General features: G+C 59.6%; 58 protein-coding genes and 1 tRNA gene. 46 read left to right on the top strand and 13 right to left on the bottom strand.

All coding sequences use genetic code 11. From position 1 onward, the window contains the following. Nucleotides 1-592 precede the first annotated feature (592 nt). From Q1V60_RS02790 to Q1V60_RS02775, 4 genes are all read left to right on the top strand, one after another. On the top strand, nucleotides 593-1309 hold the full coding sequence (locus tag Q1V60_RS02790) for a DUF969 domain-containing protein (RefSeq protein WP_300627241.1): 717 nt from the start codon (nucleotides 593-595) through the stop codon (nucleotides 1307-1309). Then, nucleotides 1306-2256, top strand: coding sequence for a DUF979 domain-containing protein (locus Q1V60_RS02785; protein ID WP_124430035.1), 951 nt, complete (start codon nucleotides 1306-1308; stop codon nucleotides 2254-2256). The genes Q1V60_RS02790 and Q1V60_RS02785 overlap by 4 nt, the downstream gene beginning before the upstream one ends. Before the next feature lie 7 nt (nucleotides 2257-2263). Beyond that, complete coding sequence (pcp, locus tag Q1V60_RS02780) at nucleotides 2264-2893, top strand: pyroglutamyl-peptidase I (RefSeq protein WP_300627237.1); 630 nt, start codon at nucleotides 2264-2266, stop codon at nucleotides 2891-2893. 61 nt (nucleotides 2894-2954) lie between these two features. Further along, on the top strand, nucleotides 2955-3401 hold the full coding sequence (locus tag Q1V60_RS02775; protein ID WP_300627235.1) for an anti-virulence regulator CigR family protein: 447 nt from the start codon (nucleotides 2955-2957) through the stop codon (nucleotides 3399-3401). Between the two features lie 12 nt (nucleotides 3402-3413). Here Q1V60_RS02775 and Q1V60_RS02770 read toward each other — a convergent pair whose 3' ends face one another. From Q1V60_RS02770 to Q1V60_RS02760, 3 genes are read right to left on the bottom strand one after another with little or no spacing between them, the layout of a single operon-like run. Then, a complete protein-coding gene (locus tag Q1V60_RS02770) occupies nucleotides 3414-4814 on the bottom strand; it encodes a heavy metal sensor histidine kinase (protein ID WP_300627234.1) in 1401 nt (466 codons plus the stop codon). Beyond that, nucleotides 4811-5482: a heavy metal response regulator transcription factor gene (locus Q1V60_RS02765; RefSeq protein WP_300627232.1), complete on the bottom strand. Its 672-nt coding sequence runs from the start codon at nucleotides 5480-5482 to the stop codon at nucleotides 4811-4813. Before Q1V60_RS02765 ends, Q1V60_RS02770 begins: the two co-directional genes overlap by 4 nt. Nucleotides 5483-5524: 42 nt before the next feature. Beyond that, the gene (locus tag Q1V60_RS02760; RefSeq protein WP_300627231.1) at nucleotides 5525-5776 is read right to left on the bottom strand and encodes a DUF2790 domain-containing protein; all 252 of its coding nucleotides are present in this window, start codon (nucleotides 5774-5776) and stop codon (nucleotides 5525-5527) included. 202 nt (nucleotides 5777-5978) lie between these two features. Between Q1V60_RS02760 and Q1V60_RS02755 the strand changes: the two genes are divergently transcribed. Beyond that, a complete protein-coding gene (locus tag Q1V60_RS02755) occupies nucleotides 5979-6674 on the top strand; it encodes an HAD-IA family hydrolase (RefSeq protein ID WP_300627230.1) in 696 nt (231 codons plus the stop codon). Here Q1V60_RS02755 and Q1V60_RS02750 read toward each other — a convergent pair. Beyond that, nucleotides 6656-6919 carry a hypothetical protein gene (locus Q1V60_RS02750; protein ID WP_300627228.1) on the bottom strand — a complete coding sequence of 88 codons (264 nt, stop codon included), beginning with the start codon at nucleotides 6917-6919 and terminating at the stop codon, nucleotides 6656-6658. The genes Q1V60_RS02755 and Q1V60_RS02750 overlap by 19 nt on opposite strands. A 205-nt stretch (nucleotides 6920-7124) precedes the next feature. Next, nucleotides 7125-7319, bottom strand: coding sequence for a carbon storage regulator CsrA (csrA, locus tag Q1V60_RS02745; protein ID WP_300627227.1), 195 nt, complete (start codon nucleotides 7317-7319; stop codon nucleotides 7125-7127). A gap of 259 nt (nucleotides 7320-7578) precedes the next feature. Here csrA and Q1V60_RS02740 point away from each other — a divergent pair, with 259 nt between their 5' ends. Next, nucleotides 7579-7944, top strand: coding sequence for an SPOR domain-containing protein (locus tag Q1V60_RS02740; RefSeq protein ID WP_300627244.1), 366 nt, complete (start codon nucleotides 7579-7581; stop codon nucleotides 7942-7944). A gap of 31 nt (nucleotides 7945-7975) precedes the next feature. Here Q1V60_RS02740 and Q1V60_RS02735 read toward each other — a convergent pair whose 3' ends face one another. The 3 genes from Q1V60_RS02735 to Q1V60_RS02725 form a co-directional block, all read right to left on the bottom strand. Beyond that, nucleotides 7976-8665 carry an endonuclease I family protein gene (locus tag Q1V60_RS02735; protein ID WP_300627225.1) on the bottom strand — a complete coding sequence of 230 codons (690 nt, stop codon included), beginning with the start codon at nucleotides 8663-8665 and terminating at the stop codon, nucleotides 7976-7978. A 4-nt stretch (nucleotides 8666-8669) separates the two neighbouring features. Beyond that, a complete protein-coding gene (locus tag Q1V60_RS02730; protein ID WP_173667473.1) occupies nucleotides 8670-8921 on the bottom strand; it encodes a DUF1654 domain-containing protein in 252 nt (83 codons plus the stop codon). A 186-nt stretch (nucleotides 8922-9107) separates the two neighbouring features. Further along, complete coding sequence (locus Q1V60_RS02725; protein WP_300627222.1) at nucleotides 9108-10196, bottom strand: asparaginase; 1089 nt, start codon at nucleotides 10194-10196, stop codon at nucleotides 9108-9110. A 451-nt stretch (nucleotides 10197-10647) separates the two neighbouring features. Here Q1V60_RS02725 and Q1V60_RS02720 point away from each other — a divergent pair, with 451 nt between their 5' ends. From Q1V60_RS02720 to Q1V60_RS02690, 7 genes are read left to right on the top strand one after another with little or no spacing between them, the layout of a single operon-like run. Further along, on the top strand, nucleotides 10648-11607 hold the full coding sequence (locus Q1V60_RS02720; RefSeq protein ID WP_300627220.1) for a sugar ABC transporter substrate-binding protein: 960 nt from the start codon (nucleotides 10648-10650) through the stop codon (nucleotides 11605-11607). Nucleotides 11608-11664: 57 nt separating this feature from the next. Next, on the top strand, nucleotides 11665-13218 hold the full coding sequence (locus Q1V60_RS02715) for a sugar ABC transporter ATP-binding protein (RefSeq protein WP_300627218.1): 1554 nt from the start codon (nucleotides 11665-11667) through the stop codon (nucleotides 13216-13218). Beyond that, a complete protein-coding gene (locus tag Q1V60_RS02710; RefSeq protein WP_300627216.1) occupies nucleotides 13215-14192 on the top strand; it encodes an ABC transporter permease in 978 nt (325 codons plus the stop codon). Before Q1V60_RS02715 ends, Q1V60_RS02710 begins: the two co-directional genes overlap by 4 nt. A gap of 3 nt (nucleotides 14193-14195) precedes the next feature. Beyond that, nucleotides 14196-15218, top strand: coding sequence for a LacI family DNA-binding transcriptional regulator (locus Q1V60_RS02705; RefSeq protein WP_300627214.1), 1023 nt, complete (start codon nucleotides 14196-14198; stop codon nucleotides 15216-15218). A 23-nt stretch (nucleotides 15219-15241) separates the two neighbouring features. After that, nucleotides 15242-16159: a ribokinase gene (rbsK, locus tag Q1V60_RS02700; protein WP_300627212.1), complete on the top strand. Its 918-nt coding sequence runs from the start codon at nucleotides 15242-15244 to the stop codon at nucleotides 16157-16159. Continuing rightward, the gene (rbsD, locus tag Q1V60_RS02695) at nucleotides 16156-16560 is read left to right on the top strand and encodes a D-ribose pyranase (RefSeq protein WP_300627210.1); all 405 of its coding nucleotides are present in this window, start codon (nucleotides 16156-16158) and stop codon (nucleotides 16558-16560) included. The genes rbsK and rbsD overlap by 4 nt, the downstream gene beginning before the upstream one ends. A 26-nt stretch (nucleotides 16561-16586) precedes the next feature. Then, the gene (locus Q1V60_RS02690) at nucleotides 16587-17615 is read left to right on the top strand and encodes a nucleoside hydrolase (RefSeq protein WP_300627209.1); all 1029 of its coding nucleotides are present in this window, start codon (nucleotides 16587-16589) and stop codon (nucleotides 17613-17615) included. A gap of 33 nt (nucleotides 17616-17648) precedes the next feature. On the opposite strand, the gene Q1V60_RS02685 is transcribed toward Q1V60_RS02690, so the two are convergent. Continuing rightward, nucleotides 17649-17855: a hypothetical protein gene (locus tag Q1V60_RS02685; protein ID WP_300627208.1), complete on the bottom strand. Its 207-nt coding sequence runs from the start codon at nucleotides 17853-17855 to the stop codon at nucleotides 17649-17651. Nucleotides 17856-18009: 154 nt separating this feature from the next. On the opposite strand from Q1V60_RS02685, the gene Q1V60_RS02680 reads away from it, so the two are divergent. Beyond that, the gene (locus tag Q1V60_RS02680; RefSeq protein WP_300627206.1) at nucleotides 18010-18315 is read left to right on the top strand and encodes a hypothetical protein; all 306 of its coding nucleotides are present in this window, start codon (nucleotides 18010-18012) and stop codon (nucleotides 18313-18315) included. A gap of 144 nt (nucleotides 18316-18459) precedes the next feature. Then, entirely contained in the window at nucleotides 18460-18780 is a 321-nt protein-coding gene (locus Q1V60_RS02675) for an I78 family peptidase inhibitor (RefSeq protein WP_300627205.1), read from the top strand. Nucleotides 18781-18852: 72 nt separating this feature from the next. Here Q1V60_RS02675 and Q1V60_RS02670 read toward each other — a convergent pair whose 3' ends face one another. Both Q1V60_RS02670 and Q1V60_RS02665 read right to left on the bottom strand, forming a co-directional pair. Further along, complete coding sequence (locus Q1V60_RS02670; RefSeq protein ID WP_300627204.1) at nucleotides 18853-19065, bottom strand: cold-shock protein; 213 nt, start codon at nucleotides 19063-19065, stop codon at nucleotides 18853-18855. Between the two features lie 289 nt (nucleotides 19066-19354). Beyond that, nucleotides 19355-19669, bottom strand: a complete 315-nt coding sequence (locus tag Q1V60_RS02665; RefSeq protein WP_300627203.1) for a hypothetical protein — start codon at nucleotides 19667-19669, stop codon at nucleotides 19355-19357. A gap of 366 nt (nucleotides 19670-20035) precedes the next feature. Here Q1V60_RS02665 and thrS point away from each other — a divergent pair, with 366 nt between their 5' ends. The 26 genes from thrS to Q1V60_RS02535 all read left to right on the top strand — a co-directional run bounded on the left by thrS (nucleotide 20036) and on the right by Q1V60_RS02535 (nucleotide 47821). Next, nucleotides 20036-21958, top strand: coding sequence for a threonine--tRNA ligase (gene thrS / locus Q1V60_RS02660; RefSeq protein ID WP_300627202.1), 1923 nt, complete (start codon nucleotides 20036-20038; stop codon nucleotides 21956-21958). Next, entirely contained in the window at nucleotides 21958-22509 is a 552-nt protein-coding gene (infC, locus tag Q1V60_RS02655; RefSeq protein ID WP_169960276.1) for a translation initiation factor IF-3, read from the top strand. Before thrS ends, infC begins: the two co-directional genes overlap by 1 nt. Nucleotides 22510-22568: 59 nt before the next feature. Beyond that, nucleotides 22569-22763, top strand: coding sequence for a 50S ribosomal protein L35 (gene rpmI, locus Q1V60_RS02650; RefSeq protein WP_002553160.1), 195 nt, complete (start codon nucleotides 22569-22571; stop codon nucleotides 22761-22763). Between the two features lie 29 nt (nucleotides 22764-22792). Next, on the top strand, nucleotides 22793-23149 hold the full coding sequence (gene rplT / locus Q1V60_RS02645; protein WP_003192488.1) for a 50S ribosomal protein L20: 357 nt from the start codon (nucleotides 22793-22795) through the stop codon (nucleotides 23147-23149). 109 nt (nucleotides 23150-23258) lie between these two features. Beyond that, nucleotides 23259-24275: a phenylalanine--tRNA ligase subunit alpha gene (gene pheS, locus Q1V60_RS02640; RefSeq protein ID WP_003192486.1), complete on the top strand. Its 1017-nt coding sequence runs from the start codon at nucleotides 23259-23261 to the stop codon at nucleotides 24273-24275. 26 nt (nucleotides 24276-24301) lie between these two features. Further along, the gene (pheT, locus tag Q1V60_RS02635) at nucleotides 24302-26680 is read left to right on the top strand and encodes a phenylalanine--tRNA ligase subunit beta (RefSeq protein ID WP_300627200.1); all 2379 of its coding nucleotides are present in this window, start codon (nucleotides 24302-24304) and stop codon (nucleotides 26678-26680) included. Nucleotides 26681-26683: 3 nt separating this feature from the next. Further along, nucleotides 26684-26986 (top strand): integration host factor subunit alpha, encoded by a 303-nt coding sequence (gene ihfA / locus Q1V60_RS02630; protein WP_002553164.1) that lies wholly within the window; start codon nucleotides 26684-26686, stop codon nucleotides 26984-26986. Next, nucleotides 26967-27323: a MerR family transcriptional regulator gene (locus tag Q1V60_RS02625; RefSeq protein ID WP_003174972.1), complete on the top strand. Its 357-nt coding sequence runs from the start codon at nucleotides 26967-26969 to the stop codon at nucleotides 27321-27323. The genes ihfA and Q1V60_RS02625 overlap by 20 nt, the downstream gene beginning before the upstream one ends. 91 nt (nucleotides 27324-27414) lie before the next feature. Continuing rightward, nucleotides 27415-27491, top strand: a tRNA-Pro gene (locus Q1V60_RS02620). 1126 nt (nucleotides 27492-28617) lie between these two features. Further along, nucleotides 28618-30315, top strand: a complete 1698-nt coding sequence (locus tag Q1V60_RS02615; protein ID WP_300627199.1) for an ATPase, T2SS/T4P/T4SS family — start codon at nucleotides 28618-28620, stop codon at nucleotides 30313-30315. Next, on the top strand, nucleotides 30312-31508 hold the full coding sequence (gspF, locus tag Q1V60_RS02610) for a type II secretion system inner membrane protein GspF (RefSeq protein WP_300627197.1): 1197 nt from the start codon (nucleotides 30312-30314) through the stop codon (nucleotides 31506-31508). The genes Q1V60_RS02615 and gspF overlap by 4 nt, the downstream gene beginning before the upstream one ends. Nucleotides 31509-31528: 20 nt before the next feature. Continuing rightward, complete coding sequence (gene gspG / locus Q1V60_RS02605; protein ID WP_300627196.1) at nucleotides 31529-31939, top strand: type II secretion system major pseudopilin GspG; 411 nt, start codon at nucleotides 31529-31531, stop codon at nucleotides 31937-31939. 7 nt (nucleotides 31940-31946) lie between these two features. Further along, a complete protein-coding gene (locus Q1V60_RS02600) occupies nucleotides 31947-32372 on the top strand; it encodes a GspH/FimT family pseudopilin (protein WP_300627195.1) in 426 nt (141 codons plus the stop codon). Further along, nucleotides 32369-32701 carry a type II secretion system protein gene (locus tag Q1V60_RS02595; RefSeq protein ID WP_300627193.1) on the top strand — a complete coding sequence of 111 codons (333 nt, stop codon included), beginning with the start codon at nucleotides 32369-32371 and terminating at the stop codon, nucleotides 32699-32701. Before Q1V60_RS02600 ends, Q1V60_RS02595 begins: the two co-directional genes overlap by 4 nt. Then, the gene (locus Q1V60_RS02590) at nucleotides 32698-33306 is read left to right on the top strand and encodes a prepilin-type N-terminal cleavage/methylation domain-containing protein (protein ID WP_300627191.1); all 609 of its coding nucleotides are present in this window, start codon (nucleotides 32698-32700) and stop codon (nucleotides 33304-33306) included. The genes Q1V60_RS02595 and Q1V60_RS02590 overlap by 4 nt, the downstream gene beginning before the upstream one ends. Beyond that, entirely contained in the window at nucleotides 33303-34004 is a 702-nt protein-coding gene (locus tag Q1V60_RS02585; RefSeq protein ID WP_300627190.1) for a general secretion pathway protein GspK, read from the top strand. The genes Q1V60_RS02590 and Q1V60_RS02585 overlap by 4 nt, the downstream gene beginning before the upstream one ends. Continuing rightward, nucleotides 34001-34993 (top strand): PilN domain-containing protein, encoded by a 993-nt coding sequence (locus Q1V60_RS02580; protein ID WP_300627189.1) that lies wholly within the window; start codon nucleotides 34001-34003, stop codon nucleotides 34991-34993. Before Q1V60_RS02585 ends, Q1V60_RS02580 begins: the two co-directional genes overlap by 4 nt. After that, complete coding sequence (gene gspM / locus Q1V60_RS02575) at nucleotides 34968-35567, top strand: type II secretion system protein GspM (protein WP_300627188.1); 600 nt, start codon at nucleotides 34968-34970, stop codon at nucleotides 35565-35567. The genes Q1V60_RS02580 and gspM overlap by 26 nt, the downstream gene beginning before the upstream one ends. Next, complete coding sequence (locus Q1V60_RS02570; RefSeq protein ID WP_300627186.1) at nucleotides 35564-36064, top strand: general secretion pathway protein GspN; 501 nt, start codon at nucleotides 35564-35566, stop codon at nucleotides 36062-36064. The genes gspM and Q1V60_RS02570 overlap by 4 nt, the downstream gene beginning before the upstream one ends. A 5-nt stretch (nucleotides 36065-36069) precedes the next feature. Beyond that, nucleotides 36070-38199 carry a type II secretion system secretin GspD gene (gene gspD / locus Q1V60_RS02565; RefSeq protein ID WP_300627185.1) on the top strand — a complete coding sequence of 710 codons (2130 nt, stop codon included), beginning with the start codon at nucleotides 36070-36072 and terminating at the stop codon, nucleotides 38197-38199. Between the two features lie 129 nt (nucleotides 38200-38328). Next, nucleotides 38329-38673, top strand: coding sequence for an FKBP-type peptidyl-prolyl cis-trans isomerase (locus Q1V60_RS02560; protein WP_300627184.1), 345 nt, complete (start codon nucleotides 38329-38331; stop codon nucleotides 38671-38673). A gap of 517 nt (nucleotides 38674-39190) precedes the next feature. Then, complete coding sequence (gene mgtA / locus Q1V60_RS02555; protein ID WP_300627182.1) at nucleotides 39191-41896, top strand: magnesium-translocating P-type ATPase; 2706 nt, start codon at nucleotides 39191-39193, stop codon at nucleotides 41894-41896. 102 nt (nucleotides 41897-41998) lie between these two features. After that, nucleotides 41999-42715, top strand: coding sequence for an MgtC/SapB family protein (locus Q1V60_RS02550; RefSeq protein WP_300627181.1), 717 nt, complete (start codon nucleotides 41999-42001; stop codon nucleotides 42713-42715). Nucleotides 42716-43022: 307 nt separating this feature from the next. Further along, entirely contained in the window at nucleotides 43023-43649 is a 627-nt protein-coding gene (locus Q1V60_RS02545) for a response regulator transcription factor (RefSeq protein WP_300627179.1), read from the top strand. Nucleotide 43650: 1 nt separating this feature from the next. Beyond that, complete coding sequence (locus Q1V60_RS02540; protein WP_300627177.1) at nucleotides 43651-47274, top strand: transporter substrate-binding domain-containing protein; 3624 nt, start codon at nucleotides 43651-43653, stop codon at nucleotides 47272-47274. A gap of 124 nt (nucleotides 47275-47398) precedes the next feature. Beyond that, nucleotides 47399-47821: a chemotaxis protein CheY gene (locus Q1V60_RS02535; protein WP_300627175.1), complete on the top strand. Its 423-nt coding sequence runs from the start codon at nucleotides 47399-47401 to the stop codon at nucleotides 47819-47821. Between the two features lie 42 nt (nucleotides 47822-47863). Here Q1V60_RS02535 and Q1V60_RS02530 read toward each other — a convergent pair whose 3' ends face one another. Next, the gene (locus tag Q1V60_RS02530; protein ID WP_300627173.1) at nucleotides 47864-48943 is read right to left on the bottom strand and encodes a 3-deoxy-7-phosphoheptulonate synthase; all 1080 of its coding nucleotides are present in this window, start codon (nucleotides 48941-48943) and stop codon (nucleotides 47864-47866) included. A 618-nt stretch (nucleotides 48944-49561) separates the two neighbouring features. On the opposite strand from Q1V60_RS02530, the gene Q1V60_RS02525 reads away from it, so the two are divergent. Further along, complete coding sequence (locus tag Q1V60_RS02525) at nucleotides 49562-50311, top strand: carbon-nitrogen hydrolase family protein (RefSeq protein WP_300627171.1); 750 nt, start codon at nucleotides 49562-49564, stop codon at nucleotides 50309-50311. Next, complete coding sequence (locus Q1V60_RS02520; RefSeq protein WP_300627169.1) at nucleotides 50312-50743, top strand: GNAT family N-acetyltransferase; 432 nt, start codon at nucleotides 50312-50314, stop codon at nucleotides 50741-50743. It begins immediately after the preceding gene. Between the two features lie 34 nt (nucleotides 50744-50777). On the opposite strand, the gene Q1V60_RS02515 is transcribed toward Q1V60_RS02520, so the two are convergent. Beyond that, a complete protein-coding gene (locus Q1V60_RS02515; RefSeq protein WP_300627168.1) occupies nucleotides 50778-51017 on the bottom strand; it encodes a DNA-binding protein in 240 nt (79 codons plus the stop codon). Nucleotides 51018-51099: 82 nt separating this feature from the next. Here Q1V60_RS02515 and Q1V60_RS02510 point away from each other — a divergent pair, with 82 nt between their 5' ends. The 3 genes from Q1V60_RS02510 to Q1V60_RS02500 form a co-directional block, all read left to right on the top strand. Further along, the gene (locus tag Q1V60_RS02510; protein ID WP_300627166.1) at nucleotides 51100-51465 is read left to right on the top strand and encodes a helix-turn-helix transcriptional regulator; all 366 of its coding nucleotides are present in this window, start codon (nucleotides 51100-51102) and stop codon (nucleotides 51463-51465) included. Between the two features lie 151 nt (nucleotides 51466-51616). Beyond that, on the top strand, nucleotides 51617-52258 hold the full coding sequence (gene uvrY / locus Q1V60_RS02505; RefSeq protein WP_017530522.1) for a UvrY/SirA/GacA family response regulator transcription factor: 642 nt from the start codon (nucleotides 51617-51619) through the stop codon (nucleotides 52256-52258). A gap of 1 nt (nucleotide 52259) precedes the next feature. Beyond that, nucleotides 52260-52737, top strand: a 478-nt coding sequence (locus tag Q1V60_RS02500) for a GIY-YIG nuclease family protein (protein WP_300627159.1), incomplete at its 3' end; no start/stop codon positions are given.

The following is a 52737-nucleotide window of genomic DNA, read 5'->3' as shown; positions in this document are numbered from 1 at the left end:
GCGTCGATCTAAAGCGGCGAGCGCCCGCACCTGTCGTTGAAACACAAAACGCCCGATGCTGTGCATCGGGCGTCGGGGTGAAAAAACCTATTTCGGACTGAATATTAAAATTCGGGCAATAGGGTACCCAGTGACACAGTGCGGCGCACCCGGGGAATTGGCGTCTCGGTCAACAGAAAAGCGTCGCCACCGACAGCAGGCAAATAATCTGCACCATCATCTGGCAGCGTATCTCGCCGATGGCTGTCGCCATACTGTTGATTTGACTGGCATACATAGCTGGAGCCCTCATGGTCTGCAATAGCACCGTGGATGATCCGCAGTACCATCATTGCTGAGTATAGGGCTAATCCCGAATCCCTCCAGTTACCCAATTTTGCGGTGTAAATATCCACAAAATTTATTGGTCTGCAGCAACAATTTTTCTTGTTGGACACTTCCCACCTCAAGGCAGCAAAGTTGCCGGCACCGCTCGACCTTCCGGGTCAACAATAAAAAACCGAGCCGACTGCACGCCACTTTCATGCTGTGAGCCCTTTGCTCACATCCTGCTGTAATGGCGCCGCAGCGCGCACTAAAGGACCTCTCCGCCATGCAAACTGTAGTGAACCTATGGCCGTTGATCGGCGTACTTGTCATCGTGGTCGGCTTTGTATTGCGCTTCAATCCGCTGCTGGTGGTCACCGCCGCCGCTATCGCTACCGGGCTTGCCGCCCAGTTCCCTTTGGAAAAAATCCTCGCCACCATGGGTGATGGCTTCCTTCAAACCCGTGCGCTGCAGTTGATCCTGTTATTACCGTTGGCGGTGATTGGCCTGTTGGAACGTCACGGCCTGCGCCTGCACGCGCAGAACTGGATCGCCCGCTTCGAGCGTGCGACGGTCGGGCGTTTGCTGATCATCTATCTGTTCGTACGTGAATCCACCGCGGCCATGGGGCTGACCAGCCTGGGTGGGCATCCGCAGATGGTACGGCCATTGCTGGCGCCGATGGCCGAAGGCGCGGCGGAAAAACGCTACGGCAAGCTGCCGGACAAGCTGCGCCACAAGGTCTTGGCCATGTGTGCCGCCACCGACAATGTGGGGCTGTTTTTCGGTGAGGACATCTTTGTCGCGTTTGGTGCGATCGCCTTGATGCATACCTTTCTGCTGGGCTCGGGGATTGATGTGGAGCCGCTGCATATTGCGGTTTGGGGCATCCCGACGGCGATCTGTGCCTTTATCATTCATGCCATCCGCTTGCATCGGTTTGACCGAAGGTTGACCCGTGAGATGACGGCCGTCGCCCCCTCGGTGGAGGCCGCGCAATGATTATTTCCATTCAATACCTTTACTGGTTGGCCGGTGTGCTGTTGCTGATCACCGCCGGCATGATCGTTTTGGATCGCACGCACCCCAAACGCTGGTCCAGCGCGCTGTTCTGGCTGCTGTTCGCGATTCCTTTCCTGGTGGGGGAGCGCCTGCCCTCGGTGGTTATCGGTGTCGGCGTTGTGGTGATGGCATTGATTGCGGGCTTGGGCGGCGTTGGCCGTGGCCAGCACGCCGAATTGCACGTCAAGGCTTCCCGCGCCAGCGCCGGTCGCCTGGGTCACAAGCTGTTTATCCCTGCGCTGGCCATTCCGCTGACCACAGTGATTGGCTCGGTATTGCTCAAACACACCGAAATCGGCGGTGTGCCGCTACTCGACCCGAAGAACACCACTTTCGTTTCTCTCGGCATCGGCTGCCTGATCGCCCTTGGCCTCGCCTGCTGGCTGACCCGCGACACGCCCGTGCAAGCTTTGCGCGAATCGCGTCGCCTGACCGAAGCCCTGGGCTGGGCCATGGTGCTGCCACAGATGCTGGCGATGCTCGGGCTGTTGTTCAATGAAGCCGGGGTTGGCACGGCTGTCGCCCACGTCACCACCACTTACATCAACCTGGATTTCAAGTTGGTGGCGGTAATGGTTTATGTGTTGGGCATGGCCTTGTTTACCGTGATTATGGGCAACGGCTTCGCGGCGTTCCCGGTGATGACTGGCGGCGTCGGCGTGCCGGTGCTGGTGGGTATCTACGGCGGCAACCCGGCGGTGATGGCGGCGATCGGCATGTTCTCCGGCTACTGCGGTACGCTGATGACGCCGATGGCGGCCAACTTCAATATCGTGCCGGCGGCATTGCTTGAACTGCCGGACAAGAACGCGGTGATCAAGGCCCAATTGCCGACCGCGTTGATGATGCTGGTGGTCAATATTGTGCTGCTTTATCTGTTGATGTGAGGCCAGGATGAAGACCCTATTGCTGACCGGCTTTGAGCCTTTCGATCACGACGTCGTGAACCCATCCTGGGAAGCGGTGCGCCTGCTGGACGGGGTGAAGCTGAATGATGATGTGCGGATCGTTGCGCGCCGACTGCCGTGCGCCTTTGCCACTGGCGCCGAGACCTTGATTCAGTTGATTGAGGAATTACATCCGGTAATGGTCATCGCCACGGGCTTGGGCCCTGGGCGCAGCGACATTTCCATCGAGCGGGTCGCGATCAACGTCAATGATGCGCGCATCCCGGACAACCTCGGCGCCCAACCGATTGACACTGCGGTGGTGGAGGGTGGCCCGGCCGCTTATTTCTCCACATTGCCGATCAAGAGCATGGTCAGGGCGGTGCGTGACGCGGGTATTGCTGCCTCGGTTTCGCAGACGGCTGGGACGTTCGTGTGTAACCAAGTGTTTTATCGATTGCAGCATGCGCTGGCGGGTACTGAGGTGCGCAGTGGTTTTATCCATGTGCCGGGCTTGCCTGAGTCCGGTCAGCCGTCAATGGCGCTGCCTATGTTGGTGGATGGCTTGCGCTTGGCGGTCTCGACGGCCTGGCATGCCCAGGTCGATATTGTGGAAACAGGCGGCCGGGTAAGTTGATCAATACGCGGTGGTACAACCTCGACTACAGTTCAACAGGCATCCATCTGGAAATACCATCATGATCAATCGCCCGAAGTGTGTGTCTGTGGTGTTGTCGCTCGCATTATTTGCGGGCAGCGGTGTGGCCTTGGCGGATCCCGGCAATGGCAAAGGCCAGGGCAACAACAAAGGTAATAACCCGGCAGGGCAGGGCCACGACAAGCCTAAAGGCAAAGGTTCGGCCGGTAATCAAGGCCCCAGCGTTGATCGGGGCGGTGTGCTGAGCCTGGTGGGCGGTAACCGCGATTACTGGCGTCCAGGGCCTGCGCTGCCTTCGGGCATTCAGAAAAATCTGGCGCGCGGCAAACCGCTGCCGCCCGGTATCGCCAAGAAACTCGATGGTCGCCTGGCGGGGCGCCTGCCTCATTACGATGGGTATGAGTGGCAGCAAGCGGGCACCGACTTGATATTGGTCACCATCGCCACCGGTATCATCTACGAAGTGCTCAACGGGGCTTTCGATTGAAGGGGCGATGCTTCACGCTTCACGTGCAGGGAAAAACAGCTCGAACGTCGTCACGCCGTCTTCGCTGCTGACGCGATACCTCCCGTTATGCAACTGCATGATGGTTGCCACGATCGACAGCCCCAGTCCATTGGACTGGGAGGAACGTTCGCGGGATTCGTCCACGCGGTAAAACCGTTCGAACAGCCGCGGTAGATGCTCGGCGGAAATGGTTTCACCGTGGCTGCTGACCCTCAGGTTGACGCCCTCGTCAGTCGCTATTGCCTGGATGCTCAGCTCCGAGCCCGGCGAACCGTATTTGATGGCGTTAGCGCACAGGTTCGCCAGGGCGCGACGTAGCAGCATCGGCTCGGCCCAGATCACGCCTTCGCCTTCGACAACAATGCGCATGCCCATGTCGGCGGCCAACCCTTCGAAATAATCCGCGATGCGCTCCACTTCATCCGCTGCGTCCAGCGCCTGACGTTGGCGCAACGCGCTGGCAGGATCGGTGCGCGCCAGAAACAGCATGTTATCGAGCATCCGCGCCAGGCGTTCGAGTTCTTCGACATTGGAGGCCAGCAGCTGCTGGTAGCTGTCGATACTGCGTTGTTGCTGCAGGGCAACCTGGGTTTCGCCGAGCAGGTTATTGATCGGCGTGCGCAGTTCGTGAGCCATGTCGGTGGAGACCTGGCCCAGCTGCACAAACCCCTTGGATAAACGTTCAAGCATGGTGTTGAACGACTCAATCATCGGCAGCAATTCTTTCGGTGCGCCCTGGCTGTCGAGGCGTTCGGCCAGGTTGCCGACGCCGATCCCTTGAGCGTGTCGGGCCAGCCGGCGCAAAGGCAGCAAGCCACGATGCACCAGCAGGTAACCGGCCAACGCCAGGATGATCGCAGCGATGCTTGCCAGGATATAAACGCTCAGTCGATAGCTGGCGAGTACGGCGGTACGCTCGGTCATCAGGCGGCCGCTGGTGACTTGCAGGCTGCCCAGGTCGCCGGAGTTGATGGTCGCGGCCACAGTCGAGAAAGGAATGCCGTTGAGCCCCGGCAAATGCTGCACATCGCTCAGCGACAAGACGTGATTTTTGGGCACCGGCTCGATCGCAGGCAGTTCGATATTCGCCGGGTTCACCAACAGCAAGGGTTGTTGACCGGGGGCAGCGATGCTCAATACCGATTCGCGGTTGCCCAACATGTTCTGGAATAACTCGGGCTTGGTCTTGATAAGGTCCAGAGTATTGCTGTCGCTGAGCAGGTTGCGCAGTTGATCCACTCGGGATATCAGCGCAGTGTCGTCGCGGCGGATCAGCTCGCGCTCCAGCTCGCGGTACAGTGCCACGCCCAGGGTGGCCAGCAAGGCAAAGGCGAGCAGGGCGAAGATCAGCGCCAGGCGCAGGGTCAGGGAGTAATGGCGAGTGCGGCTCATGGTTGGGTATCGAAACGGTAGCCGATGCCACGCACGCTGTGGATCAACTTGAGTTGAAACGGGTCGTCGATTTTCAAGCGCAGGCGCCGTACGGCAACGTCGACCACGTTGGTGTCGCTGTCAAAATTCATGTCCCATACCCGTGAGGCAATCAGTGAGCGTGACAGCACCTGATCCTGGTGAGTGGCGAACAGGCGCAGCAGGGCGAATTCTTTATTGGTCAGGGTAATGCGCGTGCCGGCACGGGTGACGCGGCGCTTGAGTACATCGATTTGCAGGTCGGCGATGTGCAGGTGCTCTTCTTCTCGCGTCGGGCCGCGCCGGGTCAGGGTGCGCAGGCGCGCGACCAGCTCGGCGAAGGAGAAGGGCTTGATCAGGTAATCGTCGGCGCCCAGCTCCAGGCCCTTGATGCGGTCGGCGATATCATCGCGGGCAGTGAGGAACAATACCGGCGTATCGGCCTCTTTGCGCAGGCGGCGCAGCACTTCCCAGCCATCCATCTTGGGCATCATCACGTCCAGCACGATCACGTCGAACGGCGTTTCCAGGGCCTGGTGCAGACCGTCCACGCCATCGCGGGCCAGGCTCACGCTGTAGCCCAATTCCTGCAAGCCATTGAGCAGGTAATTGCCGGCCTTGGGTTCGTCTTCGACTACGAGGATGTTCATGGGAAATGCCCTGATTCAATGGGTGGCGCAAGTGTAGCCTGATCAATTGTCACTGGCGCAACCGATGCCTTGCACTCGATAGTCCAGCACATGCTCGCGGTCCTGATGGTCCAGGTAGCGCAGTTGCGCCGGGACGATACCGCATTGGCCGGAAATATCGGTACTGGACAGAACTCTGGCGACATCCAAGTGGACGAAGAAGCCGGTCTGATCATGGATCACGGGCGCGGTGTCGGCGGCGAATACCGAGCCTGTGGCGAGCAAAGCAGCAAAAGCGAGGGCAAACCGTTTCATGGCGATATCTCTCTGTAAAAGTTGGCTGCCGGGCTGGCAGTGAGTTCACAGTAACCAGGCGACCCGAACAGCCAACCAACAGGTTGATGACAAGTTCGTCATTCAAGGTTCAAGGCAGGTGCCTCGCAGCGTTTACAAGTGGCGAGGTGAACCGTAGATTGCACAGGTCAATCATTGCTTGAACACCTGGGGAAGCCGCGTCGTGTCCAGCCGAAATCCAGCCGTATTTACTCAGCGTTACCGTGCCTTCCTGTTCGATATGGACGGGACCCTGCTCAACTCCATTGCCGCTGCCGAGCGTGTATGGAGCCGCTGGGCTGAACGCCATGGCCTGGATTTGACGGTTTTCCTGACCACCATTCATGGCGCCCGCGCGATTGATACGATCACGCGTCAGGCATTGCCGGGTGTGGACCCTGAGGCGGAGGCGGCGTGGATTACCGAAGCTGAACTGAACGACGTCGAGGGCATCGTGGCGATTCCCGGTGCGGTTGAGTTCTTGAACCGCTTGCCTGCCGATCAATGGGCACTGGTCACGTCTGCGCCTAAGGCGCTGGCATTGCGTCGAATGGCAGCGGCAGGTATTTGCATGCCGGCGGTAATGGTGACGGCCGAAGATGTTGTCAGCGGCAAGCCGGATCCGGCGTGTTACGTGCTGGGCGCCCAGCGCTTGGGCGTGCCGGTGCAAGATTGCCTGGTGTTCGAGGATGCGGCAGTAGGCATTCGAGCAGCAGAAGCGGCGGGAGCGGATGTGATGGTGGTGACCTCAACGCACCTGGCTCCCATGGCGACTGAGCATGCATGTATCAATGGGTATGAGGGGCTGCGGGTCCTGCAAGAAGCTGGGGGTTTGCTGACTGTGCGCGAGCGAGTGGAAAATCAGCGCGCTGTTTTTTGATGGGCGCGATGCGCCTCACGCTGGCACAACTTGCGCAAGATAGCTTTCTGAATCGGCTTGAGGCAGAAGGCAAACAGATAGGCGCACAGGAGTAATGCCAGGTCCAGCCAGGAATGGTCAGCGGGGCCGACAGCCCCCTCTACTTCCAGCCGCAGGCCGTACCCGAGCGCCAGAAAGACCAGCCCTATCAGCAAGGTGATCGTCCAGGAAATGGAAACCATGGGCTGTGTAGTGAATGGCCTCATCGACGTGCTCCTGAATGCACTCGGACCGCAGGATGACGTGAAATTTGGCTGCAAATGATGCAACAAGTTCCAGGCATCATGGCAGTTTCATCTTGCTGCGCGGGTACATATACGAGGCGTAGAGCTAGGGTAAAAGAAGCGAACGGGCCAATCAGGTTTTCGCCAGCCGTTACGATGAAGCAAGAGGCTGGCTACTGGAGATGCTTCAAGGCGTCTGGGTTTTGTCCGGCGCAGTGAGGCCGGCCTGGATGCGCTGATAAATTTCCTCGCGGTGCACGGCAACGTCCTTGGGGGCGTTGATGCCGATTCGTACTTGCTGGCCGCTAACGCCCAGGATGGTGATCGTGATGTCATCACCGATGTTTATGCTTTCACCAACTTTGCGGGTGAGTATCAGCATGGACTTCTCCTTGATTACTTTAAGGACACATGTTCAAGCAAGGCAGGTGTCGGATGTGAGTAGCTTAATGCGAAGCGCTTCCCTGTGACTGCCTCTTTTAGGACGCGTAGAGGCGACATTAATTCCCATGGCGGCATCATACAGGTCGCGATACATGATTCGCATTGTTTAAGCCAACCTTTATGACGGCCAGAATAGACAGTGGATGGTAAAGTCGCCTCTTTATCTTCAAAGGAGCAGGGCAGTGCGTAAAGTAGCGATGGCAATTGCGGTGTTGGCATTGGCCGGATGCGGCGAAGGTAAACCTGTCGATGCACCCAAGGCCAAGCCTGTCGTGACCGAAAGCCAGCCACAAACCGGTGCGATTGCCGCTCAGGAATGGGATGTATGGGTGGGCTCGCCGGATCACAAGTTGCAGGCGATCACTGACTTGACCGCCTGGTTGCTGGAACATGGGTTCAATTTTTATATCGTTAAGGTAGACGGCAAGGACCAGGTGCTGCTTGGCCCGTTCGCCAGCAAGGCCGAGGCTGAAGCCAAGCAGACACTGCTTAACGAGAAGATGGCGCGAGCCAAGAAAAACGACACCGTGTCAGAAGTCATCGAGCACAAGGTCGCGCAGTAAAGGGCCGGGTGGGCAGGCGTTGCGCCCACCTTCAGCTACAGGCCTTCAGATTCACCGGGCCGACAAACTCGTTGCCCCGGCCCATCACACAGCCCACGGTCTGATTGCGCTGGCGCTCCCAGGCTTGCACGGGATAGGTCTTGTTCCAGGCTTCATAGAGCTGGCGATCCTGTTTCGACAGGCGCAGGCCGTATTGCTTGCTCATATAAAAATAGGTGCGCGCGATCATTCCACGAATGGATGGACGCGGCATCACCTTCTTGGCCTTGAAGTCCACCTGGGTCAGGCATGAACCGTATTGCCCACTTTGCACCGGCAGCCAGCCGAAGCTGAAGTTGTTACGGTCGCCGTTCACCTCGCCGATGCTTGGCACCAGATTGTGCAGGTCTGCTTCAGCACGCTTGAATACGTCATCATGGCGCGTGCAGTTTTTACGCCCGCCATTTTGCCAACACTGCCGTTGATGGCCGATCTGCCAGGCGGGAACAATGTGTTCCCATTCGATGCGCGCGGCACGGTTGGCGTTTTTGCGCGGGATGTAGCCACACGCTTTCAGGTCTATACGGTTGCCGGTGTATTTGCAGCCGCAATAGAACTCGGTGGATTGCGGAGCGTAGAGCTTCCAGGCGATTTTTTTGGCTTCACTGAAGGTTCGGGGGGCTTGGGCGTTGGCGGTGACAGCAAAAAGCAGGCAGCACACAGCAAAAAAACGGGCACTCATTCAATCAATCTTCCTTCGGCACAACCCAGAAAATCTGCACGCCGCCGTCATCCCTGTAGGCGAGGGTGACATTGTCGTTTTCCGCAATCTCTTCAAGCAAGCGCGCCCACTCGTCCTCGGGCTCATCCGGGAGGCGGAAGATTAACGCCGCCTTGGCTTTCTGGGCGTTGGTCGAATTGATGATTTTTTGTACGCGAATGGCCAGACGTTGATAGGCATCAGGCGTAGCGGGTGCTGCGGAGGAGGGCTTTGCCACGGAGTATTCCTTAGTAAGCTGTACGCACATACAGTATTTAACTGTAGGTAATTTCGCAACTGCTTAAATTCAAAGACATCCGTCTGACAGCGAATTTGGAAGTTTCGTGTGATTATTTATCGCGAAGAACTGCAGGAGCGAGCTTGCCGTGTAAAGGAAGCTCGCTCCTGCAAGTTAAGCCGGGAATCAATATTCCCAGAACATCCTTTGCAGCTCTTTGCTGTCCTGAGTCTTGGTCAGAGCGACCATCGCCAGGATGCGCGCTTTCTGCGGGTTCAGGTCAAGGGCTGCGACCCAGTCGTATTTGTCGTCTGGCTGCTCGGCGTTACGCAGCACCATGCCACCGGCGTTAACGTGAGAGGAGCGAATGACCTGAACGCCCTGCTTACGCAACTCGACCAGTGCAGGAACCACCTTGGACGACACAGAGCCATTGCCGGTGCCGGCATGGATGATAGCTTTGGCGCCCGCTTGGGCCAGGGCTTTGTAGGCGGTGTCGCTCACGTTGCCGTAGCCGTAGGCAATTTCAACGTCAGGCAGACTCTTTATGGTTTTGATGTCGAATTCCGAATCCATGGTGTGACGCTTGGCCGGCAGGCGGAACCAGTAGGATTTGCCTTCAACGACCATACCCAGTGGGCCCCATGGACTCTTGAATGCTTCGGTCTTGATATTGATCATCTTGCTCACGTCGCGACCCGATTGGATCTCGTCGTTCATGGTCACCAGCACGCCTTTACCCCGTGCATCCTTGCTGCTCGCGACGGCAACGGCGTTGTACAGGTTGAGCATGCCGTCTGCCGACATGGCGGTGCCAGGGCGCATGGAACCGACCACCACGATAGGCTTGTCGGTTTTTTCAACCAGGTTAAGGAAGTAGGCGGTTTCTTCGAGCGTGTCGGTACCGTGGGTGATCACGATGCCATCCACGTCCTTGTCGTCGGCCAGTTCGGCGACGCGGCGACCCAGTTGCAGCAGGTTCTCGTTGTTGATGCTTTCCGAAGCAATTTGCATCACTTGTTCGCCGCGAACATTGGCGATCTGGCTAAGCTCAGGAACGCCAGCGATCAATTGTTCGATGCCGACTTTAGCTGCCTGGTAGGTGGCGCTGTTCGCCGCACTGGCGCCGGCACCAGCAATGGTGCCGCCGGTGGCGAGAATCACCACGTTGGAGAGCTTGGTCTTGGTGTCGACTTCTTTTGCCTGAGCGGCGACAGGGAACAGCAGCAGGAGGGCCAGCGCCCCAGGAACGAACGTCTTCAATGCAGATTTCATTATTTTTCTCTCTGTTTTTTGATGAGTGCGGTAGCAGGTTCATCCAGAACACCCGGGCGACTCTGAACGCCTCGAGGTGCTGAGAGATAGCAGGATTTGTACCAAGCCAATGATGGAAGGGTTGATAAAATAACCTATTGATTTGAAACAACTTAAATTGAATTTTCAGGCGAATCCGACACCTCGGCGTCCGGCTTTCCGAACGTGCGAGCCGTTAGTGTTCGGTTGTCCGAAAGCCATGGTGGGATTTGCGTGGGGTGACGCGTGAAATGGTCGTCGTTCCTGTCATTTTAAATACCGGTAGGGTGAACGGCACGTTCAGGATGAAAGGTGAGTGACTGGCGTTGACAAATCTCGACAAGGTTCTCATAGTTCTGACAACGCAAACGTTTGCGAGATGTTTCTTCGGTGCAGGCGTTGCTTACAACAATCATAAGATCGGAGTACACCCATGAAGCTGCCATTTGCAGGACGTCTTCTTGCTGTCGCTGTGCTTGCCGCTGCATCCGCTGCCCTGCCTCTCACTTCTGCATTCGCTGATGACGCCGCCGCCAAGCCCAAGGTCGGCCTGGTGATGAAGTCCCTTGCCAACGAATTTTTCGTGACCATGCAAGAGGGCGCCAAGGATTACCAGAAATCCCACGCCGCCGACTTCGACATGATTACCAACGGCATCAAGAACGAAACCGACACCAGCGCGCAGATTGATATCGTCAATCAGATGATTCTGGCCAAGGTCAATGCCATCGTCATTGCTCCCGCCGACTCCAAAGCGCTGGTCACCGTGCTGAAGAAAGCCTCGGACGCCGGCATCAAGGTGGTCAATATCGATAACCGTCTGGACCCGGACGTGCTGAAAAGCAAAAAGCTCGATATCCCTTTCGTGGGCCCGGACAACCGCAAGGGCTCCAAGCTGGTGGGCGACTACCTGGCCAAGCAACTGGCTGCGGGCGACAAGGTTGGTATCATCGAAGGCGTACCGACCACCACCAACGCCCAGCAGCGCACCGCAGGCTTCAAGGATGCGATGGATGCCGCAGGCATGAAGATCGTTTCCACTCAATCGGGCAACTGGGAGATCGACCAGGGCCAGAAAGTGGCATCGGCGATGCTGAGCGAATACCCGGACCTCAAGGCACTGCTGGCCGGTAACGACAACATGGCCCTGGGCGCGGTCTCCGCCGTACGCGCGGCAGGCAAGGCCGGTAAAGTGCTGGTGGTGGGCTACGACAACATCGAAGCCATCAAGCCGATGCTGCAGGACGGTCGCGTGCTGGCGACCGCCGACCAGGCTGCCGCCCAGCAGGCCGTGTTCGGCATCCAGAATGCGCTGAAGCTGGTCAAAGGCGAGAAGGTCGATGCCACAGAGGGTGTCATCGAAACCCCGGTCGAACTCGTCCTCAAGAAGTAATCCCGGCAGTAGCCAATAGCGCCCGCTCGTCCTGAGCGGGCGCCTGGAGATTTTCCTATGTCATCTTCCGCCCCGAACGCTGTCCTCTCGGTCAGCGGTATCGGCAAGACCTATGCCCAACCGGTTCTGTCCGACATCACGCTCACCCTCAACAGTGGTGAAGTGTTGGCGCTGACCGGTGAGAACGGCGCAGGCAAAAGTACCTTGTCGAAGATCATCGGCGGGTTGGTCACGCCGACCACCGGAAACATGCAGTTCAATGGTCAAGATTATCAACCCGGCAGCCGCACCCAAGCCGAAGCGCTGGGTGTGCGAATGGTCATGCAGGAACTCAACCTGCTGCCGACGCTGACGGTTGCTGAAAACCTGTTCCTGCATAACCTTCCCAGCCACGGTGGCTGGATCAGCCGCAAACAACTGCGGAAAGCCGCGACCGAAGCCATGGCCCAGGTTGGCCTGGACGCCATCGATCCGGATACGCTGGTGGGCAGCCTTGGCATTGGCCATCAACAAATGGTCGAGATCGCCCGCAACCTGATCGGCGATTGCCACGTACTGATTCTCGACGAACCTACGGCGATGCTCACTGCCCGTGAAGTCGAGATGCTGTTCGAACAAATCACCCGCCTGCAGGCCCGAGGCGTGGCAATTATCTATATTTCGCACCGGCTGGAAGAGTTGGCCCGTGTGGCCCAGCGCATTGCGGTATTGCGCGACGGCAAGCTGGTCTGTGTAGAGCCGATGGCCAATTACAACAGCGAACAACTGGTCACCCTGATGGTGGGGCGAGAGTTGGGCGAGCATATCGACCTGGGCCCGCGCACCATCGGCGAACCGGCCCTGACGGTGAAAGGCCTGACGCGCTCGGACAAGGTCCGTGACGTGTCTTTCCAAGTGCGCGCTGGCGAAATTTACGGCATTTCCGGCCTGATTGGCGCCGGTCGTACAGAGTTGCTGCGCCTGATTTTCGGCGCCGACCTGGCCGACAGCGGCACGGTGGCGCTGGGGCCGCAGGCCACTGTGGTGAGTATTCGCTCCCCGGTCGACGCGGTCGGTCATGGTATTGCCCTGATTACCGAAGACCGTAAGGGCGAAGGCTTGCTGCTGACCCAGTCCATCAGCGCCAACATTGCCTTGGGCAACATGCCGGAAATCTCTGCTGGCGGGCTGGTTAACAGCCGCGATGAGACCGCCCTGGCCAAGCGCCAGATCGACGCCATGCGTATCCGCAGTTCCAGCCCGGCGCAGTTGGTGTCTGAGCTGTCGGGCGGTAACCAGCAGAAGGTGGTGATTGGCCGCTGGCTGGAGCGCGATTGTGCGGTGATGCTGTTTGATGAGCCCACCCGAGGCATCGACGTTGGTGCCAAGTTCGACATTTATGCCTTGCTCGGCGAGTTGACGCGCCAGGGCAAAGCGCTGGTCGTGGTCTCCAGTGATCTGCGCGAGTTGATGCTTATCTGCGACCGCATCGGCGTGTTGTCCGCTGGCCGCCTGATCCAGACCTTCGAGCGTGACAGCTGGACCCAGGACGAATTGCTCGCCGCCGCCTTTGCCGGTTATCAGAAACGTGATGCGCTGCTCAACGACGCAGCGCCTAGGAATACCCCATGAAAACAACCACTTCCCCAGGTAAAACTGGCGGCAACTTCTACGGCCTGGGTACCTACCTGGGGTTGGCAGGTGCCTTGCTGGCGATGATTGCGCTGTTCTCGGTACTCAGCGATCACTTCCTGTCCTATGACACTTTCAGCACCCTGGCCAATCAGATTCCGGACCTGATGGTATTGGCGGTGGGCATGACCTTCATCCTGATCATCGGTGGCATCGACCTGTCGGTAGGTTCGGTACTGGCGCTGGCGGCGTCGGCGGTCAGCGTGGCGATTCTGAGCTGGGGCTGGAGCGTATTGCCGGCCGCCTTGCTGGGCATGGGCTGCGCTGCATTGGCCGGCACTCTCACCGGTTCGATCACCGTGGCCTGGCGGATCCCTTCCTTTATTGTGTCCCTCGGCGTGCTGGAGATGGCCCGGGGTGTGGCCTACCAGATGACCGGCTCGCGCACCGCTTATATCGGTGACTCCTTCGCCTGGCTGTCCAACCCGATTGCGTTCGGGATCTCGCCGTCGTTCATCATTGCGTTGCTGGTGATCATCGCCGCCCAGTTGGTGCTGACCCGCACGGTGTTTGGTCGCTACCTGATCGGTATCGGAACCAACGAAGAAGCGGTGCGCCTGGCGGGCATCAACCCTAAGCCGTACAAGATCCTGGTGTTCAGCCTGATGGGCCTGCTGGCCGGTGTGGCCGCGCTGTTCCAGATCTCGCGCCTGGAAGCGGCCGATCCGAACGCCGGTTCAGGCCTGGAGCTGCAGGTAATCGCCGCTGTGGTGATTGGTGGCACGAGCCTCATGGGCGGGCGCGGTTCGGTCATCAGCACGTTCTTTGGTGTGCTGATTATTTCGGTATTGGCGGCAGGCTTGGCGCAGATTGGCGCGACAGAGCCTACGAAACGCATCATTACGGGTGCAGTGATTGTGATCGCCGTCGTCCTCGATACTTACCGCAGCCAGCGCGCCAGTCGGCGGGGCTGATCCATGGCTACGATCAAGGATGTGGCAGCGCTGGCAGGTATTTCCTATACCACGGTGTCCCATGTGGTGAACAAGACGCGCCCGGTCAGCGAGCCGGTGCGCATCAAGGTCGAGGCGGCGATCAAGCAGTTGGACTATGTGCCGAGTGCGGTAGCGCGCTCCCTCAAGGCCAAGACCACGGCGACGATCGGGCTGCTGGTGCCCAACAGTCTCAACCCGTATTTCGCGGAATTGGCCCGGGGCATTGAGGATTACTGCGAGCGCAATGGCTACTGCGTGATCCTCTGCAACTCCGACGATAACGCGGAAAAGCAGCGCAGCTATTTGCGCGTGCTGCTGGAGAAGCGCGTCGACGGCTTGATCGTGACCTCGGTGGGCGGCGATGACAGTGGCCTCGCCGCTGGCTTGAGCGCAGTGCGCACGCCGATGGTGATTGTCGACCGGGCACTGGACGGGATTGATGTCGACCTTGTGCGCATCGATCATGAAGAGGGCGCTTATCTGGCGACCCGGCACTTGCTTGAATTGGGCCATCGCGACATCGCCTGTATCGCCGGCCCCGCCCATACTCGCGTGGCTCAGATGCGTCTGGCAGGGTATCGACGTGCGCTGCGCGAAGCCGGCGTGGAAATAGCGGCTGAGCGCATTCGGGAAAGTGATTTCACCAGTACCGGCGGTTATGCCGCAGCCGTGCAATTGCTTGCGCAACAACCGCCCAGTGCGATTTTTGCCTGCAACGACATGATCGGTTTTGGCGTGCTGCGCGCCGCGGCAGAGCGCAATATCCGCGTGCCGGGCGAACTGTCGGTGATTGGTTTCGATGACATTCAAATGGGCCGCTACGTCTATCCGGCGTTGACCACGGTCGGGCAGTCGATCGTGCAACTGGGCGAGACAGCGGCCGAATTATTATTGCGACGTATAGCGACACCCCAACTGCCGATCGATCAACGCATCGTGACGCCGAGTATTGTCTTGCGTGAGTCGACGGCGTTGTTGGCGGGTGTATTCGCCCAATACCGCTGAACCGAATTGATGAGTACTGATGTATGCCAGCAAAAGTAGTGGTAGTAGGCAGCTTGAACATGGACCTGGTCACCCGGGCCAGTCGCTTGCCGCGTGCCGGTGAAACACTTATCGGCCAGACGTTCTCCACCGTTCCCGGTGGCAAGGGCGCCAATCAGGCCGTAGCCTTGGCGCGCCTGGGGGCGGATGTGGCAATGATCGGTTGCGTCGGCACCGATGCCTACGGCGGCCAATTGCGCGATGCGCTATTGGTCGAAGGTATCGATTGTCATGCCGTCAGCACCGTGGACGGCTCCAGTGGTGTCGCGCTGATCGTGGTGGATGACAGCAGCCAGAACGCGATTGTGATTGTGGCGGGCAGTAACGGCCAGTTGACGCCCGAGTCGTTGACGGCCTGCGATGCTGTGTTGCAGGCCGCCGACCTGGTCATTTGCCAGCTTGAAGTGCCGATGGACACCGTCGGGCATACGCTCAAGCGCGGCCGCGAGCTGGGCAAGACGGTGATCCTCAACCCTGCGCCGGCCAGTGGACCTTTGCCGGCCGAGTGGTACGCCTCGATCGACTACCTGATACCCAACGAAAGTGAAGCCAGTGCCTTGAGTGGCGTGGTGGTCGACTCGCTCGACAGCGCCAGGCTCGCCGCCACGGCGCTGATCGAGGCTGGCGCCGGTAAAGTCATCATCACCCTGGGTGCCCAGGGCGCACTGTTCGCGGATGGCAACAGCTTCGAACACTTGGTCGCGCCCAAAGTCAGAGCGGTGGACACCACCGCTGCCGGCGATACCTTTGTGGGCGGCTTTGCCGCAGCATTGGCTGCAGGCAAGAGCGAAGCCGAGGCCATCCGTTTTGGCCAGGTCGCGGCGGCGTTGTCGGTGACCCGCTCCGGCGCCCAACCTTCCATTCCTACGCTGCACGACGTACAAGGTTTTGTGCCCTCATGAAAAAGACCCCTCTGCTCAATATCGCCCTGTCCCGCGTGATCGCGTCACTGGGGCACGGCGACATTCTGGTCATTGGTGATGCGGGCCTGCCGGTACCGCCCGGCGTCGAACTGATCGACCTGGCGCTGACCCAGGGCATCCCGGATTTCATCAGCACCCTGCGCGTTGTGCTCAGCGAAATGCAGGTAGAAAGCCACGTGCTGGCACAGGAAATTCTGCACAAGCAGCCGCCGGCGCTGACTGAGCTCAATGCGCTTACCGAGCAGGCTGCGCTTGGTGAGCGTCGCCTGCTCAGCCATGAAGCGTTCAAGCAGCTGAGTGGAAAGGCGCGTGCCGTGGTGCGCACCGGTGAATGTCAGCCTTACTGCAATATCGCGCTGGTATCCGGCGTAACCTTCTAGAGTCCCCCTACGACAAGGAGTGTTTTATGCAACGTGGTCTTCCATCCCTGAAAAACCTGTTCCGGAGTGTTCTGCTTTTGTCCGCTTTCACAGCTGCAAGCACCCAGGCGGCGGAAAAAATCGATCTGATCATCGATACCGACCCGGGCGCAGATGACGTGGTTGCCCTGCTGTTCGCCATGGCTTCGCCGGAAGAGTTAAGCATCCGCGCGCTGACGACCGTGGCCGGCAACGTGCGTCTGGACAAAACCTCCCGCAATGCGCGCTTGGCGCGCGAGTGGGCAGGGCGCGAGGAAATCCCGGTTTACGCGGGGGCTCCGGCGCCGTTGCTGCGCAAGCCGATCTATGCCGAGAATATCCATGGCAAGGAAGGTATTTCCGGCGTCACCGTGCATGAGCCCAAACAAGGCCTGGCTGACGGCAACGCCGTGGATTACCTGGTCAAGACCCTGACAGCCGCCAAGCCCCACAGCATCACTATCGCCATGCTCGGCCCGCAGACCAACCTGGCCCTGGCGTTAACTCAAGCGCCGGAAATCACCCAAGGCATCAAGGAAGTGGTGGTGATGGGCGGTGCGCACTTCAACGGTGGCAATATCACGCCGGTCGCCGAATTCAATCTTTTCGCCGACCCGGTGGCCGCTGAGATTGTGCTTAAAAGCGGCGTGAAGCTGACCTACCTGCCGTTGGACGTAACCCACAAGGTGCTGACCAGCGAAGCGCGTCTGAAGAAAATCGCGGACCTGAACAACAACGCAAGCAAGGTCGTCAGCAATATCCTCAACGAATACGTCAAGGGGGATATGGAACACTACGGCATTCCTGGCGGCCCGGTACATGACGCCACGGTGGTCGCCTACCTGCTCAAGCCGTCGCTGTTCAGCGGGCGACAGGTCAACGTCGTCGTCGACAGCCGGGAAGGTCCGACCTTCGGCCAGACCATCGTCGATTGGTACGATGGCCTCAAGCAGGACAAGAATGCGTTCTGGGTTGAGAACGGCGACGCCCAGGGCTTCTTCGATCTGCTGACCGAACGCCTGGCGCGCTTGAAGTAAGTCACTTGCCGGTCGGCGTTCGCCGGCCGGTCCTTATTCGCGCTCTTGTATGCCCATGTGGTCGGCCGGGTATTTCTCGAATACCTGGCCGATGAATGCTTGCGCGCCCTTGGTGCCGAGCTCCTTGACCAGCAGATCGATACCAATGATCGCCAATTCCTCCGGACTTCCAGGGCTGTAAGAGCTTTGCCCTTGGGGCCATTTGGCTTTGATATCGGCTTGGAGCGTTACGGTGGTCATGGGAATCTCGCGGCTGTAGATATTGAGCAATGCGCTGACGTGCGGCTGCAGCGGGCGCAGTTAACCATTTTGCGCAGGGATTGGCACTGCTACTTAGGCATGAAGAAGGGGGTGTGCGACACTGTCTCCCTGTTTTTTGGCTGGGAAACACCGCGTGCAGATCGATTTGAATAACCCGGAGAATCTTACGCTGGCAGCTGTGCGGCAATTGATTGCCAGCGCCAATGATGATGAGCATAACCAGCTGCGGGTCAGCAAGACCGGCATTGCCTACATTTCTTCGGGCGTAGTAGGTGGCGCTGATATAGGTGGCTTGCTGTTTCGCCTGGAGACCTGGTCCAAGGGTTCCGGTTATGTGGGTAACGTGGCCGCGAGCGACGAAGTCTGGGTTGTGCAGATTTTCAACGCGCTCAAGCAAAATTGGCCAAAGCCATCGTCTGACTACATCGATATCTACTGAGCACGTTCATATCTGGTCACGATTGACTGGACGCTTGCCGGGCGTGACTCAGGCAGACTTGCGCGTGAAGCGTTAACGTCTTGAAACCAATCGGCTTAATAGCTGTCGCACGATCTCTGATCATTTTTTATCATAGGAGGCTTCATGCCTTGGAAGCTCGCATCATTCGGTACTTTGTTGGCAGCGCTCGCGTTGGCAGGTTGCAGCACCCCGAGTGCCTCTGAGCCAGGCAAAGACGCCACCGTGACCGATGCCGGTCATAGCCGCTGTGAGTCGAAGGCCGCCGAGTTTGCGATCGGCCAGAAGGGCTCGCCTCAACTGCTGGAGCAGGCGCGTACGCGTGCCGGTGCGCAGAACGCGCGCATCCTCAAGCCCAACGATATGATCACACTGGAGTATCGCTCCGACCGCTTGAACCTCAACGCCGACGATAATCTGGTGATCACGCGGGTCAATTGCGGCTGATACCCTCCGGCTTCTGCAGCGCCCATAAAAAACCCCGTCACATGGACGGGGTTTTTTTAGCTCAGCGGAGAATTACTCGCCGCGAACTTGTGCAGCTTGCATACCCTTTTGGCCTTTCTCAGCCACGAAGGAAACGGTTTGGCCTTCTTTCAGGCTTTTGAAACCGTCGCTTTCGATAGCTTTGAAGTGTACGAACAGGTCGTCACCGCCACCTTGAGGAGTGATGAAGCCGAAGCCTTTTTCATCGTTGAACCATTTAACGGTGCCGGATTGGCGATTAGACATGGTGTATCTCCAAGAAACATATATTTTCAGTAGTGCTGTGCTGCTCAGGCCAACTGGGCACACAGGGCTATCATAGTCGAAATGTTCGGCTTGGGAGCCCCCCCAAGGCATTGTTTGCTAATCAATAGCGTTGCGTTTAGTGCCTTTTTTGGCTGAGAGCCCCGTTCTACGGGGCTTTGGTTCGACATATCACCTGTTAAAAAAAGCCGTTAAAGCTGCGTAATTTGTGAGAAATAGCAGTTTTCAGGCAGTTTTTCAGGCAAAAAAGACGCCCCATCAGTCCTCGTTCTTACTTTTTCTTCACGACTTTGCAGGACGAAATAGCCGCGACCGCTTTGTTTTTAAGGTCCGCGCTGGCGTTCTGATTGGTCATCAATTCTTTGATTTCCGCAGTGCTCAATTCGGCGTTGATCTTGTCGGCGCCACATTCGCAGTGGCCTTTGGCGGTTTTGGCATCTACGTTCTGGCTGGCCGCGGTGCTGCAGTCGTTGACGAAGGCGTCACGGGCACCGGCCGGCCAGTTCGATGGCGCTGCGGCTTGTGCGCCGAGCGAAAGGAATGCCAGGGAAGCGGCAAGGGCGAGGGTCGAGGTAAAACGCATCATGGGATGCTCCTTTGGGTCGAGGACGAACGGCGATTCTCGGGGTGTTTGAGGCTTAGCGTACAGCTCAAGTTCACTTTTGCGGCTATAAAGCATGGTATTTGCTTTTACCGCAGGTCACCTCGGCGCGATGACCGTTCATCTGTGCTAGCATCCCGTGCTTGGCTTTTTTCAGGTGCGCCATTTGCCGCCTTGCCAGGCTCTTTTTTGTTCACTCCAGTCACTCTGGTTCGATTATCGGTTGGCCGAAAGGCTCCTGCCGCTGTAAGGCAGGCGTTCAGCATTGAACGGCCTGGTGTTGGATCTTGTACTGGCTCATCCCAACCCACGTGACCTTTGGTAGGGGTCACCACTAGGAGAGGAGGCGCCATGCCAACTATTACTCTACCCGACGGCAGTCAACGTTCGTTCGATCATCCGGTTTCCGTAGCCGAGGTCGCCGCATCCATCGGTGCCGGTCTGGCCAAGGCCACCGTGGCCGGCAAGGTCGACGGCAAGCTGGTCGATGCCAGTGACCTGATCACCTCCGATGCCAGCCTGCAGATCATCACGCCCAAGGATCAAGAGGGGTTGGAGATTATTCGCCACTCTTGTGCGCACCTGATTGGCCATGCGGTCAAGCAGTTGTACCCCACCGCGAAAATGGTGATTGGCCCGGTCATCGACGAAGGCTTCTATTACGACATCGCCTACGAGCGCCCCTTCACTCCGGACGACCTGGCCGCCATCGAGCAGCGCATGCATGCGTTGATCGAGAAAGATTACGACGTCATCAAGAAGGTCACGCCGCGCGCCGAAGTGATCGACGTGTTTACCTCCCGTGGCGAAGACTACAAGCTGCGCCTGGTGGAAGACATGCCGGACGAGCAGGCCATGGGCCTGTACTACCACGAAGAATACGTCGACATGTGCCGTGGCCCTCACGTGCCTAACACGCGTTTTCTGAAGTCGTTCAAGTTGACCAAGTTGTCCGGTGCCTACTGGCGCGGCGATGCGAAGAACGAGCAACTGCAACGTATCTACGGTACCGCCTGGGCCGACAAGAAGCAGTTGGCTGCCTATATCCAGCGTATCGAAGAGGCCGAGAAGCGCGACCATCGCAAGATCGGCAAGCGTCTGAACCTGTTCCATCTTCAGGAAGAAGCGCCGGGCATGGTGTTCTGGCACCCGAACGGCTGGACTCTGTACCAGGTGCTCGAGCAGTACATGCGCAAGGTTCAGCGTGAAAACGGTTACCTGGAGATCAAGACCCCGCAGGTCGTTGATCGCAGCCTGTGGGAGAAATCCGGGCACTGGGCTAACTACGCCGACAATATGTTCACCACCCAGTCGGAAAACCGCGACTACGCCATCAAGCCGATGAACTGCCCTTGCCACGTGCAGGTGTTCAATCAGGGCCTGAAGAGCTACCGCGAGTTGCCGATGCGCCTGGCCGAATTCGGTGCCTGCCACCGTAACGAGCCGTCGGGTGCGCTGCACGGCATCATGCGCGTACGCGGTTTTACCCAGGACGACGCCCACATCTTCTGCACCGAAGAGCAGATGCAGGCTGAATCTGCCGCGTTCATCAAGTTGACCATGGACGTTTACCGCGATTTCGGTTTTACCGAGGTCGAGATGAAACTGTCCACTCGTCCGGAAAAGCGCGTCGGCTCCGACGAGCTCTGGGATCGCGCCGAAGCTGCACTGGCCGCGGCGCTGGACAGCGCGGGCCTTGCGTACGATCTGCAGCCTGGAGAGGGCGCGTTTTACGGTCCTAAGATCGAGTTCTCGCTGAAAGATTGCCTTGGCCGCGTCTGGCAGTGTGGTACCCTGCAACTCGATTTTAACCTGCCGATCCGTCTGGGAGCCGAATACGTCTCCGAAGACAACAGCCGTAAACACCCGGTTATGCTGCACCGGGCGATCCTCGGCTCATTCGAACGGTTCGTCGGGATCCTGATCGAGCACTACGAGGGTGCATTCCCCGCGTGGCTTGCTCCGACCCAGGCAGTGATCATGAATATCACTGATAAACAGGCAGATTTTGCCGCTGAAGTTGAAAAAACACTCAACGAAAGCGGATTTCGTGCCAAGTCCGACTTGAGAAATGAAAAGATCGGCTTTAAAATCCGTGAGCATACTTTGCTCAAGGTTCCCTATCTTTTGGTTATCGGAGATAGAGAAGTCGAGATGCAGACTGTCGCTGTGCGTACTCGTGAAGGTGCTGACCTGGGCTCGATGCCCGTCGCCCAGTTCGCTGAGTTCCTCGCGCAAGCGGTTTCCCGGCGTGGTCGCCCAGATTCGGAGTAATTACTATTAAGCGTGAAATGAGACAAGATAAACGAGCTGCACCGAAAGCCCCGATCAACGAGAATATCTCGGCACGCGAGGTTCGGTTAATTGGGGCTGAGGGTGAGCAGCTTGGGATTGTGTCAATTGAAGACGCGCTTCTTAAGGCTGAAGAAGCCAAGCTCGATTTGGTGGAAATTTCCGCCGATGCTGTACCACCTGTCTGCAAGCTGATGGACTACGGCAAATCGATCTTCGAAAAGAAGAAGCAGATTGCCGCAGCCAAGAAAAACCAGAAGCAGATTCAGGTTAAAGAAATCAAGTTTCGTCCAGGGACGGAGGAAGGGGATTACCAGGTAAAACTGCGCAACCTGGTACGTTTCCTGAGTGATGGGGACAGGGCCAAGGTATCTTTGCGATTCCGCGGCCGTGAGATGGCCCACCAGGAGCTGGGTATGGAACTCCTCAAGCGGGTTGAAGCTGACCTGCTCGAGTACGGTTCGGTCGAACAGCATCCTAAGATGGAAGGACGCCAGCTGATCATGGTCATCGCCCCGAAAAAGAAGAAGTAATCAACAGGGCACGGCAGGCCTTCTGATTATGTTTATCAACTGAATGCGGAGTACCGAACATGCCAAAGATGAAAACTAAAAGTGGTGCTGCTAAGCGGTTTCTGAAAACTGCTAACGGCATCAAGCATAAGCACGCTTTCAAGAGCCACATCCTGACCAAAATGTCGACCAAGCGTAAGCGTCAACTGCGCGGTAGCAGCTTGCTGCATCCGTCTGACGTAGCAAAAGTCGAGCGCATGCTGCGCCTTCGTTAATTTTGGTTCAAGAATAGAGGAAGTAACTCATGGCTCGTGTTAAGCGTGGCGTCATGGCCCGTAAGCGTCACAAAAAAATTCTGAAACTTGCTAAAGGCTACTACGGCGCGCGTTCACGCGTATTCCGTGTTGCCAAGCAAGCGGTAATCAAGGCAGGCCAATACGCCTACCGTGACCGTCGTCAGAAAAAACGTCAGTTCCGCGCTCTGTGGATCGCTCGTATCAACGCTGGTGCACGTGTTAACGGTCTGTCCTACAGCCGTTTCATCGCTGGCCTGAAAAAAGCGTCCATCGAAATCGACCGTAAGGTTCTGGCTGAACTGGCCGTGAACGAAAAAGCGGTGTTTGCTGCGATTGTCGAGAAAGCTAAAGCCTCCTTGGCTTAAGTACCCCCGACAGTCACCCTGGGTTACGCCTGTAGCCCAAGGTGGTAAACGTCATAAATAGGGGAAGAGCCTTCAAGCTCTTCCCCTATTTTGCATCTGGAGTCTGTACATGGAAAACCTGGACGCGCTCGTTGCCCAAGCCCTTGAGGCCGTGCAAAGCGCTGAAGATGTAAATGCCCTGGAGCAAATCCGGGTTCACTACCTTGGTAAGAAAGGTGAATTGACTCAGGTGATGAAGACCCTGGGGAATTTACCGGCTGAAGAGCGTCCGCAAGTCGGTGCGCTGATCAACGTTGCCAAGGAACGTGTCACAGAGGTGCTCAATGCGCGCAAGGCGTCGCTCGAGGAGGCCGATCTAGCGGCCAAGCTCGCCGCCGAGTCCATTGACGTGACCTTGCCTGGTCGTGGCCAGGCCTCGGGCGGCCTGCATCCGATCACCCGGACTCTGGAACGTATAGAGCAGTTCTTCACCCACATCGGCTACGGCATTGCCGAAGGCCCTGAGGTCGAAGACGACTATCACAACTTCGAGGCGCTCAACATCCCAGGTCATCACCCGGCCCGGTCGATGCACGACACCTTCTATTTCAACGCGAACATGCTGTTGCGCACCCATACCTCGCCGGTACAGGTCCGCACCATGGAAGCGAACAAGCCGCCGATCCGCATCGTCTGCCCAGGCCGTGTTTACCGTAGCGACTCCGATATCACCCACTCGCCGATGTTCCATCAGGTCGAAGGCCTGCTGGTTGATCGCGATATCAATTTCGCCGACCTCAAAGGCACCATCGAAGAATTTCTGCGGGTGTTCTTCGAGAAAGAGCTGGCGGTGCGTTTCCGTCCATCCTTCTTCCCGTTCACCGAGCCGTCCGCTGAAGTCGACATGGAATGCGTGATGTGCAGCGGTAAAGGCTGTCGCGTCTGCAAGCAGACCGGCTGGCTGGAGGTGATGGGTTGCGGCATGGTCCACCCTAACGTGCTGCGCATGTCCGGGATCGACCCGGAAGAGTTTTCGGGCTTTGCCTTCGGCATGGGCGTTGAGCGTCTGGCCATGCTGCGTTACGGCGTGAACGACTTGCGTCTGTTCTTCGACAACGACTTGCGGTTCCTCGCGCAATTTCGCTAGTCGTAACGAATCTTTAGGAGAGCAGGATGAAATTCAGTGAACAATGGCTGCGTGGCTGGGTAAGCCCGCAGGTAGATCGCGACGAGCTGGTTGCTCGTCTGTCGATGGCCGGTCTTGAGGTCGATAGCGTTACCCCGGCCGCCGGTGTATTCAGTGGCGTGGTGGTAGGCGAGGTGTTGAGCACCGAGCAGCACCCGGATGCCGACAAATTGCGTGTGTGCCAGGTCAGCAACGGCGCGGAAACTTTCCAGGTCGTGTGCGGAGCGCCCAACGTGCGCCCGGGCCTGAAGATCCCGTTCGCCATGATCGGTGCAGAGCTGCCGGGCGACTTCAAGATCAAGAAGGCCAAGCTGCGCGGCGTTGAATCCAACGGCATGCTGTGCTCCCAGGCTGAGCTGCAGGTTGGCGAGGGCAACGACGGCTTGATGGAGCTGCCGGCCGACGCGCCAGTGGGTCAGGACATTCGTGTTTACCTGGAACTGGAAGACGCCAGCATCGAGGTCGACCTGACCCCTAACCGTGGCGACTGCCTGTCCCTGGCCGGTCTGGCCCGTGAAGTGGGCGCGCTGTATAACGTGCCCGTCACCCGCCCAGTGGTTGCCAGCGTGCCTGCCGTGCACGATGAAGTGCGCTCGGTTGAAGTATTGGCGCCAAACGCCTGCCCACGTTACCTGGGTCGCGTAATCCGTAACGTCGACCTGTCCAAGCCAACCCCGCTGTGGATGGTTGAGCGCTTGCGCCGGGCCGACTTGCGCAGCATCGATGCGGCCGTGGATATAACCAACTATGTGATGTTGGAACTGGGCCAACCGCTGCATGCGTTTGATCTGGCCGAAATCAACGGCGGCATCCGCGTGCGAATGGCCGAAGAAGGCGAGAAGCTGGTACTGCTCGATGGTCAGGAAGTCAGCCTGCGCGCCGACACGTTGGTCATTGCCGACCACGCCCGTGCCTTGGCGATCGCCGGCGTGATGGGTGGCGAGCACAGCGGCGTATCTGCGACCACTCGCGACGTATTCCTTGAAAGCGCGTTCTTCGACCAGATTGCCATCGCTGGCAAGGCCCGTTCCTACGGCCTGCATACCGATGCGTCGCACCGCTATGAGCGTGGCGTGGACTGGAAGCTGGCCCGTGAAGCCATGGAGCGCGCCACTGGCCTGCTGCTGGAAATTACCGGTGGCGAAGCTGGCCCGATTACCGAGACTGTCAGCGAACAGTACCTGCCTTCCATTGCGCCAATCACTTTGCGTGCCAAAAGCGTTGAGCAAATGCTCGGCCTGGTGATCGAGCCTGCCGAGATCGAGCAACTGCTCTCGGCCCTCGGCCTAGTCATCTCCGCGGGTGGGGAAGGGCAGTGGCACGTTGAAGTGCCAAGCCATCGCTTCGATATCAGCCTGGAAGTCGACTTGATCGAAGAACTGGCTCGCTTGTACGGCTACAACCGTTTGCCTGTTCGTTACCCGCAAGCGCGTCTGGCGCCGCAACCCAAGGCCGAAGCGCGTGCGCACTTGCCAGAATTGCGTCGTCTGCTGGTTGCGCGTGGTTATCAGGAAGCAGTGACTTACAGCTTCATCGATCCAAAGCAGTTCGAGCTGTTCAACCCGGGTGTTGAGCCTCTGCTGCTGTCCAACCCTATCTCAAACGACATGGCGGCCATGCGTTCGTCGCTGTGGCCAGGCCTGGTCAAGGCGCTGTCCCACAACCTGAACCGTCAGCAAGATCGCGTGCGCATGTTCGAAAGCGGCCTGCGTTTTGTTGGTCAGCTTGATGGTTTGAAGCAAGAGTCAATGCTGGCCGGTGTGGTCTGCGGTAGCCGCCTACCGGAAGGCTGGGCGCAAGGCCGCGATGCCGTGGACTTCTTTGACGTCAAGGCTGACGTGGAAGCGGTGCTGGGCTTTGCCGGTGCGCTGGATGCCTTCACTTTCCTGCCGGGTAAACACCCTGCGCTGCATCCAGGCCAGACGGCACGTATCGAGCGCGAAGGCCGTTTGGTAGGTTTTGTCGGCGCGATTCATCCGGAGCTGTCCAAAACCCTGGGCCTGGACCGTCCAGTCTTCGTTTTTGAGCTGGTCCTGGCTGAGGTTGCATCGGGTAAGATGCCTAAATTCAGTGAGTTGTCGCGCTTCCCTGAAGTGCGTCGTGACCTGGCCCTGATCGCCGATCGTGAAGTCGCCGCCACTGCTGTTCTGGAGGTAATCCGTGAAAATGCAGGGGAATGGCTGACGGACCTCAGGCTATTTGACGTCTATCAGGGTAAAGGCATTGATCCGCATAGAAAAAGCCTTGCGGTTGGCTTGACCTGGCAGCATCCATCGCGCACTCTTAATGACGATGAGGTGAATACCACGACACAAAATATCCTCACCTCGCTCGAACAAAGGTTGAACGCCACGTTAAGGAAGTGACGTATGGGGGCTTTGACGAAAGCTGAGATGGCGGAACGTCTGTACGAAGAGTTGGGTCTGAACAAGCGTGAGGCCAAGGAATTGGTCGAGCTGTTTTTTGAGGAGATCAGGCACGCTCTGGAAGACAACGAACAGGTCAAATTGTCCGGTTTCGGCAATTTTGACCTGCGGGACAAACGCCAGCGGCCTGGCCGCAATCCAAAAACGGGAGAAGAAATCCCGATCACGGCTCGCCGTGTGGTCACCTTTCGTCCAGGGCAGAAGTTGAAGGCCCGAGTTGAGGCTTATGCTGGAACCAAGTCATAACGACGAGCTACCCGTCATCCCAGGCAAACGCTACTTCACCATTGGTGAAGTCAGCGAGCTGTGTGCGGTAAAACCGCATGTGCTGCGCTATTGGGAGCAGGAGTTTCCTCAGCTCAACCCCGTCAAACGCACCGGGAACCGTCGGTATTATCAGCGCCAGGATGTGCTGATGATCCGACAGATCCGCGCGTTGTTGTACGATCAGGGGTTCACCATCAGCGGCGCGCGCCAGCGCATGTCCGGTGATGAAGCCAAAGACGACACCACCCAATACAAGCAATTGATCCGCCAGATGATCTCCGAACTCGAAGATGTGCTGGTGGTGTTGAAGAAATGATTCGGGCCTTTAAAAATACTTCCACATTTCAAAAGCTTGCGGTATATTCCGGTTCGCTTCGTTAAGAAGCAAACCCAGTAACACGCCTAGTCGGGGCGTAGCGCAGTCCGGTAGCGCACTAGCATGGGGTGCTAGGGGTCGAGTGTTCGAATCACTCCGTCCCGACCATATTATTCAATGACTTAGGCCAATGTTCACAGCATTGGCCTTTTTCATGTGCGTGACATTTGCGTGACTTGTTTTTTTAAGCCTGCTTCCTCTTCAATCGTCAGGACCGGTCTGCGAGAATCGGTTGCTGATACCGTGTTTGCAGCTTCAATCAGGTGCCCTCTTTAATAGCGTTGTTCGCGTCGATTGCGTCCTGCTTTGTGTATCCGATGTGGGTCATAAATACCTCAGCAAATCAGTTGTGCCAGTGCAGCAGGCACCAGGAGTAGCCGGGGAGTTGGGTTAATCGGCATCGATGAAGTAGTTGCGGCGGTCGTCATCGTCGCGGCGCTGTAAGGACTCACCATCCTTGCGATGCTGCTCAGCCTCATGCCCAGCACTTTCCACCGGCTCCAGCTTGTTGCAGCGTCGGCGCGGCTGTTCCGTGCCAGTGGATGTAGAGGTGATCGCACTTAATTCCCCCTGACGACTTGAGTGCGGCGTCGGTTTCGTATTTCAGCACGCAGGAAATGCCACCCGCCTCAGCGCTCCATCTACGCAAAAACCCCTTCAGCACATCCGCCCGCTCATCCGCTGCGGTCAGGCGCTTTTTCCGCTCCTTCGCCGCCCTCGATCACTGCCGGAGTGCACTGATCCTCAGCAGAAACGCCAAGGGTCAAGCCAAGCTCGCATCGCGCTGTGGAATCGCGGCTCTGCATGCGCGTCTTTTTAGTCGGGCAGCCGTTGCAGGGCGCCACGCTCGCGGATCGCTTGAGCGTGTTTGCTGCGCCAGTGCAGAACGGCGTCCAGTTCTTCAACCGTTTGACTTACCTTGCTCATACTCAAAACCTCAATTGTCTGTGCCGGTGCAGTAATCCGTGAGTCTTTTTCACTGCCCATTAATTAAACGGGAAAGTACCTGAGCAACTAGTAAGCATGGCCAATTGCAATTAATGGCAATTGGCCCAGTGCTCTAAATCAGTGCATTCAGCAACGTTTTGTATTTTATTCTCCATGCTCAGGAACTAGAGCTATAACTTCCAGTCGATACCCCCGGCTAACTCCTGCCAGGGCCATGGCGAACTAATGGCATTGCTCGGTAGTTCCAAATAGCCATACTTTTCGCCCTATTAGATATCACTCGATTATGTCGTCAGCCCCCATCGATGCCTGCCAGATGCCTGTCCCGCACACCGAGCAGGTGTGCGCATGGTTGATGGCGCATGCAGGGTTGAAGGCCGCCGACCTGGAGCGCGCCAGACGTTTATCCGCTGAGGGTACTGACCTTTTGGGTGTGCTCACGCGCCTGGGGCTGATCAGCGAACTCGAACTGGCGCGGGCCTGGGCAGCCTTGCTCGACGCGCCCCTGTTGCATGCCGATTCCGCGCCGGCGTTGCTCGACCCTTTGCCCGCGCTGACCGAGCGCTTTATGCGCCACTACCAAATGGTGCCCACCGGCTGGGCCGATGGCGGGTTGCGCGTACTCGCGGCCAACCCGGCTCAGCTGTATCCGTTCAAGGCCCTGGCCTATGCCTGCCAGGTGCCGATCTGGCTGGCCATAGGCCCGCGCACTGAAGTCGACAGCCTGATTGAGCGCTACTACGGCCAGGGTCGATCCGCCATGGGCACGCTGGTGGAAAATCTGGGTGAGCAGGGCGGCGCCTTGGAAGATATCGAGCACCTCAAGGACATGGCGTCCGAAGCGCCGGTGATTCGCTTGGTCAATCTGATCCTGCAGCGTGCCGTGGAACAGCGCGCCTCGGATATCCATATCGAACCCTTCGAGCACCAGTTCAAGGTGCGCTATCGCATCGACGGTGTGCTGCATGATGCCGAGGCGCCCCCGGCCAGCTCTTCGGCGGCGGTGATTTCACGGGTGAAGATCATGGCGCGCCTGGACATTGCCGAGCGTCGCTTGCCTCAGGATGGCCGCATCATGTTGCGCATCCAGGGCAAGGAATTGGATTTGCGCGTGTCCACCGTGCCCACCAGTTTCGGCGAGTCGGTGGTGATGCGTTTGCTCGACCGTCAGACCGTGCAATTCGATTTCCCCAGCCTGGGCTTCGATGGTCAGCGCCTGGCTGCCTTTCTCGACTTGCTGGAACGGCCCCACGGTATTCTGCTGGTGACCGGGCCGACCGGTTCGGGCAAAACCACCACGCTCTACACCGCGTTGACGCGCCTTAACACCGCCGAACGCAAGATCATCAGCGTGGAAGATCCGGTCGAATACCAGCTTGAAGGCATCAACCAGATCCAGGTAAAACCTGCCATCGGCCTGGATTTTGCCGGCGTGCTGCGCTCCATCGTGCGCCAGGACCCGGACGTGATCATGATCGGCGAAATCCGTGACCTGGAAACCTGCCGCATCGCCATCCAGGCCTCGCTCACCGGCCATCTCGTGCTGTCCACCCTGCACACCAACAGCGCTGCCGCCAGCATCACGCGGCTGCTGGACATGGGCGTGGAAAGCTACCTGATCGCCTCCACCGTCAGCGGCATTCTTGCCCAGCGCCTGGTACGCCGCCTGGACCCGGCCACGCGCGTGGCGTTCGAAGCGCCGCAGGCGTTGATCGCTGAACATGGCCTGGACCGTCTGACCGAGCAGCGTCCGATCCTGCTCTACCACGGCGATTACCATGGCCGCAGCGCCCTCACCGAATTGCTGGTGATGAACGATGAGGTGCGCGGCCTGTTGATGGGCCGCGCCGACGCCGCCACCCTTGAGCAGGCCGCTCGCCGCGCGGGCCTGCGCACCTTGTATGAAGAGGGCTTGCGCCAGGCGCTGGCGGGCATCACCACCTTGGAAGAAGTGCTGCGCGTGACCCGTGGGGAACACGCGTGACGCTGTTCAGGTTTCGCGCGCTCGACAGCCAAGGCGTCGCCCAAAACGGCACGCTGCAAGCCAAGGATCAAGCCGCTGCCGTCGCCGCGTTGCACAAGCGCGGCCTGCTGCTGTTGCGGATCGAAACCGCAGGCAGGCCGCTATTGAAGCGCGCGCGCGGGGCGTTGAAAGGCGCGGGCCTGGTGAGCTTCACTCAACAGCTGGCGACCTTGCTCGGTGCCGGCCAACCCCTGGAACGCTGCCTCGGCCTTTTGCTCAGACAGCCCGGCCCGCCTCAGGTACGCGGCTTGATCGAACGCATCCGCGACGAGGTCAAGGCCGGCAATCCGTTATCGGCCGCGCTGGAACAGGAGGGCGGCACCTTCTCGCCGCTGTACCTGAGCATGGTGCGCGCCGGTGAGGCCGGCGGTGCGCTGGAACGTACCCTGCGCCAGCTCAGCGACTACCTGGAGCGCAGCCAGCGGCTGCGTGGCGAGGTGATCAACGCGCTGATCTACCCGGCGTTCCTGGTGGTGGGCGTGTTGGGTTCGCTGGCGTTGTTGCTGGCGTACGTGGTGCCGCAATTCGTGCCGATTTTCCAGGACCTGGGCGTGCCGATCCCGCTCATCACCGAAGTGATCCTGGGGCTTGGCGAGTTTCTCGGCGCCTATGGGCTGCTGGTGCTGGCCGGATTGTTTGCCCTCCTGTGGACGTTGGTCATGGGCCTGCGCAACCCACGCCGCCGCGAGCGCTGCGACCGCCGTGTGCTGGGCTTGCGTGTACTCGGGCCGCTGCTGCAACGGGTCGAAGCGGCGCGGCTCACGCGCACCCTGGGCACCTTGCTCAGCAACGGCGTGGCGCTGCTGCCGGCGCTGGTGATCGCCCGGCAAGTCTGCGGCAACCGTGCGCTGCAGGCGCAGGTGGCGATGGCTGCAGAGTCGGTGAAGGCGGGCGGCACCCTGGGCCAGGCGTTTGGCGACCAACCCTTGCTGCCCGAACTGGCGCTGCAAATGATCGAAGTCGGTGAACAGGCCGGTGAACTGGACAGCATGCTGCTCAAAGTCGCCGATATTTTCGATGTCGAGGCCAAGCGTGGCATCGACCGCTTGCTCGCCGCGCTGGTGCCCACCCTGACTGTGGTCATGGCGGTGCTGGTGGCGGTGATCATGCTTGCGATCATGCTGCCGCTGATGAGCCTCACCAGCCATATATGAATATTCAAGGAGCTATAACGATGAATGCCCGACGCCGCCAACGCGGTTTTACCCTGCTGGAAATGCTCGCCGTGATCGTGCTGCTGGGCATTGTCGCGACCATTGTGGTTCGCCAGGTCGGCGGCAATGTGGACAAAGGCAAGTACGGCGCGGGCAAGGCGCAACTCGCCAGCTTGAGCATGAAGGTCGACAGCTACGCGCTGGATGTCGGCTCGCCCCCCACCAGCCTCCGACAGCTGGTGGACAAGCCCGCGACGGCCTCCAGTTGGGCCGGACCGTACGCCAAACCGTCGGAACTGAAAGACCCGTTCGGCCATGCGTTCGGCTATCGCTTTCCCGGTGAGCACGGCGCCTTTGACCTAATCTTCTACGGCCAGGACGGCCAGCCCGGCGGCGAGGGCTACAGTGCCGACCTGGGCAATTGGGAATAGCCCGCCCATGGCCCAGCGCGGATTTACCCTGCTGGAAATGCTGGTGGTGATCCTGCTGATCAGCCTCGCTGCCGGCTTGCTGAGTGTCGGGCTGCGCCAGGGCCTGCAAGCGGCCAAGGAGCGGCGTGTGGTCGGGCAAATGGTCGAGGCGCTGCGCACCACGCGGGCCAGCGCGATCATCAGCGGCCAGGCGTCGCGTACTGAATTTGATCTGCACAACCGAGCGTTCAGCGCCCCTGGCCGGGCGCCGATGCATTGGCCGCAAGACCTGCAACTGAATGTGCATACCGCCGAGCAGGCCGGCTCGGCGGTTGAGTTCTACCCTGATGGCAGTTCCACGGGCGGCAATCTGTTGTTGACCAGCGGCACCCGGCGCTGGCGTATCGATATCGGCTGGCTGACCGGCAGCGTGCAGTCCAAGGCGCTGCCATGAAGCGCCAGGGCGGTTTCACCCTGCTCGAAATGCTTGCCGCCCTGACGCTGCTGGCGGTGTGCAGCACGGTGTTGCTGGTCGCCTTCGGCCAGAGCGCACGGTCCCTGGCGCAGGTGGCGCGCAGTGACCGGCTCGCCCATGCGGCGCTCACGGTGCTCGATCAGGAAACCGCCGGCCGCCTCGACAGCGGAGTCAGCCAGGGCGAACTGGATGGTATCCACTGGCAACTGACGCTCAGTCGCCAACAGCCGCACCTGTATCGCATCGACCTGACTGTCAGCGAAGGTGTGCACCAGGCGCATTTCAGCACCTTGAAGGCGCGCCTGTGAAGCGCCGTGAGCAGGGCTTCACCTTGCTGGAAATTCTCGTGGTGCTCAGCTTGCTGGCGGTGTTGCTGGTGCTGGTCGGTGGCGCGTTGCTGGGCGCCAATCGTGCGGTGTCCAAGGCCCAGCGTTACACCGTCAGCCTCGACGAAATGCGTGCCGCCCAGCAGTTCTTGCGCACCGCCATCAGCGAGGCGCTGCCCCTGGATGTGACCGAGGACGACAGCCAGGCCGAGGGTTTCTTCAGCGGTACGGCCGAGCGCCTGCAGTTTGTGTCGACCTTGCCGGGTGTCCTCGGCGGCGGCATCCAGCGCTTTACCCTGCAGCAGGTCGATCAGACCTTGCAGGTGGCGTTCTCGCAGTTGGAATCCCACATCAACGTTGCCCGTGCTGAGCCGCAGGTATTGCTCAACCACGTTGAGCACGTGCAGTTCAGCTACAGGGGCCTGTCGCCCCTGGGCCAGCCGACCGGCTGGATCACTGAGTGGCCCTGGCCCAAGCGCTTGCCTTATGCGGTGCGCATCGTTGCCGACATCAACGGGCCGGTGCCGTGGGTCACCCAAGTGATTGCGCTGCGCCTGAACCTGTCCAGCGCAAGCCTGGAAGAATGAAGCGCCAGCGCGGTGCGGCGTTGCTGCTGGTGCTGTGGGTGCTGGCATTGCTCAGCGTGTTGCTCGGCGGCCTGGCCGGTTGGGTGCAGTTGCAGAGCCGCCAGGCACTATGGCTTGGGCAGCACACCCGCACGCAATTGGCTGCTCAAGCCGGTATCGCTTTGGTCATGGCGCAACAGCACTGGGTGGCCGACGGGCGCGCTATCGCGCTGACTTTTGACGATGCCCGCTTGCAGGTCAGCCTGCGCAGCGAGCGCGGCAAGCTGTACCTCGTCAATGCCGCGGCGGATGACCTCACGCGTTTGGCCCTGGCCTGCGGCGCCACGCCGGTTCAGGCACAGCAGTGGGTCAGGGCGCTCGAGGCCCGGCGTCACCAGGGCCTGGCACCGTTTCGGGTGCTCGAAGAAGTGCGTCAGCTACCTGGCATGACCCAGGCGCTCTACAGCCAACTGCTGCCCGAAATCACCCTGTGGAGCGACCTGGATCGGCCCGATCCGGCGTTCGCCAGCCCCTTGATGCGCAAGGCGCTGAACCTGCCGAACCAGAACGCCGAGGGCGCCGACCCCGGCCAAGTATTGGAAATCGACAGCCGCGCCGAGCGCCCCGGCGGTTATCAGGCGCGACTGCGTATCACCGTTTCACTGAGCCCAGCGGAGGACAGCGCACAGCCCTATCGGGTGGTGCGGTGGCAAGAATGAATCGACTCGAACCTATCGCCCGGTATTGGCGCGCCAGCCTGCTGCAACAGGCTTGGCGCCTGTGGCTCGCGGAGCTGCGCGGCTGTGTGCCGAGCTGGCTGGCGCTCCATGAACCGCCGGAGCGTATCCATCACTGGCCGCTGACCGCGCCGGTCGAAGCGGGCAATGCGCGCCAAGTGCTGATGCTCGGCCCTGACGACGTGCTGCAGCAAACCGTGCAATTGCCCCTGGCCGCCGCACGCAACCTGGACAACGTAGTGGGTTATGAGCTGGACCGCTACACGCCATTCGACGCCGAGCAGTTGTACTTCGTCGCTCGTCAGGAACGTCGTACGCCCACTCACCTTGAAGTGATGCTGGTAGCGATCCTGCGCGAACGCCTGGACCAGATCCTCGCCGACTGCGCCACCCTCGGCCTGCGGCCCCATCGCGTGGATGTGGCTGACTTGGGCATCGATCTGTTGCCCGCAAGCCTGCGCCCACGCCAACGTCCGCCGGGCATGGGATTGCAGCGCAGCCTGCCGTGGCTGTGCGGCGCGTTGCTGATCGCGGCGATGCTGCTGTGGCTCAACGACCGCCAGCGCGTACTCGATGCCATGCAGCACAGCGTCGAGCAACAAAAAGCCCAGGTAGCCCAGGTGCATGCCCTGCGCCAGCAACTGCTCAATACCCAGGGTGCGGCGCAGTACCTCGCGCGGCGCAAACTGGCGCAACCGCCGTTGGCCGGGCTGCTGAATGATTTGACCCGCTGCCTGCCTGCCGACACTTGGCTTGATCAGTTGGACGTCAAGGGCAGCGAGATTTCCATCGCTGGCCAAAGCGCCAAGGCCAGCGGCCTGATCACCCGGATCAAAAGCTGCCACCGTTTGGAAAACGCCCAGTTCGAAGGGGTGATTCAACCCGACGCGCGCACCGGCAAGGATCAGTTTGCCTTGCGTGCCCACTTGCGCCAGGAGGCTGCCGATGCGCCGACCCCTCACACCCCGTGAACGTCGCGGGGCGGCCTTGCTGATTCTGGCCGTTGTGCTTGGCGCGGCCTATTGGCTGTTGATCGACAGCTGGTTCGCCGGGCCGCTGCGCAGCATGGGCGCACATGCCGAACAGTTGCGCGAACAGCAGCAGCGTTATGTCGGCGTGTTGCGCCAGGGCGATGCGCTGCGCCAGCAGCTTGAGCTGGCGCGGCAGGACCCGGCCAGCAGCGCCAGCCTGTTGCCGGGGGATGACCCCGACGTGGTCGCCGCCGACCTGATGCAGCGCCTCGCCGACCTCGTCGCCAGCCAGGCCAGCCGCGGCGGCGGTTGCAGCCTGACCCAGCGCAAGCCGATCACCGCCGAGCAGGACGACGGCGAGCCGTATCGTCAGGTCAAGGTCAGTCTGACCCTCAAGTGCGCCATCGAACCCTTGACCGCGATTCTGCATGCGCTGGAGTATCAGCCGCCGTTTCTGTTCGTCGACGAACTGCGCATCCGTCGCAGTCGCGAGGCGCCCGTGCGGGGCGGGGCGGGCCAGTTGGTGGTGAACCTGCTGGTGCGCGGCTACCTGCAACCGGCGGTGGCACCATGAACAGCACGTTGCGCCCCTTGGAGTGGGGCTTGCTCGGCCTCGCCGCGTTATTGGGGCTGTTGATGGCCCTGATCCTCAGCAATATTGGCGATGAACCGCAATGGTTGCCCGAGGCACCGGTGCCGGCGCAGCCCGTCGTCAACCTGCAGGCGCCACCCACGGCTGCCTTGGCCGACCTCGCCGGCACCTGGCAGGCGCCGCTGTTCAGCCCGGATCGCAGCCCTGATCGCGTGGCGGGCAAAGCGCGGGTCACCAGCCTGTCCAGCCTGGCCCTCAGCGGCATCATGATTACAGGCAACCTGCAAATGGCGATGCTTAAACAAGCCGACGGCCCACCGCTGACCGTCCGCTTGGGCCAGACCCTGCCCAACGGTTGGCGCCTGGAACACCTTACCCCGCAAACCGCCCGTTTCGCCCTGGACGGACGCACCCAAACCCTGAGCCTGTACGGTAAGCGGTTGCCCTCGATTTCTTCTTCTCGCGAGCCCCTCCCTTGATTGATATGCGCACCCCGTTGTTTTGCCTGGCCACCACCGTCGCCCTCGGCGGCTGTGGCGCGCTGCCCGACCGCCTCGACCCGGATAAAGAGCTGCTCCACGAAGCCCTGCAAGGCACCGGTTCGCAACGCCCGCCCAGCGAGGCGCCAGCGTTGCAAAGCCCGCAGCCCGAGGCGACGTCACCCCAGCAGCGCCAGGTGATTCGCGGCAATCAACAGTTCGTACGCCCGCCTGCATCGACGCCCGCTGCGAAGCGAGAGGAGGGCGGCGACATTGTGTTCAACTTCCAGGACCAACCCATCGAAGCGGTGATCAACAGCGTGATGGGCGACCTGCTGCACGAAAACTACAGCATCGCCCAGGGCGTAAAGGGCAATGTCAGCTTCTCGACCTCCAGGCCGGTGGATAAGCGCCAGGCGTTGTCGATCCTCGAAACCCTGTTGTCCTGGACCGATAACGCCATGATCAAGCAGGGTGAGCGCTATGTGATCCTGCCGGCCAACCAGGCGGTGGCCGGCAAGCTGGTGCCGCAGATGCGCGTGGCGCAGCCCGCCAGCGGCCTCTCGGCCCGCCTGTTTTCGCTGCGCTATATCTCTGCCACCGAGATGCAGAAACTGCTCAAGCCTTTCGCCCGGGAGAACGCCTTCCTGCTGGTGGACCCGGCGCGCAATGTGCTGAGCCTGGCCGGCACTCCGGAAGAACTGGCCAACTACCAGGACACCATCGACACCTTCGATGTGGACTGGCTCAAGGGCATGTCGGTAGGCGTGTTCGGCCTGCAACGCGCTTCGGTGGCCGAGCTGATGCCCGAGCTGCAAGCCATGTTCGGCGCCGACAGCGGCACACCCCTGGCGGGCATGCTGCGGTTTCTGCCGGTCGAGCGCACTAACTCAGTGGTGGCGATTTCTTCCCAGCCGCAGTACCTCAGTGAAGTGGGTGACTGGATTCGCACCATCGACGAAGGCGGCGGCAATGAGCCGCAGATGTATGTATACGATGTGCGCAACATGAAGGCGGCGGACCTGGCCAAATACCTGCGGCAGATCTACGGCAATGGCACCATCAAGGACGACACCCCGGCAAAGGTCGCGCCGGGGTTGCGCACCACCACGCTGTCCTCGTCCACCAGCGCCGGTTTGCAGGCCGACACCCCCATGCCCGCCGCCGAGCAAGCCGACTCGCAGAGCAGCGAAGATACCCAGGCGCCGCCCATCAGCGACCTTGAGGCCGGCACCCGCATCACCGCGCAAAAAAGCAGCAACCAACTGCTGGTGCGCACGCGTCCCGCCCAATGGAAAGAAATCGAAGCGGCGATCAAACGCCTCGATAACCCGCCGCTGCAAGTGCAGATCGAGACGCGCATTCTCGAGGTCAAACTGACCGGCGAACTGGACCTTGGCGTGCAGTGGTACCTCGGCCGCCTGGCCGGCAATTCCGGCAGCACCACGGTGGCAAATGCTTCCGGCAGCCAGGGCGCATTGGGCGGTGGCGGCGCCGGGCTGGGGGCGGCGGATTCGTTGTTCTATTCCTTTGTCAGCTCCAACCTGCAAGTGGCCTTGCACGCCCTGGAAACCAACGGCCGCACCCAGGTGCTGTCGGCGCCGTCGCTGGTGGTGATGAACAACCAGCCGGCGCAGATTCAGGTGGGCGATAACATTCCCATCAGCCAGACCACCGTCAACACGGGCGACGCCGATACCACCTTGAGCAGCGTCGAATACGTGCAGACCGGTGTGATCCTGGACGTGGTGCCGCGCATCAATCCGGGGGGCCTGGTGTATATGGATATTCAGCAGCAGGTCAGCGATGCCGAGAACCAGACAGGGAGCAGCGAGACGCCGGTCAACCCGCGGATTTCCACGCGTTCGGTGTCGACTCAAGTCGCTGTGCAGAGTGGACAGACGGTATTGTTGGGTGGGCTGATCAAGCAGGACAACGCGCAGTCCGTCAGTGCCGTGCCGTATCTGGGGAGAATTCCCGGGTTGCGCTGGTTGTTTGGCAACACCAGCAAATCCAAGGACCGTACGGAGCTGATCGTGCTGATTACCCCAAGGGTGATTACCAGCAGCGGCCAGGCGCGGCAGGTGACGGATGATTACCGTCAGCAGATGCAGCTGTTGCGGCCCGCTCAGTAGGCTTGGATTCTCGCGGTACACCGGTGAGAGGGGAACGTCTCTCTCACGGTTGTATCGACTGCTCCCGCACTTGCCAAACCCACCCGATTCTGGGAAAACCCCACCTTTCACGCCTTCAATGAGAACCCCATGAGCAACGACGAACTGCAGGTCACCGACATCCGCCTGGGCGACGGCAAAACCGTGGTCAAGGGCGCGCTGATCACCACTCAGTACACCGGCACCCTGGAAGATGGCACGGTGTTCGATTCGTCCTGGGATCGGGGCAAACCGTTCCAGTGCGTGATCGGTACCGGTCGGGTGATCAAGGGCTGGGACCAGGGCTTGATGGGCATGCAGGTCGGTGGCGTGCGCAGGTTGTGTGTGCCGGCGCATCTGGCCTACGGCGAGCGCTCGGTGGGGGCGCATATCAAGCCCAACAGTCCCTTGCGCTTTGAGATCGAATTGCTGGAAGTGCTGACGCGGGATGATTGAAACGTTGCTTTGCAAGGAGACGGCGGCGACAGGAGCGTATCGATGGCCATGGTTTTTGCAAGCCAGCCAGGTGGGTGCGCAAAGTCCGTTCCTGAACCCATCCTGAAGAATATTCTTATTCCTCATGCGGTAACTTTCCTACGGTTTACTCCGCATAAATCGCGGCGTAAGCTTCGCGCGTTTTCATCAATAGCGGAGACCCTCAGTGGGTACTTGTTCGAGTGACAGTAGTCGGCCGGTTTCGGTAACCGGCACATACTTGGCAAGGTAACGCGCATTGTCCAGATGCCGTTGTCTCGCCACAAAAGCGAGAAGCGGCATTCCGGCAGCAGCCAGTCCTGGCGCCTGCCTGAACCTCTCTCATCGACGCTGACCAGCACCTGAGTTGCCTCGGGAGGCTACGGACGCGCCTGCCTGTTACGGCGGGCGTGCCAGGTTCGGCTGTGCCTGTTTGACGGGGTGCGGCACGGACGGGCAGTACCTGCACGACGGTTTTTCCTCGCGCAGGAGTAACACCATGAACCTCACGCTGCTCAAAGAGTTCTTCGCCGGCTTCCTGCGGAACCGGCATATCGCCCGGCACTTTCGCCGCTTGGCGATGCTGGAGTCCGTGACCGACGCCAGTGTCAACCGCGAAATACCGCCAAGCCTGGCGCAAACCCTGTTAGCCGCCGCCAACAACAGCGCCGTGCAATTACTGGGCAGGCTGGGCAGCCGCGCCGAGGGCCTGAGCACCCAGGAGGCCGACGCATTGCGCGCTCAATACGGGCTCAATGAGGTCGAGCACGAGCAGCCGCTGCCATGGTCGGTGCATGTATGGCACTGCTATAAAAACCCGTTCAATCTGCTGCTGACCTTGCTGGCGGTGATCTCCTGGCTGACCGAGGACATGAAGGCCGCCACGGTGATTTTCTCCATGGTGGTGCTCTCGACCCTGTTGCGTTTCTGGCAGGAGGCCAAGTCGAACAAAGCCGCCGACGCATTGAAGGCGATGGTCAGCAATACGGCGACCGTGCTGCGCCGGGATGCGGCCAAGCGCTTTGAACTGCCGATCAAGCAATTGGTGCCGGGCGATCTGATCGTACTGTCGGCCGGTGACATGATCCCGGCCGATTGCCGCGTGCTCAGTGCCAAGGACCTGTTCGTCAGCCAGGCGGCGATGACGGGTGAATCGATGCCGGTGGAGAAGTTCGTCGAGCAGCAGGATGCTCACGCTCGCAATCCGCTGGACTTGGAAAACATCCTGTTCATGGGCACTAATGTGGTGTCCGGCGCCGCCACGGCGGTGATTCTGGCCACCGGCAACAGCACTTACTTCGGTGCGTTGGCGCAGCGCGTCACGGCGACCGACCGCGCCACTACCTCGTTCCAGCATGGCGTCAACAAGGTCAGTTGGCTGCTGATCCGCTTTATGTTCGTGATGGCGCCGCTGGTGTTGTTCATCAACGGGTTCACTAAGGGCGACTGGACCGAAGCGTTGCTGTTCGCGCTCTCGATTGCCGTGGGCCTTACCCCCGAAATGCTGCCGATGATCGTCACCTCGACGCTGGCCAAGGGTGCGGTGTTCCTGTCGCGCAAGAAAGTCATCGTCAAGCGTCTGGACGCGATCCAGAACTTCGGCGCCATGGATGTGTTGTGCACGGACAAAACCGGCACGCTCACCCAGGACAGGATTTTCCTGGCGCGCCATGTGGATGTGTGTGGCCAGGAGTCCGAGGATGTGCTGGAAATGGCCTACCTCAACAGCTACTACCAGACCGGCCTGAAAAACCTGCTGGATGTGGCCGTGCTCGAGCACGTCGAAATCCATCGTGAATTAAAAGTCGGTACCGCCTTCCAGAAGGTCGATGAGATTCCCTTCGATTTCAATCGTCGTCGCATGTCGGTCGTGGTAGCGGAGCACGACCAGCCGCATCTGTTGATCTGCAAGGGCGCGGTGGAAGAAATCCTGTCGGTGTGCAGCACCGTGCGTCATGGCGAGAGCAACGAGGCATTGACGCACGAGCTGCTGGCGCGCATCCGCCAGGTGACCGCAGCGTTCAACGAAGAGGGCCTGCGCGTGGTGGCCGTGGCCGCGCAACCGATGGCGTCCGGTCGCGACACCTACAGCCTGGCGGATGAAAACAACCTGACGCTGATCGGCTATGTGGCCTTCCTCGACCCACCCAAGGAAAGCACCGCGCCGGCGCTGAAGGCCCTGAAGGCCCATGGTGTAGCGGTCAAAGTGCTGACGGGGGACAACGAGCGGGTTACCGCAAAAATCTGCCGTGAAGTAGGCCTGGAGCAACAAGGGCTGCTGATGGGCAACGATATCGAAGACATGACCGACGCCGAGCTGGCTCAGGCCGTGGAAACCACCAATGTGTTCGCCAAGCTCACGCCCAGCCACAAGGAGCGCATCGTGCGCCTGCTCAAGGCCAACGGGCATGTGGTCGGCTTCATGGGGGACGGCATCAACGATGCGCCGGCACTGCGTACTGCGGATATTGGCATCTCGGTGGACAGCGCCGTGGACATCGCCAAGGAAGCCGCCGACATCATCCTGCTGGAAAAGAGCCTGATGATCCTGGAAGAGGGCGTGCTGGAAGGCCGACGCACCTTCGCCAACATGCTCAAGTACATCAAGATGACTGCCAGCTCCAACTTCGGCAACGTGTTCTCGGTGCTGGTGGCGAGCGCGTTTATCCCGTTTCTGCCGATGCTGCCGATGCATCTGCTGGTGCAGAACCTGCTGTATGACATCTCACAGATCGCCATTCCTTTCGACAATGTCGACGAGGAGATGCTCGCCAAGCCGCAGCGCTGGCAGCCGGGAGAAGTAGGCCGCTTCATGCTGTTCTTCGGGCCGATCAGCTCGATCTTTGACATCACCACGTTCGCACTCATGTGGTACGTCTTCGATGCCAACACTCCGGACCACCAGACCCTGTTCCAGTCGGGCTGGTTCGTGGTGGGGTTGCTCACCCAGACATTGATCGTGCACATGATCCGCACCCCGAAAATACCGTTCCTGCAAAGCCGTGCGGCGATGCCGTTGATGGTCATGACGGGTGTGATCATGGCCGTCGGGATCTTCCTGCCGATGGGGCCGTTGGCGCACTACTTCAAATTGCAGGCACTGCCATCGCTGTACTTTGTGTTCCTGCCCATGATTTTGCTGGCGTACATGGCACTGACCCAGGCGGTGAAGGGCTACTACGTCCGCAAGTTTGGCTGGCAGTAACCCGTTCCATGCAGCACCGCAGAATCTGTAGGGGCCGGGCAAGCCAGCCCCCACACTGAGCGGTGCCGGTTTCAATTTCCAGCTGCATACAGGAGATTTTTTATGCAGGCCATCAACAACATCAACCTCGACTCTCTGATCGACACGGTCGTCAGCCTCTCGGCGGCGTTTATTCTTGGCGGTTTGATCGGCTTCGAGCGCCAGTACCGCCAGCGCACCGCAGGCTTGCGTACGAACGTGCTGGTGGCGGTCGGCGCGGCGATTTTTGTCGACATGGCCAATCGGCTGGGCGGCGCGGAAGGTGCGGTGCGCGTGGTCGCGTATGTGGTGTCGGGTATCGGCTTTCTGGGGGCCGGTGTGATCATGCGCGAAGAAGGCAATGTGCGCGGGCTCAACACGGCCGCCACCCTCTGGGCATCGGCTGCGGTCGGAGCCTGTGCCGGTGCCGACCTGATCCTTGAGGCGTTGCTGGGTACGCTGTTCGTACTGGCGGCCAATACCTTGCTGCGCCCGATCGTCAATAACATCAACCGCCAGCCGTTGGACGTGGTATCGGCCGAGGTCACCAACATCCTCTATGTCATCGCGCGGCGTAGCCAGCAGCAAGCGGTCATGGTGCTGCTGGAAGCCGAGCTGGCGCGATGCAACTACCCGGCCAGTGATGTGGATGTACGGCCGTTCGGCAGCGAAGAGGTTGAAATCGAGGCCACCCTGGCCGCGACGTCGGTCGACGGCGACGAGCTGGATGCGTTGGTGGCGCGTATTTCCAACTCTTCCCTGGTGGTGCAGGCGTTCTGGAGCCCAAGTACCACCGACTGATTCGCCTGCCTGGACCCCCGTCGCGCCGCCATCGGCTAGGCTTTTTTGTAAGGAGAATCCTACAGCAAGTCAGGACTATCCCTTCAATCAAAACGGCATTGCATTGTTAAGGTTGGGCACTTACGGCTGGCCGCTCGTTCGTTCGCGTCCAGCCGTCATTGCTCGTGATGTTTCAATGCAAGGGACCGGCCTGAGACTGGCTATCGTCCTGAGAGGGTGCAGTGCCGTTTGTCGGAACTGTCATTTCTCACAGGTAGCGAGGTCCCCATTTGATATGTAAGGGTACTTTGTCCGCCTAGGGGTGTGTATGAGCAAAGCTTTAATCGTGGATGACCATCCGTTTATACGTGCGACGGTCAAACATCTGCTGAAGATGGAAGGATTCGATGAAATTTTTCAGGCAGGTGATGGCGCGGATGCGATGCAACTGGCGCGGGAGCAACGTCCCGAGCTAGTCATCCTTGACCTGGCGATGCCCAAGCTGGGGGGGTTGGAGGTTATCGCTCGGATCAAAGCCCTGGGCCTGCCATGCAAAATCCTGGTGCTGACCTCTTACCTGGCCGTGTTTTTTTCCACCCGTTGCATGCGAGCCGGAGCCATGGGGTTCGTGGCCAAGACCGGCGAGCTGGACGAGTTGCAAAAGGCTATCAGGGCGATCCAGTCGGGCTACAGCTGTTTTCCGAGCCTGCCCACCAGCTCGGTACGCCGTGACGATTTGCAGGAAACCGAGCGGCAGATGATCGAGTGCTTGTCGGACCGAGAGTTGACCGTATTGCAGAAGCTGGCCCTGGGGCTGGGCAACAAGGAAATTGCCGAAGACATGCTGCTGAGCCACAAGACCATCAGTACTTACAAGACACGCCTCAAGGAGAAGCTCCGTATGTGCTCAGTGGTGCACCTGTCCAAATTTGCCCAGCGCAATAATCTGATCTGAAATGGCGGCCATCGCGTTCAAGCGGTTCGCCACGATCCTGGGGCTGAGCCTGTTGCCCCTGGTCGCGATGGCCTTTGATGAGCCCAATGTATTACGCCTGTTGGGCCACTCCCGTATCGACACTCCCATCGTCACGCTGCAGGAGGCCGACTGGCGCTGGTTGCGCGAAAGGCGCACGTTGCTGATGGGGGTGTCCGCTCCCGATTACGCCCCCTTTGACCTGACCAATAACCGTGAAGAACTCGAAGGGATTACCGCCGATTTTGCAGCGCTGATCGGCCAGGCCCTGAATATCTCCATCGAGGTTCGGTGTTACGAGACCCGCGATGAAGTGATCGAGGCCCTCAAGCGAGGCGATGTGGATTTCCTCGGCTCGGCCAATGGCTATGAAGCGGCCGACCCGCAACTGGTCTTGTCGCGCTCCTACGCCAGTGACCAACCCACCCTGGTGACCCGTACCAACGATAGCCAGGCGCTGAGTGACGACTTGGCGGGCAAGCGCGTGGCGATGCTTTATCACTATTTGCAGCCTGAGGTGGTGCGGGCTTTTTACCCTCGCGCTCAGGTGGAGTTGTACTCTTCGGCCTTCGAGGCTATCGGCGCGGTGGCGTTTGGACGCGCCGATGTGTATCTGGGCGATGCCATCAGCACCAATTACCTGATCAACCGAAACCAGCTCAATATTGTGCGCATGGCGGATTTTTCCACCCTTGAAGTCAACCCATTTGCCTTTGCGTTCACCCGGCAGAATACCCGGCTGCCGCCGATCATCGATGCGGCGCTGGAGGCGATTCCCGCCGGTGAGCAGATGGAAATATTGCGCCGCTGGAGCGGCGGCAACCTCGGCATTGTCGGCACCGGTCGGTTGCACTTAAGTGCCAGTGAACAACGCTGGCTCCTCAAGCATCCACGGGTCAAGGTCGCGGTGCTCGACAAACTCCTGCCGCTGTCAGTCATCGATGATCAGGGGCAGTTCGAGGGCCTGAGTGCCGAGGTGCTGTCGCGTATCAGCCTGCGCACCGGTTTGAAATTCGACGTGGTGCCGGGCAACTCGATACCGCGTCAGATCGACGAGGTCAGCATGGGCGCGGTGGATATGCTGGCGGTCGTGACCCCGAGTGTCGAACGCGCCGAAAAGGTGCGGTTTACCCGGCCCTACCTGACCAACGCCTTGGTGCTGGTCACCCGAGGTGATGAACACAGTCCGGTGATATTGGAAGACATGGTGGGTAAGCGCCTGGCGATGATCAGCGGCAACGGGCTGCGCGATACGATCACGCGAGACTTTCCCGGCATCGTATTTGTCGATGTAGAGAACGCGGAGCAGGCCATGGCGATGGTGGCGAAAGGCGAAGCGGACGCGGCAGTCAATTCGCTGATCAGTGCGCGCTATATGATCGCCCGGTATTACCGTGACCGGTTGCGCATCACCAGCACGGTCGGCTCGGAACCGGCGCGCATCACATTCGGGGTCAACCGCAGTCAGTTGGAGCTTTATTCGATCCTCGACAAGGCACTGTTGAGCATCACTCCCCAGGAAATGGACGAGATGATTGCCCAATGGCGCAGCGACGTGATTATCGAAAACAGCTATTGGCTGCGGCACCGCAACGTGATCATCCAGGGGTTCGGGCTGGCCGCTCTGTTACTGATTGTCACGCTGAGCTGGGCCATCTATCTGCGCAGCCTGATTCGCAAGCGCGTCCAGGCCGAACGCGCCTTGAGCGACCAGATGCGTTTTATGAGCGTCCTGATCGACGGCACACCTCACCCCATCTATGTGCGTGACCGGCAGGGGCGGTTAATGGCCTGCAATAACGCTTACCTGGATGTGTTTGGCTACAAGCTCGAAGACGTGATTGGTAAAACCGTGGTGGAAACCGACTCTGGCAATCTGCCGCAGGCCCAGTCGTTTCATCAGGATTACCTGCACTTGATGGCAGAAGGCGAGCCGCAGATTCACGACCGTATACTCAAGTTGCCCACGGGCGAGGTGCTGACCATCTACCAGTGGATGCTGCCATACCGAGACGGTGACGAAAAAGTGGTGGGCATGATTGCCGGCTGGGTGGATGTCAGCGAGCGCCAACAACTACTGGGCCAGTTGCAGGAAGCCAAGGACGACGCCGACGCCGCCAACCGGGCCAAGACCACCTTCCTGGCGACCATGAGTCACGAGATCCGCACGCCGATGAACGCGGTGATCGGCATGATCGAGCTGGCCCTGAAAAATGCCGAGCAAGGCTTGGCCGACCGGGATGCCCTGGAAGTGGCTTCGGAGGCTTCGCGCGGCATGCTGGAGTTGATCGGCGATATTCTCGATATCGCACGGATCGAGTCCGGTCATTTGTCATTGACCCTGGAGCCGGCCAATCCGCACGAGCTGCTGACGTCGGTGGCACGCGTGTTCGAAGGCCTGGCGCGGGCCAAGGGGTTGGCGCTGCAGGTTGAACTTGATCCATTGATCGATCGCGTGGTTCTGGTTGACCCGCTGCGTTTCAAGCAGGTGGTATCGAATCTGCTGAGCAACGCCATCAAGTTTACCCATCGGGGCCAGGTCAAGCTCGGTGCCCAGGCGGCCTTCGATGGGGAACATCTGGGGCTGCAATTATGGGTGCAGGACAGCGGAATTGGCGTCAGTGCCCAAGACCAGTTACGCCTGTTCAGCCCCTTTGTCCAGGGTAGCAATGGCGAACAGTCGGCACGTAGCGGCTCTGGCCTGGGGTTGGTGATCAGCCGCAACTTGTGCGAAATGATGGGCGGGCGGCTGCACTTGAGCAGTGTGCTGGGGCAGGGCACGCGGGTGGATGTGACGTTGGCCTTGGTCATGACCACCGCAGTGCCGCAGGAGGACGCTTCGGCGAATGCGCCGGTATCGCCGTCGCCCGCCCTGAGTATTCTGGTGGTGGACGATTACCCGGCCAACCGTTTGCTGCTGGCTCGACAGTTGAGTTTCCTGGGCCACCGTATCACGACGGCCGAGGACGGGGTTCAGGGGCTTGAGCAGTGGCGTGCCGGGGCGTTCGATGGCGTCATCACCGATTGCAATATGCCCTTCAAGAACGGCTACCAGTTGGCACAGGACATCCGCGTATTGGAACGTGAACGAGGCCTGGCGCCGTGTCTGCTCTTGGGGTTCACCGCCAATGCCCAGCCTGAAGAAACCGAGCGTTGCCGGCAAGCCGGTATGGATGGGTGCCTGTTCAAACCTACCGGGCTTGACGATCTGCGCGTGGCGCTGGCATCTCGCTCCACCTACGTCCTTGGCCCTGAAGCGGCGGCGTTTGATCTGAGTACGCTGATCGCGTTGACGGGGGAGGATCATCACGCGCTCACAGAGCTGTTGTTACCCTTGCTTGACAGCCTCGAGGCGGATCGGGCGCTGTTGCCTGCGCTGCGGCGCAAGGCTGACTTCGCCAAGCTGCACGACCTGGCACATCGCGCCAAGGGCGGTGCTCGAATGGTCAAGGCACGCGAGTTGATCACTCGCTGCGAAGCGCTGGAGGCCGTCTGTGAAAGGCAAGACCGCAACGCGCTGGTGGCCGCGGTCGACGGTGTGAGCGAGGCGATCATCGCGTTGCATGAGGGGCTGAGCCTTTATTGCGATCAGCTTCGAACCCAATAATGGCCATTCGGGACTTTTGGGAGAAATCCTACGCGAGGGGGGAATATGCCTGATTTTGTCTTCGGAATTTGTCTGGAAAATGGGCGGCGCTCACTGACGAGCGCTGCCTGCCCAGGGGTTTGCCATGCCGAATAAAGCACTGACCATCCTGATTGCCGATGATCTGCACATGCAACGGTTGTACATCGAAAAAATGCTTAACCAGTTGGGGTATTACCGGATTGTGCCGGTGCAAACCTTCGAAGAAGTCCAAATCCTCACCGCCATTCCGGCCGAACCCTTTGATGTGCTGATCATCAATGCAGGGCTGGCGGCCCAGGCGAGTGGGCCCCATCCTCAGGCACGCCATGTGCTGGTGTACGACAACCTGGACCTGAGTGCACCCGCCGACGCAATGCCGGCCGTGTCGGTACGCCTGCCGGGCGTGCCGGATAACGTCAATCTCGAACACTTCATGGACATCATCGACCCACCTGAGGCCATGACCGGCTTGCGGGTGTTGCCGTGGTTAAGGGCGTTGTCCCACCAGCCGGTGGTCGGGGTATAGGTCCACGCTGGCACAAGCCCCTGCAGCGTTAATCCTTGCCTGTCACTTGGTATTGCTGTGTTCACGAAGGCGCCCGGCGGCACTGCGCAGCAATTGCTCGGTGCCCGTCCAACCCAGGCAACCATCGGTTACCGACACCCCGTATTTCATTGACGGGCTCAGAGGCTGGCAACCTTCGAACAGGTGGCTTTCGAGCATCATGCCGATCAACGACGTATCGCCCTGCAAGCGTTGCTCCAGCACCTCGCTGAACACGGCCGGCTGGCGCAGCGGGTCTTTGCCGCTGTTGGCGTGGCTGCAATCGACCATGATGCGTGACGCCACTTTGGACTTGGCCAGGTCGTGTTTGACCTGAGCCACACTCTGCGCATCGTAGTTTGGCCCACGGTGACCGCCGCGCAGCACCAGGTGGGTGTCGGGGTTGCCCGGCGTCTGGATGATCGCCGGATGCCCCTGGCTGTCGGCGCCGAAATGGCGGTGTGGGTGCGACGCCGAGCGCATTGCGTCACAGGCAATCGCGACGCCGCCGTCGGTACCGTTTTTGAAACCTACGGGCATGTCCAGGCCGCTGGCCATTTCGCGGTGGATCTGCGATTCGGTGGTGCGCGCGCCAATCGCAACCCAACTGAGCAGGTCATCGAAGTAGCCGGCGGCCATGGGTTGCAACAGTTCGGTGGCGACCGGCAAGCCCAGGCGCAGCATTTCGCGCATCAGTTCCCGGGACAGGGCCAGGCCTGCGGCCATGTCATCGCTGCCATCGAGATGCGGATCGTAAGCCAGGCCTTTCCAGCCAATGGTTGTGCGGGGCTTTTCGACGTAGGCGCGGACTACCAGCAGCATCTGGTCGCTGACTTCAAGCGCCAGCTTCTTCAGGTTGCGTGCGTATTCCATGGCTGATTGCGGGTCGTGTATCGAGCACGGGCCGACAATTACCAGCAAGCGCGAGTCCTGACCATTGAGTATGGCGCGCACGGCTTGGCGATGGGCATGGATCTGTTCATTGAGGAACGGGCTGAGGGGCAGTTGGTGCTTGAGCTCAAGGGCGCTGGGCAGGCGTTGGGTAAGGGCTTGATTGGCGCTGTTCAGAGTGGATACGGGCAGTGCGGCGACAGAGGAGTTCATATTCAAGGTTTCCTGGGCAAGCGGCGGGCGATTCCCGCGCGCTTGGCCTACTGGGGTGTTCGACAATTGGCCGTATCGGCCAGGTGTGTTGGCTTGCCACCAAGAGGTGACCGATCGGAGGCGGCAGGCTGTCCCGAACGGAGCTGGCTAAATCGCCATGCAGCGCAAGTGTCGTAGCGGTAATAGGTGGCGTAGTTCATGTCGTGATTCCTTTAAGTGTGCTTGATCGAACAAAATTATCAGGGCCTGAAAAAACAAAACCCCCGGTCGGGGAGCCGACCGGGGGTTAGATTTCTCTGGCAGGCGACCCCTTGAGTAGTGGGCGCCGATTTCAGGTATCAGGCGCGCCAGTGGCTAAACCAATACCCAAAATAAAAGCTGACCAGTGCGCTCGAACCGTTCACACGCATAGCCGCCACCGAGCGCAAGGCGCGGATAGCGGAGCAAACATGAGTGTGGGTGAGTTGCAACATGGTACGTCTCCAAATGATGGGGGGAGCTTACTAGAGCCGAGCGGGTGGGTTCAATCAGTAATTTCTATTGCAGAGGGGGACTTACGACTATGGGGTGAGTGTCGATATGCTGCTCGCACCTCACAATGCTTGCCAGGACGCAACCATGACCGCCTTGACCCTTGCTGCGGCGCAAACCCTTTCCATTGCCGGTGACGTAGCGGCCAATATCGCGCGACATATGGTGTTCATGCAGGCTGCAGCCGCTCAGGGCGTGCAATTACTGGTATTTCCAGAGTTGTCGCTGACCGGTTATGAGCCTGCGCTGGCAGCCGACTTGGCCATCGCGCCTGAAGCTGCGTTGCTGGCGCCGTTACGCGAGTTGGCGCGGGAGCTGCGGTTGACGGCGGTGGTGGGGATGCCGATCCGTCTGGCGCCAGGGGCGGAGGTGCTGATTGGCGCCTTGGTGCTGGGGGGTGACGGCTCGGTGGCGGTCTACACCAAGCAGCATCTGCATCCGGGCGAAGACGTCGTGTTTGCGGCGGGGCAGGGCGGTGCGGCCCTTGACTGGGGAGATGATCGTATTGCGCTGGCCGTCTGCGCTGACTTCTCCCACGCCAGTCACCCACGCCAAGCGGCACTGGCCGGCGCCAATATCTATGCCGCGGGCGTGTTGATCAGCGAAAGCGGCTACGCGACGGACAGCGCGCTGCTCCAGGGGTATGCGGCCGAGCATTGCCTCCTGGTATTGATGGCTAACCACGGCGGCCCTTCGGGCGGCTGGGCCTGTGCCGGGCGCAGCGCGATATGGGCCGACGATGGCCGTTTGCTTGCGGCGGTGCCTGGCGTCGGCGAAGCGCTGGCGATTGCCCGCCGCGAAGGCGAGCGCTGGGTCGGGCATGTGGTGGCTTTATAAATGGCCTTCCACCTGCGCGCTGCGACGGACCAGGACCTGCCGTTTGCACGAAACCTGACTCACCAGGCCATGGATGGCTATTACGTGCAGTACCAGTTGCTGTGGTCCAACGATGGCTTCGATCGGGCCTGGGCGGGTCGGGAAAACTGGCTTATTTGCGATGATGACCGCGCAATCGGGTTTGTCAGCCTGAGCTGTGACAGCCAAGCACTCTATATCCGCGAATTGCATATGATCGAGGCATGCCGCGGGCTCGGCGCAGGCAGTTGGGTGTTACAGCAGATGGCGCTCAAGGCGCGAGCGCTGGGCCTTTTGCGTTTGACCGTGTTCAAGACTAATCCGGCCAAAAGGCTGTATCAGCGCAATGGGTTCAACATTGTCGGCGAAGAAGACGGGTTCTGGCGGATGGAACGCGTCTGTCGCTCAAGCTAAAACATGCGTCAGGTTCTAATAAGCGCATACTGGGTCAGGAGCCGATTTCCTGATCGTTGCTCTGGCCATCAGCCTCCGCAAGGATGATCCCCTCTTTCATGCCCAGAAGGACCGCTACCTTATGGGCCTCCCCACGCCGTCCCTTTTTGCGCCCAGCGAGCACTTGATAGGTGGTCGCCGGATCGACGCCATGTTCACGGGCGAACGCCTGAACTGACTTTCCTTGATGTTCCAGCCAAGCCTTGGCTTGTGCAGCAGTACGGATTCCGGGCATAGTTCAAAACCGTTCAATTTCGTTTAACGAAGAGACGAGTGTGTCACCTCTCGGGGTGTGCCAAATAGGATCATACATCCAAATGAGTGGAATCGGTTCGCGTTTAAGGCAAGAAAGAGAGCGACTTGGCCTGTCGCAAAAAGTTTTTGGTGAAATCGGAGGTGTCGAAGCTAATGCGCAAGGCAAATACGAAAGCGGCGGGCGCGCGCCCAAGGCTGACTACCTGTCTCGTGTGGCCGAGAGAGGCGTGGATATTTTGTATGTGTTAACTGGGAACGCTACGCCGATTCAACTGGAAAATCTGAGTCAGATTGAAGAAAAAGTGTTGGTTGATTACCGGGCGATGTTCAAGGAAGACCAGGATGCAATCCGCCGCCTGACGTCGACCTTGGCAGAGCATTCGCTTTCCAGCAATGGAAAAGCCAAGCCTCAGCCACAGGATTCCTGACCTTTTGCCCAGCAAATCCGGCCACCTGCCGCCTGCTGAATAGGCACCGAACGGTCAAACTCCATATATATGACGCTTGCGGCTAGGTCTGCGCCCAGGTTTTTTGCTAAGGTGTTCAGCAACCTATAAGACCATATCGCGAGGTGTCTGCTTGATTAGGGTGCTAGTAGTCGATGACCATGATCTCGTTCGTACAGGCATAACACGAATGCTGGCTGACATCGACGGCCTGCAAGTAGTCGGCCAGGCCGAGTCGGGGGAGGAGTCTCTGATCAAGGCCCGGGAATTGAAACCCGATGTGGTGTTGATGGACGTCAAGATGCCGGGTATCGGCGGTCTGGGCGCCACTACCAAATTATTGCGCAGCCATCCGGATATCAAGGTTGTGGTAGTCACAGTGTGCGAGGAAGACCCGTTTCCTACGCGTCTGTTGCAGGCGGGGGCCGCGGGTTACCTCACCAAGGGCGCTGGCCTTGCGGAAATGGTGCAAGCCATTCGCCTGGTATTTGCCGGCCAGCGTTACATCAGCCCGCAGATTGCCCAGCAGTTGGCCATCAAGTCCTTCCAGCCCACCAGCGACTCGCCATTCGATGCGCTGTCGGAGCGGGAAATCCAGATCGCCCTGATGATTGTCGGTTGCCAGAAGGTGCAGTCGATCTCCGACAAACTGTGCCTGTCACCCAAGACCGTCAACACCTACCGCTATCGCATCTTCGAGAAACTCGCCATCAGCAGTGATGTTGAATTGACCCTGCTCGCGGTGCGCCACGGCATGGTGGACGCCAGCGCCTGACATGACCACGCCGTTTGATCCAAGTGCCTTTCTCTCGACCTGCAGCGGCCGCCCCGGCGTGTACCGCATGTTCGACAGCGAGGCGCGCCTGCTTTACGTGGGCAAGGCCAAGAACCTGAAAAACCGTCTGGCGAGTTATTTTCGCAAGACTGGTCTCGCGCCGAAAACCGCCGCCCTGGTCGCACGCATCGCCCAGGTTGAAACCACCATTACCGCCAATGAAACCGAAGCGTTGCTGCTTGAGCAGACGCTGATCAAGGAATGGCGGCCCCCGTATAACATCCTGCTGCGCGACGATAAATCCTACCCCTACGTATTTTTATCGGACGGCGACTTCCCGCGGCTGAGCATTCACCGTGGCGCTAAGAAGCAGAAGGGCAAGTATTTCGGGCCTTACCCCAGCGCCGGTGCCATTCGCGAGAGCTTGAGCCTGCTGCAAAAGACGTTTTTTGTGCGCCAGTGTGAAGACAGCTTTTACA

This window comes from Pseudomonas sp. (assembly GCF_030147005.1).
GTDB lineage: Bacteria > Pseudomonadota > Gammaproteobacteria > Pseudomonadales > Pseudomonadaceae > Aquipseudomonas.
The sequence above is the reverse complement of the archived record's forward strand: the minus strand, read 5'-3'. Positions and strand labels throughout refer to the sequence as shown.

Excerpts from the sequence above, each read along its gene's own strand:
- Q1V60_RS02615 (WP_300627199.1), top strand. The coding sequence starts at position 28,618 with ATGTCGTCAGCCCCCATCGATGCCTGCCAGATGCCTGTCCCGCACACC.
- mgtA (WP_300627182.1), top strand. The coding sequence starts at position 39,191 with ATGAACCTCACGCTGCTCAAAGAGTTCTTCGCCGGCTTCCTGCGGAAC.
- Q1V60_RS02750 (WP_300627228.1), bottom strand. The coding sequence starts at position 6,919 with ATGAGGCCATTCACTACACAGCCCATGGTTTCCATTTCCTGGACGATC.
- Q1V60_RS02665 (WP_300627203.1), bottom strand. The coding sequence starts at position 19,669 with ATGATGCGTTTTACCTCGACCCTCGCCCTTGCCGCTTCCCTGGCATTC.
- Q1V60_RS02720 (WP_300627220.1), top strand. The coding sequence starts at position 10,648 with ATGAAGCTGCCATTTGCAGGACGTCTTCTTGCTGTCGCTGTGCTTGCC.
- Q1V60_RS02705 (WP_300627214.1), top strand. The coding sequence starts at position 14,196 with ATGGCTACGATCAAGGATGTGGCAGCGCTGGCAGGTATTTCCTATACC.
- Q1V60_RS02525 (WP_300627171.1), top strand. The coding sequence starts at position 49,562 with ATGACCGCCTTGACCCTTGCTGCGGCGCAAACCCTTTCCATTGCCGGT.
- thrS (WP_300627202.1), top strand. The coding sequence starts at position 20,036 with ATGCCAACTATTACTCTACCCGACGGCAGTCAACGTTCGTTCGATCAT.
- Q1V60_RS02690 (WP_300627209.1), top strand. The coding sequence starts at position 16,587 with ATGCAACGTGGTCTTCCATCCCTGAAAAACCTGTTCCGGAGTGTTCTG.
- Q1V60_RS02600 (WP_300627195.1), top strand. The coding sequence starts at position 31,947 with ATGGCCCAGCGCGGATTTACCCTGCTGGAAATGCTGGTGGTGATCCTG.
- csrA (WP_300627227.1), bottom strand. The coding sequence starts at position 7,319 with ATGCTGATACTCACCCGCAAAGTTGGTGAAAGCATAAACATCGGTGAT.
- gspM (WP_300627188.1), top strand. The coding sequence starts at position 34,968 with ATGCGCCGACCCCTCACACCCCGTGAACGTCGCGGGGCGGCCTTGCTG.
- Q1V60_RS02545 (WP_300627179.1), top strand. The coding sequence starts at position 43,023 with ATGAGCAAAGCTTTAATCGTGGATGACCATCCGTTTATACGTGCGACG.
- Q1V60_RS02625 (WP_003174972.1), top strand. The coding sequence starts at position 26,967 with ATGCTGGAACCAAGTCATAACGACGAGCTACCCGTCATCCCAGGCAAA.
- rbsD (WP_300627210.1), top strand. The coding sequence starts at position 16,156 with ATGAAAAAGACCCCTCTGCTCAATATCGCCCTGTCCCGCGTGATCGCG.
- Q1V60_RS02670 (WP_300627204.1), bottom strand. The coding sequence starts at position 19,065 with ATGTCTAATCGCCAATCCGGCACCGTTAAATGGTTCAACGATGAAAAA.
- Q1V60_RS02770 (WP_300627234.1), bottom strand. The coding sequence starts at position 4,814 with ATGAGCCGCACTCGCCATTACTCCCTGACCCTGCGCCTGGCGCTGATC.
- Q1V60_RS02675 (WP_300627205.1), top strand. The coding sequence starts at position 18,460 with ATGCCTTGGAAGCTCGCATCATTCGGTACTTTGTTGGCAGCGCTCGCG.
- Q1V60_RS02715 (WP_300627218.1), top strand. The coding sequence starts at position 11,665 with ATGTCATCTTCCGCCCCGAACGCTGTCCTCTCGGTCAGCGGTATCGGC.
- Q1V60_RS02685 (WP_300627208.1), bottom strand. The coding sequence starts at position 17,855 with ATGACCACCGTAACGCTCCAAGCCGATATCAAAGCCAAATGGCCCCAA.
- Q1V60_RS02510 (WP_300627166.1), top strand. The coding sequence starts at position 51,100 with ATGAGTGGAATCGGTTCGCGTTTAAGGCAAGAAAGAGAGCGACTTGGC.
- Q1V60_RS02515 (WP_300627168.1), bottom strand. The coding sequence starts at position 51,017 with ATGCCCGGAATCCGTACTGCTGCACAAGCCAAGGCTTGGCTGGAACAT.
- Q1V60_RS02775 (WP_300627235.1), top strand. The coding sequence starts at position 2,955 with ATGATCAATCGCCCGAAGTGTGTGTCTGTGGTGTTGTCGCTCGCATTA.
- Q1V60_RS02790 (WP_300627241.1), top strand. The coding sequence starts at position 593 with ATGCAAACTGTAGTGAACCTATGGCCGTTGATCGGCGTACTTGTCATC.
- Q1V60_RS02710 (WP_300627216.1), top strand. The coding sequence starts at position 13,215 with ATGAAAACAACCACTTCCCCAGGTAAAACTGGCGGCAACTTCTACGGC.
- gspG (WP_300627196.1), top strand. The coding sequence starts at position 31,529 with ATGAATGCCCGACGCCGCCAACGCGGTTTTACCCTGCTGGAAATGCTC.
- Q1V60_RS02725 (WP_300627222.1), bottom strand. The coding sequence starts at position 10,196 with ATGAAATCTGCATTGAAGACGTTCGTTCCTGGGGCGCTGGCCCTCCTG.
- Q1V60_RS02520 (WP_300627169.1), top strand. The coding sequence starts at position 50,312 with ATGGCCTTCCACCTGCGCGCTGCGACGGACCAGGACCTGCCGTTTGCA.
- Q1V60_RS02570 (WP_300627186.1), top strand. The coding sequence starts at position 35,564 with ATGAACAGCACGTTGCGCCCCTTGGAGTGGGGCTTGCTCGGCCTCGCC.
- Q1V60_RS02580 (WP_300627189.1), top strand. The coding sequence starts at position 34,001 with ATGAATCGACTCGAACCTATCGCCCGGTATTGGCGCGCCAGCCTGCTG.
- Q1V60_RS02765 (WP_300627232.1), bottom strand. The coding sequence starts at position 5,482 with ATGAACATCCTCGTAGTCGAAGACGAACCCAAGGCCGGCAATTACCTG.
- Q1V60_RS02595 (WP_300627193.1), top strand. The coding sequence starts at position 32,369 with ATGAAGCGCCAGGGCGGTTTCACCCTGCTCGAAATGCTTGCCGCCCTG.
- gspD (WP_300627185.1), top strand. The coding sequence starts at position 36,070 with ATGCGCACCCCGTTGTTTTGCCTGGCCACCACCGTCGCCCTCGGCGGC.
- rpmI (WP_002553160.1), top strand. The coding sequence starts at position 22,569 with ATGCCAAAGATGAAAACTAAAAGTGGTGCTGCTAAGCGGTTTCTGAAA.
- ihfA (WP_002553164.1), top strand. The coding sequence starts at position 26,684 with ATGGGGGCTTTGACGAAAGCTGAGATGGCGGAACGTCTGTACGAAGAG.
- Q1V60_RS02740 (WP_300627244.1), top strand. The coding sequence starts at position 7,579 with ATGGCAATTGCGGTGTTGGCATTGGCCGGATGCGGCGAAGGTAAACCT.
- Q1V60_RS02585 (WP_300627190.1), top strand. The coding sequence starts at position 33,303 with ATGAAGCGCCAGCGCGGTGCGGCGTTGCTGCTGGTGCTGTGGGTGCTG.
- Q1V60_RS02560 (WP_300627184.1), top strand. The coding sequence starts at position 38,329 with ATGAGCAACGACGAACTGCAGGTCACCGACATCCGCCTGGGCGACGGC.
- Q1V60_RS02535 (WP_300627175.1), top strand. The coding sequence starts at position 47,399 with ATGCCGAATAAAGCACTGACCATCCTGATTGCCGATGATCTGCACATG.
- rbsK (WP_300627212.1), top strand. The coding sequence starts at position 15,242 with ATGCCAGCAAAAGTAGTGGTAGTAGGCAGCTTGAACATGGACCTGGTC.
- Q1V60_RS02785 (WP_124430035.1), top strand. The coding sequence starts at position 1,306 with ATGATTATTTCCATTCAATACCTTTACTGGTTGGCCGGTGTGCTGTTG.
- Q1V60_RS02735 (WP_300627225.1), bottom strand. The coding sequence starts at position 8,665 with ATGAGTGCCCGTTTTTTTGCTGTGTGCTGCCTGCTTTTTGCTGTCACC.
- Q1V60_RS02540 (WP_300627177.1), top strand. The coding sequence starts at position 43,651 with ATGGCGGCCATCGCGTTCAAGCGGTTCGCCACGATCCTGGGGCTGAGC.
- Q1V60_RS02550 (WP_300627181.1), top strand. The coding sequence starts at position 41,999 with ATGCAGGCCATCAACAACATCAACCTCGACTCTCTGATCGACACGGTC.
- pcp (WP_300627237.1), top strand. The coding sequence starts at position 2,264 with ATGAAGACCCTATTGCTGACCGGCTTTGAGCCTTTCGATCACGACGTC.
- Q1V60_RS02760 (WP_300627231.1), bottom strand. The coding sequence starts at position 5,776 with ATGAAACGGTTTGCCCTCGCTTTTGCTGCTTTGCTCGCCACAGGCTCG.
- Q1V60_RS02530 (WP_300627173.1), bottom strand. The coding sequence starts at position 48,943 with ATGAACTCCTCTGTCGCCGCACTGCCCGTATCCACTCTGAACAGCGCC.
- pheT (WP_300627200.1), top strand. The coding sequence starts at position 24,302 with ATGAAATTCAGTGAACAATGGCTGCGTGGCTGGGTAAGCCCGCAGGTA.
- pheS (WP_003192486.1), top strand. The coding sequence starts at position 23,259 with ATGGAAAACCTGGACGCGCTCGTTGCCCAAGCCCTTGAGGCCGTGCAA.
- rplT (WP_003192488.1), top strand. The coding sequence starts at position 22,793 with ATGGCTCGTGTTAAGCGTGGCGTCATGGCCCGTAAGCGTCACAAAAAA.